Genomic DNA, 55,636 nt, shown 5'->3' on the forward strand with positions numbered 1-55,636 from the left:
TATCCGGGCCAGGAAAAGGAAGTCTACGAGTACTTCCAGAAGAACCCGGACGCCGTCGCCAGCCTGCGCGCGCCGCTCTACGAGGAGAAGGTCGTCGACCATCTGCTCGCCGAGGTGGACGTCACCGACAAGACCGTCAGCAAGGAAGAGCTGATGGCCGAGGACGAGGACGACAAGGAAACCGCCCTCGCGTCGTAAGGCGGGGCGTCGCGCAAGCGACCATCGTCGAGAATTTCGGAGGGCCGGCGCGAGTCGGCCCTTTCGCATATCTGGCCGGCAGTGGGGGGCTCGCGCCCGCCCAAGTCTGGTCATCACTATCGCCGATAGAGGCGTGCGCCGCGCGGACCCGCCGCGTCGGCACAAGCTGGCAGCGCCGATCCGTCGGCGCTGCGCCCCGCCACCCGGACCGATCACAGAACAGGCTTCCCCGCGGCATGCAGCGATTTCCGACGACCGCCATCCTCGCCTTCCTCATCGGGCTCTTGGTCCTCGCCGGCGCAAGTCACGCCCAGATGCCGGGATTGGCGATCGGCGGGTCGGGCGAGACCGAGTCCAGCACGTCGGTCGATCCGTCGCTGGACGATCTGATCGGCATTCTCGAGAACGACGACACCCGCGCCAAGCTGATCGAATCGCTGAAGGCGGCCGCCTACAAGGCACCGGAAGCCGCTGAAGCGGCCGAGGCCGGCACGGAGGCCGCGCCGCGCACGCTGCCCGGCGAGATCGCGCAATGGACCCGCTCCATGGCGGGCGGCCTGCTGGACACCTGGGACCAGGTTGCGGCCAGCCTCGTGTCGGCGTCCCAGATGCTGTCGGGCGCCAGCCGGATCGACCTGCCGATGCTGATCTCGGCGATCCTGCCGGTGGGGCTGGTGGCTCTCGTCGCCTTCGGCGTGCTGTTCGCCAGCCGGGTCATCAAATATCCGATCTTCCGGAGGCTGGCCGATGCCGCCGAGCGCACCGGCCCGATCAACAAGCTCCTGCTGCTGGTCATCTCGTCGATCGTCGACGCGTTGTCGGTGGTGGTCGGCTGGGCCGCCGGCTATCTCGCCGCGGTGATCTTCTTCGGCGGCGAGCCGGGCATCAACCAGGCCCTGTTCCTCAACGCCTTCCTGCTGATCGAGATGGTCAAGGTGGGCCTTGCCAGCTTCGTGTCGCCGTCCTACCCGCAATTGCGCCTGACGCCGTTCTCGAACCGGCAGGCGAGCTACTGGTATTTCTGGATCTCGCGGCTGATCTCGATCCTCGGCTATACCTTCATGTTCGTCGCGCCCATCGTGCAGCAATCGTCGAGCATCGCGGCAGCCGAGGCGGTGCGCTTCATCGTCGTGGTCCTCTGCCTGCTCCTGACCATCGGGCTGATCCTGAAGAATCGCGGCGTCGTGCGCGAGCGGCTGAAGCGCGCCAAGCACCAGGGCGACCGTTCGGTCAGCGCCTGGGTCTATGCCTTTGTCGGCCAGATCTGGTGGGTGCTGGCGATCGGCTTCGCGCTGGCGCTGTTCATCGTGTGGGTGCGCAGTCCCGAATCCGGCCTCGCCTTCATGACGACGGCGACGCTGAAGTCGATTGCGGCCATGGCCGTCGGCGGGCTGATCGTGTCGATCCTGTCGCGCGTCATCGCCCGGGGCATCCCGATCCCGCAGAACCTCAAGGACCGGCTGCCGCTCCTGGAGCGCCGGGTGAACTCCTTCATCCCCAACGCGCTGACCGTGCTGCGCGGCGTCGTCATCGTCGTCGTCCTGGCGGTGATCCTGGAGGCCTGGAACCTGTTGTCGTTCAGCGACTGGCTGGCCAGCCCGCTGGGGCAGCGCTTCGCCGGTGGCCTCGTCGGCGCGGGCATCATCCTGGCGGTCGGCGTGGCGATCTATATCGGCGTGTCGTCCTGGGTGGAGTACCGCCTCAATCCGAATTACGGCACCGTGCCGACGGCGCGCGAGCGCACGCTGCTGTCGCTGTTTCGCAATGCCTTCACCATCACGATGATCGTGCTGGTGGCGATGCTGGTTCTGTCGCAGATCGGCATCGACATCGCGCCGCTCCTCGCCGGTGCCGGTGTCGTCGGCCTGGCCATTGGTTTCGGCGCCCAGAAATTCGTCCAGGACATCATCACCGGCGCCTTCATCCAGATCCAGAATGCCATGAACGAGGGCGACATCGTCGAACTGAACGGCATCTCCGGCACGGTCGAGGAACTGACCGTGCGGTCCGTCGGGCTGCGGACGCTGGAAGGCACCTGGTACCTGATCCCGTTCTCCTCGGTCGATCAGGTGGCGAACTTCTCCAAGGACTTCGCCTATTACGTCGCCGATATCGGCGTCGCCTATCGCGAAAATGTCTACGACGTGAAGCAGATGATGTTCGACGCTTTCGACGAACTGAAGACCACCGCCGTCGGGGAGAACCTCCTGAGCGAACTCGACATGTTCGGCGTCAACGAACTCGGCGATTCGGCCGTGGTCGTGCGCGGCCGGGTGATGACCAAGCCGTCGACCCAGTGGGGTGTCGGCCGGGCCTATCGCGAGATCATCAAGCGGATGTCCGACGAGCGCGGCATCGAGATCCCGTTCCCGCACATGACGCTGTGGTTCGGCGAGGATCGGGACGGCAAGGCGCCGCCGTTGCGGGTGCGCCAGAACCGGCAGGCCGACACCGCGCGTCCGGCGATCGAGGCGAGTTCGCAGCGGGCGGATGCCGGCGACCACGGCACCCACGATGCGGACCGCAAGCCGATCCCGCCGGGCGGCGGCGACATCGACAGTGCCGGCGAGGGCAGGGGCTGATTGCGCTACGGCCTGCGCAAGACCATATGGGGCGCAGGGGCCAATCCCTTGGGCCTCATGGCATTCGGCGCGGGGGAACGCCTTGCATAGGCGCTCGGCCAAGTCCTATCTACTGAACCAGACGAATCCCTTCGCTATTCCCGCGGCACCCGGTGGTGCCGCTCATCAGACCAAGCAGCGAGACGACGACCGATGACACATCCCGTGGAAACCGCGATGAACCTCGTTCCCATGGTGGTCGAGCAGACCAACCGGGGCGAGCGCGCCTACGACATCTTCTCGCGGCTTCTGAAGGAGCGGGTGATCTTCATCACCGGCCCGATCGAAGACTCGATGGCCACGCTGGTCTGCGCCCAGCTGTTGTTCCTCGAGGCCGAGAACCCGAAGAAGGAGATCGCCCTCTACATCAACTCGCCCGGCGGCGTGGTGACCAGCGGCATGGCGATCTACGACACCATGCAGTTCATCAAGCCGGCGGTCTCGACCCTGTGCATCGGCCAGGCGGCGTCGATGGGCTCGCTGCTGCTGTGCGCCGGTCACAAGGACATGCGCTTCGCCACGCCCAACGCCCGTATCATGGTGCATCAGCCGTCGGGCGGCTTCTCGGGCCAGGCCTCGGATATCGAGCGTCACGCCCAGGACATCATCAAGCTGAAGCGCCGCCTGAACGAGGTCTATGTCGAGCACACCGGCCAGGACTACGAGACGGTTGAACGCACGCTCGATCGTGACCACTTCATGACCGCTCAGGAGGCGCGCGAGTTCGGCCTGATCGACAAGGTCTATTCGTCGCGCGACGCCCTCGAGGCCGAAGGCACCAAGTAGGGCTGCGTCGTCACGCCACAGCCACACTTGCATCGCGATCATGGCGGGGCGTGCGTTAAGCGCCGCTCAAGCAATCGACGCTACGCTGGACGATGTGCAAGAGTGGCCGATGGTATCGGATCGTGGCTTTCGGGTGAGAGTCGCTTTGCCGAACGGGGCCGGGGGCACTAGGTTCGGTAGACCAAACGAGAAACGGATCCCTGGAGGGGACCGGATCGGAAGGAAAGACGCATGAGCAAAACGAGCGGCGGCGACTCCAAGAACACGCTCTACTGCTCTTTCTGCGGGAAGAGCCAGCACGAAGTCCGTAAGCTGATCGCCGGGCCGACGGTCTTTATCTGCGACGAGTGCGTCGAGCTGTGCATGGATATCATCAGGGAGGAAAACAAATCCTCCATGGTGAAGTCGCGGGAGGGTGTCCCCACCCCGCAGGAAATCATTGCGGTTCTCGACGACTACGTGATCGGGCAGTCCTTCGCCAAGAAGGTGCTCTCCGTCGCCGTGCACAACCATTACAAGCGGCTCGCCCACGCAGCCAAGAGCAATGACGTCGAACTGGCGAAGTCCAACATCCTGCTGATCGGCCCGACCGGTTGCGGCAAGACGCTGCTCGCGCAGACGCTGGCCCGCATCCTCGACGTGCCGTTCACCATGGCGGACGCGACCACGCTGACCGAAGCCGGCTATGTCGGCGAGGATGTCGAGAACATCATCCTCAAGCTGCTGCAGTCGGCCGACTACAATGTCGAGCGGGCCCAGCGCGGCATTGTCTATATCGACGAGATCGACAAGATCAGCCGCAAGTCGGACAATCCCTCGATCACCCGCGACGTGTCGGGCGAGGGGGTCCAGCAGGCGCTGTTGAAGATTATGGAAGGCACCGTCGCTTCGGTTCCGCCGCAGGGCGGCCGCAAGCACCCGCAGCAGGAATTCCTGCAGGTGGATACGGCGAACATCCTGTTCATCTGCGGCGGCGCGTTTGCCGGTCTCGACAAGATCATCTCGGATCGCGGTCGCAAGACCTCGATCGGCTTTGCGGCGAATGTCGCGGGTCCCGACGACCGGCGCACGGGCGACGTGTTCCGGCAGGTCGAGCCCGAGGATCTCCTGAAGTTCGGCCTCATCCCCGAGTTCGTCGGTCGTCTGCCGGTTCTGGCGACGCTGGAGGATCTCGACGAGGCGGCGCTGGTCCAGATTCTGGAAGAGCCGAAGAACGCACTGGTCAAGCAATATCAGCGCCTGTTCGAGATGGAGAATGTCGAGCTCTCGTTCCACGAGGACGCGCTGCGCGCCATCGCCCGCAAGGCGATCGAGCGCAAGACCGGCGCCCGCGGCCTGCGCTCGATCATGGAAGCCATGCTCCTCGACACGATGTTCGACCTGCCGACGCTGGAAGGCGTGCAGGAGGTCGTGATCTCCGAGGACGTGATCGACGGCAATGCCCGTCCGCTCTACATCTATTCCGAGCGGAACGGCGAGAAGGAAAACGTCAGCGCCTGATGTGAACCATCAGTGCGATGTTTGACGGCTGATGAGCCCGTCCCGGCTTGGCGCCGGGGCGGGCTTTTCTATTTCGAGGACTGCCGCCTGCGACATCGGACAGCACCCGCGTCCCGCTGCCGAATCGCTTGAATAGCAGGCGTGTGACGCCCACATTACGGTCGTGATGGCGCTGGACCCGCGCGCTTCGAAGAAGGCGCGGGATCGGTGGCCGAACACGGCGAGGATGCCGTAGAAAGGAATACCATGTCTGATACGCAAGAACGCCAGGGTGCCGCCGAGGCGGCTCTGTACCCGGTTCTGCCGCTGCGCGACATCGTCGTGTTTCCGCACATGATCGTGCCGCTCTTCGTCGGCCGCGAGAAATCGATCAAGGCGCTTGAGGAGGTGATGGGCGCCGACAAGCAGATCCTGCTTGCGACCCAGAAGAACGCCTCCGACGAGGACCCGACCGCGGATGCGATCTACGAGATCGGCACCGTCGCCAATGTGCTGCAGCTCCTGAAACTCCCGGACGGCACCGTGAAGGTGCTGGTCGAAGGCATGGGCCGGGCGAAGATCGAGAGCTTCTCGCCGCGGACCGAGTGGCACGAGGCTTCGGCCAGCCTGATCGAGGAGACCGAGGAAGACCCGGTCGAGATCGAGGCGCTGGCGCGTTCGGTGGTCTCGGAGTTCGAGAACTACGTCAAGCTGAACAAGAAGATCTCGCCCGAAGTGGTGGGGGCTGCCGGCCAGATCGAGGACTACTCGAAGCTCGCCGACACGGTCGCCTCGCATCTGGCGATCAAGATTCCCGAGAAGCAGGACATGCTGGCGATGATCAGCGTGCGCGAGCGGCTGGAAAAGGCCCTCGGCTTCATGGAATCGGAGATCTCGGTCCTGCAGGTGGAAAAGCGTATCCGCTCGCGCGTCAAGCGCCAGATGGAGAAGACCCAGCGCGAGTACTACCTGAACGAGCAGATGAAGGCGATCCAGAAGGAGCTCGGCGACGGCGAGGACGGCCGCGACGAGATGGCCGAGCTGGAAGACCGGATCAAGAAGACCAAGCTCTCCAAGGAGGCGCGCGAGAAGGTCGCCGCCGAGATGAAGAAGCTGAAGCAGATGTCGCCCATGTCCGCCGAATCGACGGTCGTGCGCAATTATCTGGACTGGATCCTCGGGCTGCCCTGGGGCGTGAAGTCGCGCGTCAAGGTCGACCTGAAGAAGGCCGAGGACGTTCTCGAAGCCGATCATTTCGGGCTCGAGAAGGTCAAGGAGCGGATCGTCGAGTATCTGGCCGTGCAGAGCCGCCAGTCGAAGCTGAAGGGGCCGATCCTGTGCCTCGTCGGTCCTCCGGGCGTCGGCAAGACCTCGCTCGCCAAGTCGATCGCCAAGGCGACCGGCCGCGAATATGTGCGCATGGCGCTGGGTGGCGTGCGTGACGAGGCCGAGATCCGGGGCCACCGGCGGACCTATATCGGCTCGATGCCCGGCAAGGTCATCCAGTCGATGAAGAAGGCCAAGAAGACCAACCCGCTGTTCCTTCTCGACGAGATCGACAAGATGGGTCAGGACTTCCGCGGCGATCCGTCGTCGGCGCTTCTGGAGGTGCTCGATCCCGAGCAGAACGCCAGCTTCGTCGATCACTATCTCGAGGTCGAATACGATCTGTCGTCGACCATGTTCGTGACGACGGCCAATACGCTGAACATACCGGCGCCGCTGATGGACCGGATGGAGATCATCCGCATCGCCGGCTACACCGAGGACGAGAAGGTCGAGATCGCGTCGCGGCACCTGCTGCCGAAGGCGATCCGCGACCATGCGTTGAAGCCCGAGGAGTTCTCCGTCAGCGCCGATGCGCTGCAGGAGATCGCCCGTCGCTACACCCGCGAGGCCGGCGTGCGGAACTTCGAGCGCGAGCTGATGACGCTCGCCCGCAAGGCCGTCACCAAGATCCTCAAGGGCGAGGAGACCAAGATCGAGGTCACGGCGGCGAATCTGGCGGACTATCTCGGCGTGCCGCGTTATCGCTACGGCGAGGCGGAGACCGAGGATCAGGTCGGCGTGGTGACCGGGCTGGCATGGACCGAGGTCGGCGGCGAATTGCTGACGATCGAAGGCGTCATGATGCCCGGCAAGGGCAAGATGACGGTGACGGGCAACCTCAAGGAGGTGATGAAGGAGTCGATCTCGGCTGCGGCCTCCTATGTCCGGTCGCGGGCCCTCGACTACGGCATCAAGCCGCCGCTGTTCGAGAAGCGGGACATCCACGTCCACGTGCCGGAAGGCGCGACGCCGAAGGACGGTCCGTCCGCCGGCGTCGGCATGGCCACGGCCATCGTCTCGGTGCTGACCGGCATTCCGGTGCGCCGTGATATCGCCATGACCGGCGAGATCACCCTGCGTGGACGGGTCCTGCCGATCGGTGGCCTGAAGGAGAAGCTCCTTGCGGCGCTGCGTGGCGGCATCAAGAAGGTGCTGATTCCGCAGGAAAACGCCAAGGATCTGGCCGACATCCCGGACAATGTGAAGAACGGGCTGGAGATCGTGCCGGTGTCGCGGATGGGCGAGGTGCTGCGGCACGCGCTGATCGAGATGCCGACTCCGGTCGAATGGTCGGAGGTGGACGAGCCGATGTCCGGCCAGCCGCTGGTGGAAAACGGTGCCACGGCTGTTGCCCACTAGGCTCACCTTCACACTTTGTTAGTAATGCCGCCGCTCGTCGGCGGCATTTTTTTGCCCCAAAGCCCGGAAAACAGGGGCTTTGGCGTTGCAGAACGTTGTATCATCCGCGAAAGTCGCGGCCGTACTCACGGATCGCTAAGATGCGCGAACGATAAAAGGAGGGTATCCATGAACAAGAATGAACTGATCGCCGCCGTATCCGAGAAAGCTGAGCTGTCCAAGCAGGACGCAAGCTCCGCAGTGGACGCGGTGTTCGAGACGCTCCAGGCCACCATGGCAAAGGGCGACGACATCCGCCTCGTTGGCTTCGGCACCTTCTCGGTGTCGCATCGTGCCGCCTCCAAGGGCCGCAACCCCTCGACCGGTGCCGAGGTCGACATCCCGGCCCGCAACGTGCCGAAGTTCGCTGCCGGCAAGGGTCTCAAGGACGCCGTCAACAACAAGTAAGGCCTGGCGCGGCCCACGTGGCCGCAGCAGTGCGAATGCAAAGACACCGGTCCAGGCGACGAGCCTGACCGGTGTTTTGCGTTTCAGGGGCCGGTATCGCACAGCGAGCGAAAGCCGGCGTGACCTGCAATCAGATGGCGGAGAGAGTGTGCGGCAGGTGCGCATCGCCGGAGCGGGCAGGGGTCCGCTGGCAGGGTGCGGTCCGCGCGCCATAGCGCTGCGGACGGCTGGCGGGGGGCAGGCCCGGAAGGCCCGCCCCGCGGCGTATCAGTCGGCGCTGAGGGTCCGTGCTTCCGGGCCCTTGTTGCCCTGGACGAATCGGACGGTGACCTTCTGGCCGTCGGCGAGGGTGGTCAGGCCCGAGCGGTTGAGGGCCGTGGCATGGACGAAAACGTCCTTGCCGGCGCCGTCGTCGAGGCCGATGAAGCCGAAGCCCTTGTCGGCATTGTACCACTTGACCGTGCCGGTGGCTTCTTCCTCGGGACCGCCGGGGGCGCCGCCGCCCTGCCGCGCAGGCGCGGGACGGGCGCGTGCCGGTGCGGGAGTGCCGGAGCCGGCCGCGACCGAGAGCACTTCGGTGACCTGCATGCCCTTCTGGCCCTGGTCGATCCGGACCGTGAGGCGGGTGCCTTCGGTCACGGCGTCGGCGCTGGCGCCGGCCGCTTCGAGGGCCCGCACGTGCAGGAATGCCTCGGTGCCGTCAGCCGCCTTCACGAAGCCGAAGCCCTTGGTGGCGTTGAACCACATCACTTCGGCGTCGGACGGCAGCGATCCGCCGGACCCGCCAGCGGGCGACGAGCGCTGGAAGTAGCTCGGCTCGGCATCCCGCTCCGCCGGCAAGGCGCCGTCATCATCGAATCCGCGGCGGCGCGTGTCGCGGTGGTCTCGGTATTTACCCATGGTGGTCTCAGCTTGGACATGTTCGGATTGCGGAATATGTAAAGGAAACGGCATCACGCGCAAGCGGCAGGGGATGCGTTTTACATCCTCCGCTCGCGCGATAGCTGTTTTCCGCGAATGATTTACCAGCAAATTGTCGCACATGCGACGGCGAAATATCGTCGTCAGGCGCGCTCCGCCGCGTCGGCGATGACGGCGAGGAAGGTGTCGCCGTAGCGTTCCAGCTTGGCGAGGCCGACGCCGGGAACCGCGTGCAGGGCGTCGGCATCATGCGGTCGCCGCTCGGCCATGGCCCTGAGGGTCGCGTCGGAAAACACCATGTAGGGCGGGACCTGCTGCTCCTTGGCGAGCCGCAGGCGCTCCTGTCGCAGCGCCTCGAACAATGTCGCGGCGGTCTCGTCCATCCCCTCTGTCGCATGATCGCTGCGGCGGAACTGGGTGGCCTTGCGCACCCGGTCCTTGCGCAGGATCACCTTGCGCTCGCCGCGGAACACGGCGCGGGCATCCTCGCCCAGCTTCAGGGCCCCGAAAGCGGCGTGGTCAATGGTCAGAAGGCCCGATGCGGTGAGCTGCCGGGCCACCGACTGCCAAACGCGCTGTTCGGTGTCCTTGCCGGCGCCGAAGACCGGGATTCCGTCCTGGCCGGCGCGCACGACCTTGTCGGTCGCCTTGCCGGTGAGAACGTCGATCACATGGCCCGAGCCGAACCGTTCGCCGGTGCGGTAGACGGCGGCGAGCAGCTTGACCGCCGCCTCGGTGCCGTCCCAGGTCTCGACCGGCGACAGGCAGGTGTCGCAATTGCCGCAACGCCCCTCGTGGTGCTCGCCGAAATGCGCGAGGATGGCGGCACGGCGGCAGTCGGCCGTCTCGCAGATGGCCAGAAGGGCGTCGAGCTTGGCGCGCTCAACCCGCTTGATGGTCTCCTCCGAACCGCCCTGATCGATCATCCGCCGGCGCTGCACCACGTCCTGCATGCCGTAGGCCATCCAGGCGTCGCTTGGCTGGCCGTCGCGGCCGGCGCGGCCGGTCTCCTGGTAATAGGCCTCGACCGACGAGGGCAGGTCGAGATGGGCGACGAAGCGCACGTCGGGCTTGTCGATGCCCATGCCGAAGGCCACCGTCGCGACGAGGCAGAGATTCTCCTCGTTGAGAAAGGCCGCCTGGTTCGCCGCGCGCACGCTGGCATCGAGCCCGGCATGATAAGGCAGGGCGCGGATGCCCTGGGTGTTCAGCCAGGCCGCCGTCTCTTCCACCTTGCGGCGCGACAGGCAGTAGACGATGCCGCTGGCACCTTCGTGGCGTTCCAGGAACGACAGCAGCTGCTTCTTCGGATTGTCGCGTTCGACGATGGCGTAGCGGATGTTCGGCCGGTCGAAGCTGGTCATGTAGACCGGTGCGTCCGTCAGCCGCAGACGCTCGATGATGTCGGCCCGCGTCGTCGGGTCCGCGGTCGCGGTCAGGGCGATCCGCGGCACCGACGGGAAATCGTCGGCAAGGGTTTCGAGCAGCCGGTATTCGGGCCGGAAATCGTGCCCCCAGGCGCTGACGCAATGGGCTTCGTCAATGGCGAAGAGGGCGATGCGGACACGCGACAGCGTGCGCCGGAACCCCTCGCTGACGATCCGCTCCGGCGTGACGTAGAGAAGGTCGAGCCTGCCGGCGAGAAGGTCGGCGCGCACCGTGTCGCGCTCCTCGTCGCTCATGGACGAGTTCAGGGAGGCGGCGTTGACGCCGGCCTGGCGCAGGCCCTCGACCTGGTCGTGCATCAGCGCGATCAGCGGCGAGACGACGATGCCGACGCCCGGGCGGCAGAGCGACGGGATTTGGTAGCAGACCGACTTGCCCGCGCCGGTCGGGAACAGGACGACGGCATCGCCACCGGCAACGACCTGGTCGACTACCGCTTCCTGCTGGCCGCGAAAGGCCGCGTGGCCGAAGACCGTCCGCAGCATCTCGCGCGGATCGGCCGTCGCGCCGACATTGGTCGCCTGCGTCGGGCCGTTCCTGTCGAACAGGGGATCGGTCTTGGCCGGCCCGGCGGACCGGCGTCCTTCTTGCTGCATCATCGTCTCCGGGAATCGCCGCGCGAGGGTCGGTCATCGGGCGGCGCAACGCAACTCGTCGGCTAGTGCCGGACCGGCGGCGATCCGTCACGTGCCGGTGGTGGCCCGTGACGGGGCCGCAATGGGCTCATGGGTTGCCCGGTCGGGTGTCGACGGGAAAGCGGCCGCTGAGATAGCTGGAGCCCGCAAGGCCGAACCGCCACGGCGTGTCGGCGCCCTTGGTGATCCCGATCCGCGGCCCGGCGACGATCTGCGGCGATGCGCCTGCCGGCTCCAGCCGGAACGGTGGCGCGTCGAGCCGGCAGCCATTCTGCGCGCCGGTGATGCCGAGGGCCTGGGTAAGTCGTCCAGGACCGGCGCAGAGCTTGCGGATGTCGGCGAGGCCGCGCCGCGCCGCCATGGCGTCGAGGCCGAGCGTCGGTTCGATCGCCCGGATCAGGACGGCGCTGGCGTTGCCCGGCGCCTCGCAGACAAAGTTGAGGCACCAGTGGATGCCGTAGGAGCGATAGACATAGGCCCGGCCGGGTTCGCCGAACATCGCCGCGTTGCGCGCCGTCGCGCCCTTGAAGCTGTGGGAGGCGGGGTCCTGCTGATCGTAGGCCTCGGTCTCGACGATCGTGCCGCCGACGGTGCCGTCGACGACCAGCGTCGCGCCGATCAGATCCCGGGCCACGGACACGACGTCACGGTCGAAGAAGCGCGTTGAGATCATCATGGCTCGGCGGTGGCTGTTTACGACGCTTGGCGATTGGTGGGCGCTTCGACGACGCACGGCGCGCCGTTTCGTTCCGGCTGCGGCGAGGTGAGAAGGCATCAATGTCGTGTGCCCGTGCCTCCGCACACCAGTTGCCGCCCGGATGGGGGTGATCGGGAACGGCATCGACGCCATGACGTTTCGCGGTCGAGGCAACCCGAGGAGGTACCCATGCCCGCTCAGTCCAAGTCACAGCAGAAGGCCGCCGGCGCAGCCCTGTCCGCCAAGCGCGGCGACACCAAGGTCTCCGATCTGCAGGGCGCGTCGAAAGGCATGTACGAAACGATGAGCGAGAAAGAGCTCGACGACATGGCGTCCACCGAGCGCAAGGGCAAGCCAGAGCACAAGTCAGACTAGCGCCGCCGTCCTTCGGTGTGCAAACGACAGCCGGCAGGTGACCCTGCCGGCTGTCGTCGTATCGGGCGGCGGACGCGGGCCCGGGCGCCGTGGCGCTTGTGCGACAGCAGCGCCGCCATCGTGCCGCGCGGCGTGCATCAGGAACCACATGTGCTAAGGGCGCCCGACATCATGTGACGGAGTTGTCTTCAAGAGATGCCGAAAAGCGCCCTCGACAAGGATCTGAAAAAGGTCGTTTCGCTGGAAACGGCCACCTACGGTTCGGCCCGCTCGGTCGCGGCGCCCGGCATGGCGGTGCTCTTCCTCCTAGGGGCGATGGCGCTGGCCAGCGTCTTCGTGGCCGATGGTCCGCTGACCTATCTCGTCGTCATCGCCGCGGTCATCGCCGGCTACATGGCGTTGAATGTCGGCGCCAACGATGTTGCCAACAACATGGGCCCGGCCGTCGGCTCGAAGGCGCTGACGCTGGCCGGCGCGCTGGCGATCGCTGCGGTCTGCGAGGGCGCCGGTGCCATCATCGCCGGCGGCGACGTGGTCAGCACGATCTCCCGCGATCTCCTGCAGCCGCACGAGGCGATGGAGGCGATCGACTTCATCCTCATCATGATGGCGGCGTTCCTGGCCGCCGGTCTGTGGATTCACCTGGCGACCGTCTTCGGCGCGCCGATCTCCACCACCCACGCCATTGTCGGCGGTGTCGTCGGCTCCGGCGTGGCGGCGGCCGGCGCGGGGATCGTCGCATGGCCGATGCTGGGCACGATCGTCGCCAGCTGGATCATCTCGCCGGCGCTGGGCGGCGGGATCGCGGCCCTGCTCCTGGCGCTGGTCGAGACCCTGATCCTCAACCGGGAGGACCGTCTCGCGGCGGCCCGGCGCTGGGTGCCGGTGCTGGTGGCGCTGATGTCCGGCATCTTCGCGATGTATCTGATGACCAAGGGCCTGAAGCGGCTGTGGAAGCCGGAACTGACGCATGTGCTGGCGGGCGGGCTCGCCTTCGCGCTTCTCGGCTGGCTCGTCTCTCGGCCCTGGATCCGACGGCGTTCGACGGGCATGGACAGCCGCATCAAGACGATCAGCAGCCTGTTCGTGCCGCCGCTGATCTTCGCGACCGCGCTGCTTTCCTTTGCGCATGGCGCCAACGACGTCGCCAATGCGGTCGGACCGCTGGCCGCGATCGTCGCGACCGCCACGTCGGGATCGACCGCCGACGGGCAGGTGGTCCTGCCCCTCTGGGTGCTGTCGATCGGCGCGATCGGCATCGCCGTCGGCCTCGCATTGTTCGGGCCGCGAGTGATCCGCACCGTTGGCGAGAAGATCACCAAAATGAACGAGATCCGCGCCTATTGCGTCGCCCTGTCAGCCGCGATCACGGTGCTGCTGGCCTCAAGCCTCGGCCTGCCGGTGTCCTCGACCCATATCGCGGTGGGCGCGATCTTCGGCGTCGGCTTCCTGCGCGAGTTCAAGTCGAACCGCGGGCTGGTCAATCCCGGCGTGCAGCCGCGGACATTGTTCCTGAAGACGTCGCGGCTGAACGCGACGCCGGAGGAGGCGATCGCCAATTTCCAGAAGCGCGAACGGCGGCGTCTGGTGCGGCGTCAGCACCTGTTCGGCATCGCCGCCGCCTGGGTGATCACGGTGCCCGCGGCGGCCCTGCTCTCGGCGCTGCTCTACCTCGCCATGGCGGCCATGGTCGTCAGCTAGCGGTCAGCCGGCGATAGAGCTTCTCGGTCAATTCGACGACCGGCTTTTCCGTCAAGAGGCGGCGGGTCTCGGCGAAGGTCGCCCAATGCCGGTAGCGCTGGCGCATTTCCTGCCACGCGTCGTGCTGCTGCTCGACCCGCAGGGGATAGAGCGTCACGTCGAGGACCTTGGTCTGGCGAAGTCCGCGCTTGAGCGTGCGGTAGGTGCCGAGCGGGGCCTGTTCGACGTGGCCCTGGACACCTGCCTCCTCGAGCGCTTCCTGCGCGGCGCTCTCCCAGGGGGCCAGGCCCTCCATCAGGGAGCCCTTCGGAAAGATCCAGCGGCCGGTGCGGCGCGAGGTGATCAGGAGGAAGACCGGCTGGTCGCCGACCATCGCATAGGGGATCGTCCCGGTCTGGGTGCCCGAGGGGTCGCTGCCGCGCAGCATCGAACGTTCGGCGAGTCTTTCGCGCAGCACTTCCATCATGGGCCGGTTCCTCTCTCGTTCCGCTCGGCGCGCAGGCCATCCCGGCGCGCGCAAAGCAGATCATCATCATATCAACTGCATTGAACTTGCCCCGATCTGGCGGCGGCAAGTTGCCTGTGGAGACTGTGTCGCGGCGAGCGCGCGCGGCGCCTGGCAGAGGCGGGGCGGCGAATATCGAATCGCAGCGTATCATCCGTGTATGAGTTATAGGGCGCACGCTGTGCGCTTTCCAGCCCTGTTGCTCGGGGCGAAAGGAAAAGCACTGTTGCGCCAAGCGTTTGTCTTCACGCTTGCGTGAATTGCGGGAGCCCGGTGGCCGTTCGGGCACGGTCGTGGCGAGACCCGGCAAGGCCGCGTAAAGCGGGCTTCCGGCTTCATGCTTTGGCCATATTGGAGTGCGTTACGAGCTTGTAACGCTTGGTCAGCGGGCGGATCCGGCAAGACCCGTCAGCTTCCGTTTACCATGACGGGCTAGGTTCTGCAGGGACGTGCATATCCACGAGGAGTTTCGATGACGATTTCCAACGACGCGTGCAACGGCAAGCGGCTCAGCCGCCGTCGCTTCGTGCTCGGCACGGCGGCCGCCAGTGCAGCGATGCTGCCCGGTGCCGCCTTTGCGCAGAACGCCCTCGGCGAACTGCTGCAGGCGCCGACGCGCGGCAATTGGGACGATCAGTTCGACACGCGCGGCTCCAACGTCCGTCAGGTCGCCTCGAACTCCCCGGTGTTCTCCGAAAACACGATCTATTCGCTGCAGGAGGCGATCAACAGCTATTCCGCCATCGTGCAGGGCGGTGGCTGGCCGATGGTGCCGGAAGGCGAGACGCTGAAGATCGGCGTGCAGTCGCGCACCGTGCCGGTGCTGCGGCAGCGTCTGGCGATCGCCGGCGACCTCGGCAACAATGCCGGCGGATCCCCGGCCTTCGATACCTATGTCGACGCGGCTGTGAAGCGCTTCCAGGCCCGTCACGGCCTCCCGGCCGACGGCGTCGTCTCGGGCCACACCTACAAGGCGATGAATGTCGGCGCCGACCTGCGCCTCGGCCAGCTCCAGACCAATCTGCAGCGTCTGCGCGAGAAGCTCGCCACCGATCTCGGCCAGCGCTACGTGGTGGTCAACATTCCGGCCGCATCGATCGAGGCCGTCGAGAATGGCCGCGTCGTGCAGCGTCATACGGCGGTTGTCGGCAAGGTCGACCGGCAGACGCCGATCCTCGACTCGCGCATCACCAACCTCAACCTGAACCCCTACTGGCATGCTCCGGTGTCGATCGTCCGCAAGGACATCATCCCGCTGATGCAGAAGGACCCGACCTATCTAGAGCGGAACGCCATCCGCATCTTCGACGGCAATGGTCAGGAAATCCCGCCGCAGACGATCGACTGGAACACGGAAGAGGCGGTGAAGTATCTGTTCCGTCAGGATCCGGGCAAGATCAACGCGATGGCGTCGGTGAAGATCAACTTCCCGAACCCGCATGCGGTCTACATGCACGACACCCCGCAGCAGAGCCTGTTCTCGGAACTGATGCGCTTCGAATCGTCGGGCTGCGTGCGCGTGCAGAACGTGCGCGACCTGATCGTCTGGCTGGCCCGCGACGTGCCGGGCTGGGATCGCCAGCGCATCGAGCAGGTGATCGCCGCCCGCGAGCGCCAGGACATCGACCTCCTGAACCCGGTGCCGGTGCATTTCACCTACGTCACCGCCTGGGCGACCGATCCGACGGTCGTGCAGTTCCGCGACGACATCTATCACCGCGACGGTGTCGAACAGCTGGCGATGAGCGAACTGACGGCGACGGCCTATGCGCCGAACCAGCAGAACCCCTACGCCCGCGGCGACGACGGCTACTGAGCCACGCCACGGCGACGACATGCGGGCCGGGTGCAGCGATGCGCCCGGCCTTTTTCATGCGCGGCCTTTCGCCGTTGGTGCTGCGCAAGCTGCTATGGTATTGGCGCAGCCATCTCGTGGCAGGACCCCGCCGGGTCGCCGCGCCGCCCGAAGGAGACCATCATGAGCCAGGCCATTCGTAACGATGCGTCGCGCGAGTTCGGCGATTTCTTCACCGCCTCGCTGGCCGACCGCGACCCCGACATCTTCGGCGCCGTCGGCAACGAACTGTCGCGCCAGCGTCACGAGATCGAACTGATCGCGTCCGAAAACATCGTGTCGCGCGCCGTGCTCGAGGCGCAGGGCTCGGTGCTGACCAACAAATATGCCGAGGGCTATCCGGGCCGGCGCTACTACGGCGGTTGCGAGTTCGTCGACGTCGTCGAGACGCTGGCCATCGACCGGGTGAAGCAGCTGTTCGGCTGCGAATTCGCCAATGTGCAGCCCAATTCCGGCAGCCAGGCCAACCAGGCGGTCCTCCTGGCCCTGTCGAAGCCGGGCGACACGCTGCTCGGCATGAGCCTGGACGCCGGCGGCCACCTGACCCACGGCGCCAAGCCGAATCTGTCGGGCCGCTGGTTCAACGCCGTGCAGTACGGTCTCGATCTGGAGACCGGCCTCATCGACTACGACCAGGTCGAGGCACTGGCCGTCGAGAACAAGCCGGCGATCATCGTGGCGGGTGGTTCGGCCTACTCGCGCCAGATCGATTTCGCCCGCTTCCGGGCGATCGCCGACAAGGTCGGTGCGTATCTGTGGGTCGACATGGCGCATTTCGCCGGCATCGTGGCCGCTGGTCTCCACCCGAGCCCGTTCCCGCACGCCCATGTCGCCACCTCGACGACCCACAAGACCCTGCGCGGTCCGCGCGGCGGCATCGTCCTGACCAATGATGAGGCGATCGCCAAGAAGATCAACTCGGCGGTGTTCCCGGGTCTGCAGGGCGGACCGCTGATGCATGTCATCGCCGGCAAGGCCGTGGCCTTCGGCGAGGCGCTGACGCCGGGCTTCCGCTCCTATATCGGGGCGGTCTGTGAGAATGCGCGGGCGCTGGCGGAGACGCTGCGCGAGGGCGGCGTCGACATCGTGTCGGGCGGCACCGACACCCATCTGATGCTCGTCGACCTGCGGCCGAAGGGCCTGACCGGCAAGGCCTCGGAACTGGCGCTCGGCCGGGCCAACATCACCTGCAACAAGAATGGCGTGCCCAACGACCCGGAAAAGCCGATGGTGACCTCGGGCATCCGGCTCGGCACCCCCGCGGCCACCAGCCGCGGCTTCGGCGTGCCGGAGTTCCAGGAAGTCGGCCGGATGATCGTCGAGGTTCTCGACGGACTGAAGGCGGCCAATTCCGAAGAAGGCAACGCCGCCGTCGAGGCTGCGGTAAAGGAGAAGGTCGTCGCGCTGACGGACCGGTTCCCGATTTACGAAGGCCTCTGACAGCCGCCCGGGCCGGCACGGCCCAGCCAGGGATCATGCGCGCCGGACATCGGCACGCATGATCGCTTCCAAGATCGAAGAGGTGCCATGCGCTGTCCCTATTGCGGCTCGCAGGACAGTCAGGTGAAGGATTCGCGCCCCGCCGAGGATGGCGGCACGATCCGGCGCCGGCGCGTCTGCCCCGATTGCAATGGTCGCTTCACGACCTTCGAGCGCATCCAGCTCCGCGAGCTCCAGGTGCTGAAGAAGTCCGGTCGCAAGGTGCCGTTCGATCGCGACAAGCTGGCGCGTTCGGTCGAGGTGGCGCTGCGCAAGCGCTCGGTCGATCCCGACCGGGTCGAGCGGTTGATCTCCGGCATCGTGCGCCGGCTCGAGCAGTCGGGCGAACAGGAAGTACGCTCCGAAGCGCTCGGCGAGATGGTCATGGAGGCCCTGAAGGGCCTCGATGACGTCGCCTATGTCCGCTTCGCCTCGGTCTATCGCGATTTCCGTGAGGCCCGCGATTTTCAGTCGCTGATCGGCGAGCTGGGACGCGGCGACGGCCTTGCCGCGATCGACGAGGAGGAGACCACGCCCGACGAGACATCCTCGTGACCGGGCAGGGCGCCTCGACGACCATTCCCGAACGGCCGGCCACCGATGCGGACCGGCGCTTCATGGCGGCCGCCATTCGCTACGCACAGCGCCATGTCGGACGCACGGCGACCAACCCGTCCGTCGCGACGCTGATCGTGCGCGACGACGGAACCGGCCCGCGCATCGTCGGCCGCGGTGTCACCGCGATTGGCGGCCGGCCGCATGCCGAGACGGGCGCGCTCGCCGAAGCCGGCGAGCTTGCGCGCGGCGCCACCGCCTATGTCACATTGGAGCCCTGCGCCCATCACGGGCGCACGCCGCCCTGCGCCGAAGCGCTGGTGACGGCGGGAATCGCACGCGTCGTTTCGGCGGCGGCCGATCCCGACCCGCGGGTCGACGGCCGCGGACATGCGATCCTGCGCGCCGGCGGATTGTCGGTCACGCCGCGCGTCATGGCCGCCGAGGCCGCCGCGCCGATCTCGGGCTATCTGACCCGGCACGGCGCGGGCCGGCCAGAGATCCTTTTGAAGATGGCGCTGTCCCGCGATGGCCGGATCGGCATTCGCGGCGGCGGCCAGGTGAAGATCACCGGTGCGGTCGCCGACGCCCAGACCCATCTGGTGCGGGCGCGCCACGACACGATTCTGATCGGTGCCGGGACCGCGCAGGAGGACGATCCGCGGCTCGACTGCCGTCTGCCGGGCATGGCCGACCGTTCGCCCAACCGGATCGTGCTCGATCCGCGGCTGCGGACCCCGCCGGACCTGACCATCGCGCGTACCGCCGCCGAGACGCCGACGCTGATCGCCACGCTCGCCAGCGCCGATCCCGAGCGCCGGGCGGCGCTGGCCCGGCAGGGCGTGCAGTTCATCGCCTGCGAGGCCGATCCGGAAACCGGCCGCATCGCACTGCCCGAACTGCTGGAGGATCTGGCCGCGACGGGCGTGGCGAGCGTGCTGGTGGAGGGCGGCGCCGAGACCGGCGCCAGTTTCCTCGACAGCGACCTCGTCGACCGCCTGATCCTGGTGCAGGGGCCCGTCGAGATCGGCGAGGAGGGCGTGCGCGCGCCCATCGACGTCGCCACGGCGCGCTGCCGCTTCCGCCTGGTCCGCGAATATCGCTTCGGCGACGATCATTGGTACGAGTTCGAGAGAAGGGCCGCCTGATGTTCACCGGGATCGTCACCGACGTTGGCCGGGTCGTCCGCACCGAGCGCCTCGACGCCGGCCGCCGCTTTCGCATCGCCACCCACTACGACCCGGCCGGGATCGCGCTTGGCGCGTCCATCGCCTGCTCGGGCGTCTGCCTGACCGTGACGGCGCTGCCCCAGGCGGGCGACGCCGATCGCTGGTTCGAGGTGGAAGCCTGGGAGGAGGCGCTGCGTCTGACCACGGCCGGAAGCTGGGAGGAGGCGAGCGCCCTCAATCTCGAGCGGTCGCTGAAGATCGGCGACGAGATCGGCGGCCATCTCGTTTCGGGTCACGTGGACGGGCAGGCGGAGATCGTCGCCGTCACCGGGGAGGGCGAGGCCGTGCGCTTCACCCTGCAGGCGCCCGGCGACCTCAGCCGCTTCATCGCCCGCAAGGGCTCCGTCTGCCTCGACGGGACCTCGCTGACGGTGAACGGGGTCGACGGCGACCGCTTCGACGTTCTCCTGATCCGCCACTCGCTGGACGTGACCACCTGGGGCGCGCGAAAAGCCGGCGACAGGGTGAATCTCGAGGTCGACCAGATCGCGCGCTATGCCGAACGGCTGTTCGGCGCACGGTCGGCGGAGAGCTGAGGCTCCGAGCGAGCCGGCGACCTATCGTCTTTTCTGCATGTCTTTGCGGGTTTTGCCCGTCGCGACACGCTTTCGCCGCCTCGGTCCTGTTGCGTGCAGGGCGCGCGAGGGGTAACCCACGCCATCGCTTCCCCGAAGGATACCGCAATGGCTGCCAAGCTGAATCTCCTCGTCGTCGAGGCCCGCTTCTATGACCCCATCGCAGACCTCCTTCTGGACGGTGCGACGGCGGCACTGACGGAAGCCGGCGTCGATTTCGACGTCGTCACCGTTCCCGGCGCGCTCGAGATTCCGGCCGCCATCGGTTTCGCTCTCGGGGCGGCGGATGAATCGGGCACCGAGTATGACGGCTTCGTCGCGCTCGGCTGCGTGATCCGCGGCGAGACCTATCATTTCGAGCTGGTGTCGAATGAATCGGGCCGGGCGCTGACCGACCTGACGGTGCATGAGTCGATTGCGCTCGGCAACGGCATCCTGACCGTCGAGAACGAGGAACAGGCCCGCGACCGGGCCGACCCGAAGCGCAAGGACAAGGGCGGTGCCGCGGCCCGTACGGCACTGGCGATGATCGCCCTGCGCGAGCGGATGGGAGCCTGAATCATGTCCAGTTCCGACCCTCAGGCACGCCCGGTCAAGCAGGCCAACAAGCGCGGCGCGGCACGGCTCGCCGCCGTGCAGGCCCTCTACCAGATGGAGGTCGGCGGCACAGCGCTGCTGGAGACCGTCGCCGAATACGAGAATTTCCGGCTGGGCAGCGAGATCGACGGCGAGACCTATCGCGAGGCCGATGCCGGCTGGTTCCGCGACGTGGTGTCGGGTGTCGTCCGCAGCCAGACCGAGATCGACCCCAAGATCCACGCCTCGCTGCCGACCGACTGGCCGCTGTCGCGCATCGACACGACGCTGCGAGCGATCCTGCGGGCGGGCACCTACGAATTGTCGAACCGCAAGGATGTGCCGGTCGCGGTGATCGTCTCGGAATATATCGACGTCGCCAAGGCCTTCTACACCGGCGACGAACCCGGCCTGGTCAACGCCGTGCTCGACCGCGTGGCGCGCAGCGTGCGGGCCGAGAAGCCCGGCGAGACCCGGACCGCCCGTCGCGGCGCAGCCGGCGGTGAGCCCTCGGCGTGAGCGCCCCGGTCGCCGGAACGCCAGCCGCCGGGCCGGTGCTCGGCGAAAAGACCGTCCGTCGCAACGCCATCATCCTGGCCGCTGCGCAGGCCTTGTGCGGCGCCTGCGGGCCCGTCGCCATCTCGATCGGCGGCCTGGCCGGCTCCTGGCTGCTTCTGGCGGACAAGTCGCTCGCGACCCTGCCGGTGACCGGCTACAATCTCGGCGTCGCCCTCGGCGCACTTCCGGCAGCCGCGCTGATGCGCGCGGTCGGCCGCCGCTACGGCTTCATGTCGGGGGCGCTGGTCACCTCGGCCGGCGGCCTCGTTGCGGCGACAGCGCTCTTCCAGGAGAGCTTCTGGCTGTTCGCCTTCGCGCTGATGCTGATCGGCGTCGGCGGCTCCTTCGTCCAGCAATATCGCTTTGCGGCCACCGACGGCGCGCGCCGCTCGTTCCAGTCGCGGGCCATCTCGATCGTCCTGGCGGGCGGCATCTTCGCCGCGGTGATCGGCCCGCAGACGGTGCGCTATACGGCCGACCTGTTCCTGCCGGTGGAATTTGCCGGCGCGTTCATCGGACTGGTCTTCCTGGGGCTTGCCGGCGCGGCCATCCTGTCCTTCCTGCGCATTCCCGACAGTCCCGACGAGGGGCATCCGGCCGATCTCCTGCCGGCGCGGCCGCTGGCGACGGTCGTGGCGCAGCCGCGGTTCCTGGCCGGCCTGTGCTGCGGTGTCGGCAGCTTCGCCATGATGAGCTTCGTGATGACCGGCGCACCGCTGGCCATGGTCGGCTGCGGCCTGTCCAAGGACATCAGCACGCTCGGCATCCAGTGGCACGTCCTGGCGATGTTCGGCCCGAGCTTCTTCACCGGCCGGCTGATCCAGCGCTTCGGCAAGGAGCGCATCGTCGCGACCGGCCTGCTGCTGCTGGCGGCCAGCGCCGCCGTCTCCCTGTCGGGTCTCGCGGTCTGGCAGTTCTGGACCGGACTGGTCCTGCTCGGCCTCGGCTGGAACTTCGGCTTCATCGGCGCAACCGCCATCGTGGCGGAGACCTATCGGCCGTCGGAGAAGAACAAGACGCAAGGCCTGCATGACTTCGTCCTGTTCTCGTCGGTCTCGCTGGCCTCCTTCCTGTCGGGGCGCACCTTCGTGGCCGCCGGATGGGAGACGATGAACATGGTCGTCTTCCCGGTGGTGCTGGTCTGTCTCGTCGTTCTCGTCCTGCAGGCGCGCTTCGCGCCGCTGCAACCGGCTGCCGACTGAGATACTCGTGCCGGGCGCCCCTCCGGCCCGGACGGGCACCAGCTCGAATTCCAGCCTGACCGCGACCGCGTCGTGCCGAAGATCACGGCGCTTGACGGCTTGCCGACTCCATATAACCTCGACCCGCTTGGCAAGGCGGGGAGCCTTCCCCGTCTTCGGCAGAACAATCGAAGATTGCCGGACCAAACCGGCACGGATCGAGGGGACAGCATGCCGACAATTCTCATAGTGGTGGCCCTGTGCGGGCTGCTGGCTCTTGCCTATGCGGGCTGGGCGACACGATCGGTGCTTGCGGCCGACCAGGGCAATGCCCGGATGCAGGAAATCGCCGGGGCCATCCGCGAGGGTGCCCAGGCCTATCTCGCCCGCCAGTACACGACGATCGCCATTGTCGGCGTGGTCGTGACCATCGTTACCGCACTGCTCCTGTCGATCTACGCGGCGGTCGGCTTCGTCATCGGAGCCGTCCTGTCCGGTCTGGCCGGCTTCATCGGGATGAACGTCTCGGTACGGGCCAACGTGCGCACGGCGCAGGCCTGCTCGCGTTCACTCAGCCTCGGCCTCGGCATCGCCTTCAAGTCCGGCGCCATCACCGGCCTTCTGGTTGCCGGTCTCGCGCTCCTCGGCGTCACCCTGTATTTCTACGTCCTGACGGTCTGGATCGGTCTCGACGTCTCCGATCGCACGGTGATCGACTCGCTGGTCTCGCTCGGCTTCGGCGCCTCGCTGATCTCGATCTTCGCCCGCCTGGGCGGCGGCATCTTCACCAAGGGTGCCGATGTCGGCGGCGATCTCGTCGGCAAGGTGGAAGCCGGCATTCCGGAGGACGACCCGCGCAACCCGGCGACCATCGCCGACAATGTCGGCGACAATGTCGGTGACTGCGCCGGCATGGCGGCCGACCTCTTCGAGACCTACGCCGTGACCGTCGTCGCGACCATGGTGCTCGGCGCGATCTTCTTCGCCGGGACCGACATCATCGAAAGCGTCATGATCTACCCGCTGGCGATCGGCGGTGCCTGCATCCTGACCTCGATCGTCGGCACGTTCTTCGTGCGGCTCGGCTCGAACGGCTCGATCATGGGTGCGCTCTACAAGGGCCTGTGGGCGACGACGCTTCTGTCGATCGTCGGCATCGCGGTCGCCACCTGGGCGACCATCGGCTTCGGCGACATTGGCCAAGCGGCGTCGGGCATGACCATCAACGGTCTGAACCTGTTCGTCTGCGGCATCATCGGCCTCGTGGTCACCGGACTGATCGTCTGGATCACCGAGTACTACACGGGCGTCGGCTTCCGGCCGGTCCGCTCGATCAGCGAGGCGTCGGTGTCGGGCCATGGCACCAACGTCATTCAGGGCCTGGCCATCTCGCTGGAATCGACGGCGCTGCCGACGATCGTCATCGTCGCCGGCATCATCTCGACCTTCCAGCTTGCCGGGCTCTACGGCACCGGCATCGCGGTGACGGCCATGCTCGGCATCGCCGGCATGATCGTGGCCCTCGACGCCTTCGGTCCGGTCACCGACAATGCCGGCGGCATTGCCGAAATGGCCGGACTGCCGGCGGATGTCCGCAAGTCCACCGACGCGCTCGATGCGGTCGGCAACACCACCAAGGCGGTCACCAAGGGCTATGCAATCGGCTCGGCCGGTCTCGGCGCACTGGTGCTGTTCGCGGCCTATAATTACGATCTGGCCTATTTCGTCGAGCAGGCGAATGCCGGCAACGGCTTCGAATATTTCCGGGGCGTCGAACCGGATTTTGCCCTGACCAACCCCTTCGTCGTGGTCGGTCTGCTGCTCGGCGGCCTCATCCCGTTCCTGTTCGGCGGTATCGCCATGACCGCCGTCGGCCGCGCCGCGAGCTCGGTGGTGGACGAGGTGCGCCGGCAGTTTCGCGAGAAGCCGGGCATCATGGCCGGCACCGAACGGCCGGACTATGCACGGGCCGTCGACCTGCTGACCAAATCGGCGATCCGCGAGATGATCGTGCCGTCGCTGCTGCCGGTGCTGGCGCCGATCGTGGTGTATTTCGGCGTCTATCTGATCGCCGACAAGAGTCAGGCGTTCTCGGCGGTCGGCGCGATGCTGCTCGGCGTCATCGTCACCGGCATCTTCGTCGCCATCTCGATGACGTCCGGTGGCGGGGCCTGGGACAATGCGAAGAAGTCCTTCGAGGACGGCTTCGTGGACAGCGCAGGCGTGCGTCACGAGAAGGGCTCCGACGCCCACAAGGCCTCGGTGACCGGCGACACGGTGGGCGATCCCTACAAGGATACGGCCGGACCGGCGGTCAATCCGGCGATCAAGATCACCAACATCGTCGCGCTGCTGCTGCTCGCGGTGCTGGCGCACAACTGATCGCGGCCTGGCCGAAACAAAGAAAGGCCCCGCAGGCGAAAACCTGCGGGGCCTTTTCGTTGACGCGGTAGCGGTGTCGGCGAAACCCTAGAGGTTCGGCCCCGGCGAGCCGCTGCCGGTATCGGACAGGATCTGGCCGAGGAAGGTGCGGTCCTGACCGCCGGTCGGCGTGGTGCGCGAGATGAAGTCGAAGGGCTGGCCGTCCTGCAGGCCGTAATTGGCAATGCGCTCGACCCGGCCCTCGCCGTCGAAATAGACCGACAGGACGCGCTGGTCGACGAGCTGCGGCTTCATGAAGGCGACCGGCCGGACCCGCTTCTGCGAGATGTAGTAGAACACCTCGTTATCGAAGGTCGCCGTGGTCGAGGGCGAGCCCAGTGCGAGCAGCACCTGTTCGCGGCTCGAGCCGACCGGCACGAGTTCGACGGTCTTTTCGTCGATCACGTAGCCCTGGGTCAGCACTTCGCTAGTCGTGCAGTTCGACAGGGTCAGTGCGGCCATGACGGCGGCCGAGGCGAGGAGAGGGCGCTTGAGTCGGACGGAAGGCTTCACGCTGTCTTACTCCTTGAGGCCATCGCCGATACGCGGCTGGCAGGTCCGTTGCCGCGACGCGGGACTGCCGGCCGGCGGAATGTCCGCGAGCGGACGCCTCCGGCTGGCGCGCGAGCGCGGCGGATGCGTTTTGGTAAAGCACCTGCGGGAGCGTTGCAATCGATCCGGCGCTGTGGCACCGCCCATGGCAGTGTAGCCATCGATCGGCCCAGCAATGTTTCAACGCTTCAGAGCCAACCGTCGTCTCAAGGCGCGCAACCGCGAGGTCGTCGACGATCTCTACGCCGCGCTGGTGATCCGGTCGCGCCAGGACGACCTCTATCTCGCCTGCGCCATTCCCGACACGGTGATGGGACGCTTCGAGGCACTGTCGGTGCACGTCTTCCTGTTCCTGCGGCGCTGCCGGGACGAGGCGACCCTGCGGCCGCTGGCGCAGGAGGTGGTCGATCGCTTCATCACCGACATCGAGGATTCGATCCGCGAACTCGGCGTCGGCGATCCGTCCGTGCCCAAGCGCATGCGCAAGCTGGCGGGCGTGTTCTACGAGCGGGTGTCGGTCTATGACGCCGCGCTCGACGCCGATGACGCAGCGGCGCTGTCGGCCAGCCTGAAAGGCCGGGCGGTGCCGGCGGACGCGCCGGAGGATGCAAGCGCGCGCCTTGCGACCTACATGATGGCGGAAAACGAGCGATTTGGAGCGATCGCGGCTGAGACGATCCTGGCCGGCACGCTCCAACCAGGGACCAGACCATGAGCAATCCGCAGACCGGGCCCGACCCGATCCGACTTCACATCGCCGCCGAGAAGCTGCCGCGCGACGGCCTCGAGATCCGCTACGAGGCGAACGAGGCCGAGCGTGCCGCGCTGGCCCGGCATCTCGATATTCTCGAGGTTCGCGAGCTGCGGGCCGACCTGACTGCCTCGCGCTGGCGCGGCGAGGGGGTGAAGGTGAAGGGCAGCCTGCGCGCCACCCTGGTCCAGGAGAGCGTCGTCACGCTGGAGCCGGTGAGCCAGGCGCTGAACGAGGCGTTCGAAACCACCTTCGTGCCGGAGGGCTCGCGGCTGGCGCCGGTGCCGCAGACCGGCGAGAACGAAATCCACGTCGATCTGGAAAGCGAGGACCCGCCGGAGACCTTCCGCGGACCGCAGATCGACGTCGGGCCGTTTCTCATGGAAGCGGTATCGCTGGGGCTCGATCCCTATCCGCGCGAATCCGACGTCGCCTTCGAGGCCGTCGATACCGATCCCGACCCCAAGGCCGGCGTCCGCTCGGCCTTCGACGTGCTCACCACCCTGGTGCCGCGCGAAACCAAGGACGCCAAGGGCGAATGACTGTTTCAATTCGGCGGTTGCTGTTCACGCGTAAACCGATATCTTCGCGCCGCGCGGCCAACACGCCGTGCGCAAAGGCGAGAGACCATTGATTTCAAACACTGGTATCACGATTTCGGTCGACGCCATGGGCGGCGACCACGGCCCTTCCGTCGTCTTGCCGGGAGCTGCCATTGCGCTCCAGCGGCATCCGGGCACGCGGTTCGTGCTGTTCGGTCAGAGCGAGGCGGTGCTGCCGGTGCTCGACCAGCATCCCGAACTGAAGGCGGCATCGACCTTCCACCATTGCGAGATCTCCATCCGCATGGACGACAAGCCGTCCCAGGCGTTGCGGCAGGGGCGGTACAAATCGTCCATGTGGCGCGCCATCGAGGCGGTGAAGACCCATGAGGCGGATGTCGCGGTCTCGGCCGGCAACACCGGCGCGCTGATGGCGATGGCGAAATTCTGCCTGCGCACCATGGCCAATATCGAGCGCCCGGCCATCGCGGCGATCTGGCCGACCCTGCGCGGCGAGAGCATCGTCCTCGACGTGGGCGCCACGATCGGTGCCGACGCCCAGCAGCTGATCGATTTTTCGATGATGGGCGGCGCAATGGCGCGCGCGCTCTTCGGCGTCGAGCGGCCGACGGTCGGCCTCCTCAACATCGGCGTCGAGGAGGTGAAGGGTCAGGACGAGATCCGCGAGGCGGGCCGGCTGCTCAAGGAGACGCCGATCCCAGGCATCGACTATCGCGGCTTCGTCGAAGGCGACGATCTGGGACAGGGAACGGTGGACGTGGTGGTGACCGAAGGCTTCACCGGCAACATCGCCCTGAAGACCGCCGAGGGCACCGCCCGGCAGATCGGCGCCTATCTGAAGGCGGCGATGAACCGGACCTGGATGGCCCGCGCCGGCTATCTACTCGCCCGCAGCGCCTTCCAGCGGCTGCGCGACAAGATGGATCCGCGCAAGGTCAATGGCGGCGTCTTCCTCGGCCTCAACGGCATCGTCATCAAGAGCCATGGCGGGACCGACGCCGAAGGCATCGCGGCGGCGATCGATCTGGCCCATGCGATGGCCCGGCACGGCCTGCGCGAGAAGATCGAGGCCGATCTGGAAAACTTCCACCTGCGTGTGTCCGACGACGTACCGGCGACCCCCGAGAGCAGCAGTCAATGACGATGTCCATCCGATCCGTGATCCGCGGCACGGGCTCCGTTCTGCCCGCACGCACGATGCGCAACCAGGACTTCGCCGGCATCGTCGAGACCTCCGACGAGTGGATCCGCCAGCGCACCGGCATCGAGGCGCGTCATATTGCCGGCGAGGGGGAGACGACGGTGTCGCTCGCCGAGGGCGCGGCCCGCAAGGCGCTGGACGCGGCCGGCCTGACGCCCGCCGATATCGACGTGATCATCCTGGCGACCGCCACGCCGAACAACACCTTTCCCGCCTCCGCCGTGCAGGTGCAGCACAAGCTGGGCATCACCCATGGCTTTGCCTTCGACGTCCACGCCGTGTGCAGCGGCTTCGTCTATGCGCTGACCACCGCCGATCTCTATCTGAAGGGCGGCGCCGCCAAGCGGGCGCTGGTCATCGGCGCGGAAACCTTTTCGCGCATCCTCGACTGGGAAGACCGCTCGACCTGCGTCCTGTTCGGCGACGGCGCCGGCGCGGTGGTGCTGGAAGCGGTGCCGGCGGACGAGGCCGATGCCGGTGCGGCCCAGGGCATCATCACCAGCAAGCTGCGCTCGGACGGCTCCCACCAGGGCAAGCTCTATGTCGACGGCGGCCCGTCCACGACCGGCACCGTCGGCAAGCTGCGCATGGAGGGTCGCGAGGTCTTCAAGCATGCGGTCGGCATGATCACCGACGTCATCGAGGATTCCTTCGCGGCGGCCGGCATCGGTCCGGACGACGTCGACTGGTTCGTGCCGCACCAGGCCAATCGCCGGATCATCGACGCCTCGGCGCGCAAGCTCGGAATCGCGCCGGAAAAGGTGGTGATCACCGTCAATCAGCACGGCAACACCTCCGCCGCCTCGATTCCGCTGGCGCTCGACGCGGCCGTCCGGGACGGCCGGATCAAGCGCGGCGACCTCGTCCTTCTGGAGGCGATGGGCGGCGGGTTTACGTGGGGGGCAGTTCTGATCCGCTGGTAGACATCGATCCTTGATTCACATGCTGTTTTCGTTAATGTTCGCAACGAACAAGGCGCTGCCCGCATGTTTCGCCCTGCGGTCTTCCGGCAAAGTTAGGGGACATTGATGGGAGAGAGAACTCTCACCAGAGCGGATCTTTCGGAGGCCGTCTTTCGCAAGATCGGGCTGTCGCGAACCGAGTCGGCGCAGCTGGTGGAAATGGTCCTCGACGAGATGTGCTCGACGATCGCCAGCGGAGAATCGGTGAAGATCTCGTCCTTCGGGTCGTTCCTGGTGCGCGAGAAGAACGAGCGGATCGGCCGCAATCCGAAGACCGGCGAAGAAGTGCCGATCCTTCCGCGCCGCGTTGCCGTGTTCAAGCCGTCCAACGTCCTCAAGGACCGGATCGTCGAGGCGCATGTGCAGCGGGCGGACGGCGGCAGCGCCGACAAAGAGACCGAATCCATGGCCATGCTGAACGCGGCGGCCGAATAGCCGAAACGGCTCGACGATTGCGACCATGACCGACAAGAGCGCCGACGCCTTCCGGACCATCAGCGAGGTCGCCGACGAACTCGACCTGCCGCAGCATGTGCTGCGGTTCTGGGAAACCCGCTTCCAGCAGATCAAGCCGATGAAGCGTGGCGGGGGGCGGCGCTATTATCGGCCCGACGATGTCGAGCTGCTGCGCGGCATCCGCTACCTGCTTTACGTTAAGGGCTTCACCATCAAAGGCGTGCAGCGGATCCTCAGGGAGAACGGTCCGCGCTTCGTCGTTGCCATCGGGACCGGCGACATGGCCGCGTTGGCCCAGATCCAGGCGGGCCGGACCGGTCTGCCCGCTGCCGCCGCGCCCGCGGCCGAGGCGCCCCAGCCGCCGCTGCACGATCTCGATCTGATCGCCACCGAACCGCTGCCCGAGCCGCCGGCGGCCGAAGCCGCGCCGGCGCCCATGGCTGCGCCCGAACCGGAGATGCGGGAACCGGACGAGCCGGCCAGGCCGCGCGGCGGGTTCCTGAAGCGTTATCGCGAGCCAGCCGTAGAGGCCGGCGCCGGGCTTCCGGCCGAAAGCATCGCCGCCCTCGACGACGTGATTCTCGAACTTCTCGAGTGCAAGCGCCTGCTCGATCAGGTCCGCTGACCGGCCGGTACGGGCCGCCCCTTCCATAACCACCACCGCGTTGCCGCCGCTGCGTTCCGGGCCGCTCGCATGCGCAGCCGATCGACGTCAGACGATGGCGCTTTGGCGCCGATTTTCCTGTTGCACCGAAAGCGTCCGGCCTCTAGGAGTGACGCAGTCGGAGCGTAGCGCAGCCTGGTAGCGCACCTGAATGGGGTTCAGGGGGTCGGAGGTTCGAATCCTCTCGCTCCGACCAGCTTTTTCCCACCTGACATCGCAGCATGATTTCCGAGACGGACAGGGCCTGTCCGCTGCCGTATGCGGCGCGGCGCCCGAGCTTGTCCCGTTGCGCGTGGTCGTCGCCTGCACAGTCGCGCGTGCAGCCAACCCGTCCGTCATGGCCGGGCGTCGAGGCGTGGCCGGTCCGTCTGCGACGGCATGCGGCAATCTGCTCGCCGGTCGATCCGCAACCTATCGCGCCACGCACTGTTTCATCCCTTGAGTGGGAACACGAAGCGGAGCACGCATGGTCAAGAAAGTCAGTTCGACCGAGGCCCGGCAGGGAAGCAGGGGGCGTCCCGTCCTCCTGATCCTGGTTGCCGGTCTCTTCCTCATCGTGGTCGGTTATTTTATCGTCGGAGCGATCGGTTATTCGACGCAGCCCGATGGCGATACGCTGGAACCGGATTCCACCCGGACCACGTCCGAACAGACCGACAGCGTGGTGGTGTCACCGCAGGGTTCGCAGACCGCCGATTGACCGTTGCGGTCTGACGAACGCGGGAGCACCGTTCGCCGACCCCTCGGCTCAATCAGATCGTGAAGGGCTCAAACGTCCCGATATCTCTTTTCGAGGGCGCACCGCGTGGGCTTATCTGCCAGTCCCGCTCGTATCGTCGTTGCAGGCCGTGCCAAGCGAAGGCCGCAGGTCCGCCTCCCGATGGCGATCATCAGCCGAGCAGCTTGCGGAAGGTCCGTTTGAGCCGGCCGGGGCGCAGCGGGTCGGCGAGGTTGGATTCGGCCAGCATTTCCTCGTCCGGGCTCAGTTCGCGCATCGGCAACGGCACCAGGCGGCGACCGTTCGTGGCGCTGACCCTGTCGACGAGGGCGATCATCGATCCGCCGTCGGCAAGCGCGTCGCGCACCGCGTTCTCGGAGAGGTCGAGATGCTCGGCCAGAAGATCGTCCCGGATGTGGGCGATCCGTTTCGCGACCGCGGGATCGTCCTCGGATTCGATGACGAGATCGCACTCACTGTCATAGCCCATGGACCGGTTGTTGAGGTTGGCCGAGCCGATCTTCAACAGGCGGTCGTCGGCGATCATGATCTTGGCGTGGACGTAGATCGGCGTGCCGGCGGCGTTCACCGGATAGACCAGCCTGAAGCGGTCGTTGTGGTCGGCCTGGCGCACGATCTGCATCATGCGGATGCGCGAGGAATCCATGAACTCGGCTTCCAGCCAGCCATCGGCGGTGTCGGGATTGACCACGAGGATTTCCGGCCCGTCCGGTTCGGCCAGCCGTTCGGCGATCGCTTCCGCAATCCGGCGGGAGGCAAAATACTGGCTTTCGATATAGAGGCGCTGCCTGGCCGTCGCGATGGTCGCCAAGGTCGCGCGTTCGATCTCGGTCACCTGCGGACGTTCGAGATGCTCGGGCACCGTACGGCAGATCGAGACGTCGATATTCTCGAAATCCACCGTTACGTCGCTGGGCCAGATATCGAAGTCGCCGGCGAAGGGGCCGAGCATCTTGCCGGTCGCATGGGCCCAGCGGCTGCGGGCGAGATCCGAGAGCGCCTTGGCCGCCGGGCCCGTGACGCAGGTCGTCGCGTCGTGCCAGGGGCCGAGCGGCGCCTTGCGGGGCGACAGCCGGCCCGGGCTCGCCTCGGCGTGGTCGCGGGTGTCCCAGCGCCCGGTGGTCATGTCGATGCCGCCGCAGAAGGCCAGTGCCTCGTCGATGACGAGCAGTTTCATGTGATGCGTCGAGAGCGGCGGATGCACGCCGTCGAGCCGCATCTGCACCGGGCCCGACAGTTTCCAGCGCAGCAGGGTGAGGGGCGTCTCGCCGCGGCCGATCGAGTACATCATGCCGGTATCCCATTTGAGGATCCGGATATCGAGCTCGGGCCGGCGCTTGCCGAGCCATGTGAGGAAGGGGCCGACAGGGTTGGGACCGTCCAGCGTCTTGCCTTCCGGTTCCAGGTCGATACGCGCGTCGAAATCCCAGCCGATCAGGAGGATCGAATGCCGGGCCTGCAGCATGGCATCCTTGGCCGCCTTGAAGAAGTCGGCGGCGTCGATGATGACCGACAGTCTGTCGGCCCGTTCCCGGCGCCAGAACCAGTCGTCCGTCTGCTCGTCGAGCGCATGCGCGTTCATACAGTCTTCCAGTGGCGTTTCGTTGACGGGAACGAAGCTAGCAGCAGACCCGCGCACGGAAAGCCCGTCGCGCAACGATCTTGTCGCCGATCCTCCGAAACCTTCGGAAACGACGTGGCGGTCACGCGGTCGCGCCGGCCCGTTCGAGGTCCTCTTTCGCAACCCGGCAAGCGACGGAATAGGCCGGGTTGAAGACGTTGGCGACGTCGTAGCGGACCGTCTGGCCGAGGAAGTGGCTCGCCGTCACCGCGTCCATTGCGTAGTCGCGGGACAGCCAGTCCAGCATCTCCGTGGTGGCGTGCTGCAGCGCCTGGTCGAGGGGGCGGGCATTGCCGAGGGTGAAGATGCTCTCTGCATTCTCGCCACGTGGCCAGCCGATGGTGCGGCCCTTGTCGATCTCCACCGTAAAGGCGACCTCGAAGGAGGTCTCGATGCCGGTGCCGACGATCTCGCCGTCACCCTGGCAGGCATGACAATCGCCGAGAAAGAACAGGGCACCGGGCCTGAAGACCGGGAAGGACAGGGTCACGCCGGCCGTGATGCCGCGATAGTCCATGTTCCCGCCATGAGGACCGCTGGTGGCGGTGGAGATGGCCTGGCCGAGCGCCGGCGCGACGCCGCAGCAGCCGATCATCGGCGCCAGCGGCAACACCCAGTCGCGTAGCCGCGTCGGCGGATTCTCCAGCCGCACGGTGCCGGCATCCCTGTCGATGATCCATTCCACCCGCTCGCGCTCCGGCATTTGCGCGGCGCGTTGCGGATCGACGACGTTCGGCGCCAGGACGGAGAAGGTCCAGCCGCGGTCGCGGTTCGGCGCCATGCGCTCGATGGTGACGCGCAGCGTATCGCCCGGCTCGGCGCCTTCGACCAGAAAGGGACCGGTCATCGGGTTCGGCCGCGTGCCGACGATGGCGCCGGTGGCGTCGGCGCCCCAGGCGTCGAGCGTGTCGGTGACCACGGTGTCGCCCGGCGCGATGCTCAGCGCCGGCTCGTGCGGGCCCAGCGTGTTGTGGAAGCGTGTCGGCTGGAAACGGTGTTCGGCCACGGGACAACTCCGGTCATTCGCGTTCCCTCTGCCTATAGCCGCGGGGACGGGGGCCGGCCAATGCCGCCGGACGACAAAACGCCGGCGGGCCGCGGAATCTCGTCCGGACTCCGCGATCTGCCGACCCGGCCTTTGCCGATTTGCGCGAGGTCAAGGGTGCTCGTGCGGGGCCAAGCTACGGTCGGGCGAATGACGGCCCCGTCGCGGCCCAGCCAAGGGAGATTTCCATGTACCGGACGATACTGGTCTGCCTCGACAACAGCGAGCGCGCCGGCGCGATCCTGCGGACGGCGCTGACGATCGCCGAGCGGCAGGGCGCGCATCTGGTCGGCCTGCATGTCGTCCAGGACGTGGTGGTCAGCATCCCGACCGAGGTGTCGCTGGAATACATCGACCAGGCCCGGCAGGCCGCGCAGAGCGAGGCCGACGCCATTGCCGAGGTCTTCAAGACGGCGACCGCGGGCGCCGGCGTCTCGACCGAATGGCGTCGCGAGGAGCCCATGGCGGGCGATGCGGACACGGTCTGGACCCGGAATGCGCTCGTCGCCGATCTCGTCGTGGTGGGTCAGGCGGCCGGGGCGGCCGACGTGCCGCTGACCGATCTCCTGATCGAAACCGGGCGGCCGGTGCTGTTCGTGCCCTATGCCGGTGAATATGCGCAGGTGGGCAAGCAGCCGCTCGTCGCCTGGAACGGCAGCCGCGAATCGGCGGGCGCCGTGTTCGACGCGCTGCCGCTTCTGAAGGACGCGTCGCTGGTGCGGGTGCTCTGCATCGACCCCGACAAGGCGGGCGCCAGGGCCGGCCTGGCCCCGGCCGACGACATGGCGCTGGCGCTGGCACGGCACGACATCAGGGCCGAGGCGGCCCGTTCGCACAGCGGCGAGATTTCCGTCGGCGACGAGGTCCTGGCGCAACTCGTCGATCACGGCCACGATCTTCTGGTGATGGGCTGCTACGGCCATTCGCGGCTGCGCGAGATGCTGTTCGGCGGCGTCACCCGGCATATCCTGCAGCACATGACCGTGCCGGTTCTGATGTCGCGATAGGCCGATGACGCGCAAGGCGGTTTCGCCCGCCCGGGCGAACGGTGCGCCCGTGGTGCGGCAGGACATATCCTGCCGGCACGACCATCCCTCGCGCCTCCGGGCCGCGCAATGACTGCGAGCGATCCGATGAGCCCCATGAGCGCAGACCCGGAGCCGGGTCCGCTGCCGGCGGATGGATGGCACGCGCTCGACGCGGCCGCGACCTTCGGCAGGCTCGCCACGACCGCCGCCGGGCTTGGCGATGGCGAGGCGGCACGGCGACTGGCCCAGTACGGTCCGAACGCGCTGCCGGAGCCGCCGTCGCGCTCGCTGGCGCTGATCGTCCTCGGTCAGCTCAAGAGCCCGCTGATCTATCTGCTGCTCGCCGCCGCTTCCGTATCGCTTGTCCTTGCGGAGATCGACCAGGCGGTCTTCATCTTCATCGTCCTGGCCATCAACACCGCCATCGGCGCGGCGCAGGAATCGCGCGCGGAAGCCAATACCGCCGCGCTGCGCACGGCGATCACGACCGTCTGCCGCGTCTGGCGGCAGCGGACGGTGCGTCTGACGGACAGCAAGGCGCTTGTCCCCGGCGACGTGGTGATCCTGGAGGCCGGTGACCGGGTCCCGGCCGATCTGCGCCTCCTGTCCGCATCCGAACTCCAGGCCGACGAATCCGCGCTTACCGGGGAATCGCTGCCGGTGGCGAAGGCCGCCGGCGTGGCGCTGGCACCGGACACGCCCCTTGCCGAGCGGGCGACCATGCTGTTCGCCGGCTCGACGCTGCATCGCGGAGGCTGCCAGGCGGTGGTGATCGCCACCGGCACCCATACCGAGCTCGGACATATCGCAGGCTCGCTGCAGAACGCCTCGGCGCCGCCGCCGCTGACCGTCAAGCTCGATCGCTTCACCCGCATGCTCGGCCTCGTCGCGCTCGCCCTGGTGGCGGTCGTCGTGACCCAGCAGCTGAGTACGGGCGCATCGCTGCACGCGACCTTCTTCGTGGCGGTGGCGCTGGCTGTCTCGGTCATTCCCGAGGGACTACCGGTGGCCGTTACGGTGGCTTTGTCTGTGGCGACGCGCCGGATGGCCCGGCGCAACGTCATCGTGCGGCATCTGCCCGCCGTCGAGGGCCTGGGCGCCTGTACGGTTGTGGCAACCGACAAGACCGGCACGCTGACCCGCAACCAGCTGACGGCCAAGCGGCTGTGGTTGCCCGGGCACGGGGCCGTCGCGATCGAGGGCGCCGGCTTCGATCTGGGTGGCCGGCTGCTGCAGGAAGGTGTGCCGCTCGCCCCGCCGGCGCAGGAGGCGGCCCGGGACCTCGCCGCCGCGGCCGCGCTCTGCAACGACGCGGCCTTCGATCCGGACGGCGGCGCGGCGGGGCGCAGCGGCGACACCGTCGATCTGGCGTTTCTCGTTCTGGCGATGAAGACCGGGCTCGACGTTGCGGAGCTGCGCCACACAGCACGGCGGACGGCGGAATTGCCATTCTCGGCGGAGCGTAAATATGCTGCGAGCCTCGATGAACAGGACGGCGTCCTCCGCCTGCACGTCAAGGGAGCGGCGGAAGTGCTGGTGCCGCACTGCCTCGGCATCGATGTCGATGCGGTGCTGTCGCTCGCCGACGAGATGGCCGGGCAGGGCTATCGTGTCATGGCGGTTGCCGCCAGAACCCTCGGAGTGGACGAGGCCGCGGGTCGCCGGCCCAGAATGGACCGGGCACTGGAAGGGCTGACCCTTCTCGGTCTCGTCGGCTTCATCGACCCGTTGCGCACGGAAGCAAAGGCGGCCGTCGCCGATTGCCGTGGGGCCGGCGTCGCGGTGAAGATGATCACCGGCGATCATGCGGCCACGGCGCTGTCGATCGCCCGCGACCTCGGCATCGCAGCCCGGGCCGAGGAGGTGATGACCGGCCGCCAGCTGGACGATCCGGCGACGGGTACAGACGCGCGCATCGCGGCGACGTCCGTGTTCGCCCGCGTCGAGCCGAGCCACAAGGTGCGGATCGTCGAGGCCTTGCAACGCTGTGGCCATGTGGTGGCGATGACCGGCGACGGCGTCAACGACGCGCCGGCGCTGCACCGGGCCGATCTCGGCGTCGCGATGGGGCGCGACGGCACCGATGCGGCCCGCGACGCGGCCGATCTCGTTCTGACCGACGACAATTTCGCCTCGATCACCGCCGGCATCCAGGAGGGCCGCGCCGCCTACGCCAATATCCGCAAGGTGATCTATCTGGCGATCAGCACGGGCGCTGCCGAGGCGGTGTTCTTCCTGATGGCGCTGTTCACCGGCTTTCCGGTGCCGCTGACGGCGGTGCAACTGCTCTGGTTGAATCTCGTGACCAATGGCGGCCAGCATGTCGCCCTGGCGCTGGAGAAGCCGGAGCCGGGCCTCCTGTCGCGGCCGCCGCGGCGCACCGGCGAGGCGATCTTCGACGCCCTGATGATCCGCCAGACGGCCCTGTCGGGTGCGGTGATCGGGATCGTCGGCTATCTCGTCTTCGCCTGGGCGATCTCGGCAGGCTGGAGCGAGTTCGAGGCCCGCAACGTCCTTCTGTTCCTGATGGTCGCCTTCGAGAACGTGCATGTGATGAATTGCCGGTCGGAGACGATCTCGGCCTTCCGTGTGCCGTTGGCGAACAACTGGCCGCTGCTCGCCTCGATCGTCGCGGCGCAGGCGATCCACATCGGCGCTGCCTTCACGCCGGGCCTGCGCGACGTGCTCGATCTTGCGCCGATCCCCTGGGAGCAATGGGCGCTGCTGGCGCCGATGGCACTGTCGGTGCTGGTCGTCATGGAGATCGACAAGGCGCTGCGCGCCCGGCGGCAGCGGCGTCGGCCGGCCGGGACGGAACCGTTGACCGCAGGGTGACACGGGGCCGCGTCAGGGATGGTGCGTCAGCGACGGGGCGAGAGGCGAGCGCTGACTTCGGCGAGATAGGGGTTCTGGTCGCGGCTGGCGCCGTATGCGGCGGGGTCGAGCTCGGCAAGGATCGTCGCCGCGTCGCTTTCGCCGGCCGAGGCCAGCACCGAGCCGTCCGGGGCCGCGATCACCGACAGGCCCTGATAGGCAAAGCTGCCGTCGCTGCCGCAATGGTCGGCATAGACCACGAAGAGCTGGTTCTCGAAGGCGCGCACCGGCACGACGTTCTGTGCGATGAAGCGCGCGCCCTCGCTCCTGGGCAATGCCGTCGGCACGATGATCGCCTCGGCGCCTCGCAGCGCGAGGTCGCGGCACAGTTCGGGGAATTCCACGTCGAAGCAGACGAGCAGGCCGCAGCGTAAGCCGGCGATCTCTACGATGGGCGAGGGCGCATCTCCGGGCCGGAACAGGCCCTTCTCGTAGTCGCCATAGAGCATGCGCTTGGCGTAGAGGACCGGCGCACGGCCCGGTGCAATCAGCGCGGCGGCATTGTCGACGCCCTGAGCCATGCGGATCGCAAGCCCCATGGCGATGGCGATGCCGAGCCGGTCGGACGCATCCTGCCACTCGGCAAGGCCAGCGTCTGCGTCCTTCGCTGTGTCGGCGATCGTCTGGCCCGCGCCATAGCCGGTCGGCGCGAGCTCGGGCAGGACGGCGAGGTCGGCGCCGGCGGCGGCGGCGTCCTCGAGGCTGCGCAGGATCGCCGAGTGCCGGTCCGCCGCGCCGGTCATCGCGGCGTCCATCTGAATGACGGCGACCTTCACTTGCCGTCTCCGTTGGACCAGGCGCCCAGAAGGCGCGGCAGATCGCCGAAGCGGGCGACGAAGCCGAACACCACCACTGCCACGGCGACGAAGAGGATCGAGACCGAGGCCATGGTCGGCGTGTAGCCGTAGCGCAGGGCGTTGAAGATCTTGATCGGCACCGTCTCCAGGGTGAAGCCCACCGTCATGTAGGCGACGATGTACTCGTTCAGCGAGAGGACAAAGGCGAAGGCAAAGCCCGAGACGATGTAGGGGGCGATCATCGGCAGCACGATGGTCGTCAGGATGGTCCTGTCGTTGGCGCCCATGGAGCGCGCGGCCTCGGTCACCTCGCGGTCGATGGTCTGGAAGCCGAGCGAGATGGTCACCAGCGGCAGGCTGGTGAAGAAGATCGCGTGGGAAATGACCACCGTGTACCAGGCGCCGTAGCTGCCCATCGTCGCCCAGAAGGACAAAGCGCCGAGCGCGGTGATCACCGGCGGCAGGACGAAGGGCGAGACGCCGAGCAACTGCACCGCCCGGCCGATCGCCGTGACCCGGCGCCACAGAGCATAGGCGATCGGCAGGGCGATGAGGACGGCGATGGTCGCCGCGCCGAGGGCGATCAGCACCGAGGTGGTCAGCGCGCCGCGCCACCCGTCGTCGGCGAAGATCTGGCCGTACCAGGCGAGCGAAAAACCCTCGGGCGGGAAGGTCAGGCTGCGCTTCTCGTTGATCGAGACGCCAGCGATGACGACGATGGGCGCCGCCATGAACAGCCCGACGGCGGCGAAGAACAGGCGGGTGAGGAACGTGCCGATCATGCCGCGCGTCCCTTCCGGCCGAGCGTCGTGGTCAGCAGCACGAGCGACAGGCTGGTGACCACCAGGAACACCGCCATCGCCGCCGCGAACGGCATGTTCGACTGGTAGATCGCCTGGTCGGTGATCAGCACCGACAGGGTCCAGTGCTCCGGCCGGCCGAGGAGTTGCGGCAGGAGATAGGCGCCCAGAGCGAAGACGAAGACGATGATGAAAGTGGCGATCAGCGCCATCCGCAGCGCCGGCAGGATCACCGTGAAGAAGGCCCTGAGCGGCGAGGCGCCGAGGGTGCGGGCGGCTTCTGCCAGCGACGGGTCGAGCCGGGAGAAGGACGGGTAGAGCACCAGCACCGCATAGGGGAAGGCCTGGTAGGTCATGCCGGCGAGGACGGCGAAAAAGCCGGGCGTCCAGGCATCCGGGTTGTCCATCAGGCCGAGGGACACGAACAGGTTGGAGAGCCCGGCGGTGCGGCTGAGCAGCGTCGACCAGGAAAATCCGATGATCACCTCGGACAGGGACAGGACAGCCAGCATCGCCACCAGCCAGGGCACCTGCCACCTCCGGCGAAGTTTCGTCAGCAAATAGGTGAAGGGCGCGCCGACGATCAGGCAGAGGGCCGAGACCAGCGCCGACAGGCCGAGCGAGAAGACGAGAATCTTGCCGAAGAACAGGCTGAGGAAACGGGCATAGTTCGCCGTCGTCAGCACCGGCTGGTAGAAGCCGCCGGCGACACGCTCGAACAGCGAGACGGCGATCATCAGGCCGAAGGGCACGACGAAGAAGGCGAGCAGCATCAGCGCCGGAAAGATCAGCGGCGCCTGCTCGCGCCAGCCTCCGGCCTTCGTTCCGGGCGCGGCGGCGCTCACGCGGAGGCTCCGGCGGGGAAGACGACGATGGCGGCGGGATCGAGCGCCAGGGAGACGGCGTCGCCCACCATGAGATCGTTCCGGCCGGCGGCGCGCTGGGCGACGATGCGGCCGGCGGCGGTGGCGAGATACACCTCGACGGCCGAGCCCATGTCGCGGACGAACTCGACGGTGGCGGGCAGGGGCGCAGCGCCCTCGCGCTCGACGCTGACGTCCTCCGGCCGGATCGAGATTTGCGCCGTGGCTACGCCGGCCGGCAGCGTCAGCCCGGGGACCGGCGCATCGGCGATGGTGGCGCCGCCATCGGCGGCATGGGCGGTCAGGAGATTGGTCTGGCCGAGGAAGTCGGCGACGAAGGCGTTGGCGGGGCGCCGATAGATGTCGATCGGCCGGTCCATCTGCTGGATGCGGCCGCCCTTCATGACGACGATGGTGTCGGCCATGGTCATGGCTTCGCGCTGGTCGTGGGTGACGACGATGGTGGTGATGCCGAGCCGCTCCTGCAACTGGCGCAGTTCGACCTGCATGGCCTCCCGCAGCTTGGCGTCGAGGGCCGACAGGGGCTCGTCGAGAAGGAACAGCTTGGGCGAGACGGCGAGGGCCCGGGCGATGGCGACGCGCTGGCGCTGGCCGCCCGACAATTGCGCCACCGGCCGGTCGGCGACGCCGGGCAGGCGGACGAGATCGAGCAGTTCGACGACGCGGGCATCGCGCTCGGCGCGGGGGCGACCGCGGATCTTCAGGGGATAGGCGATGTTCTCGCCGACGCTCAGATGCGGAAACAGCGCCAGCGACTGGAACACCATGCCGAAATCGCGGCGGTGGACCGGACGGTCGTTGATGGTCTCGTCGTTGAAGCGGATGGTGCCGGCGGTCGGGGTTTCGAGGCCGGCGATCATCCGCATCAAGGTGGTCTTGCCGCAGCCCGACGGCCCGAGCAGGCAGACGAAGCTGCCGGCCGGCACGTCGAGGACGGCGTCATCGACGGCGAGGACCGAGCCGTAGCGCTTGGTGACGTTGGCAAGTTCGAGTGCGCTCATCGGCCTGGACGTTTCCTGGTTCTGGTGTCCGGCCGCCCCTGACGAGGCGGCCGGTGGAATGGGCGGGCGTCGAGCTCAGCCGACGATGAGTTCGGTCCACTTCTGGTTCAGCCAGTCGGACTTCTCGACATAGAGATCATAGCGCGGAACGATCGGGTCGATCTCGGAGGAGACCGCCGCGAATTCCTCGTCGGTCAGATCGAGAAGGTCGCGCTTGATCACCGGGGCCGTGCCGACCTTGCGGGCGAGCAGGCTCTGGACGTCCGGCTGGGTCATGTAGTCGATGAACTCGTGGGCGATTTCGCCCTTCTCGGAGGCCTTGGAGATCGCCCAGCAGCCCGAGTCGGAAATGCCACCTTCCTTCGGGAAGGTCGAGCGGACCGGGAAGCCGTCGGCCGCGGCAAGGCCCGTAACGTCGTGGTAGTACTGGCCCATCGGGATCTCGCCGGATTTCAGCGCCTGCTCGAACTGGGCTTCGTCGCGGTACCAGAGCTGGACGTTCGGCTTCACCTCGGCGAGCTTGTCCATCACCTTCAGGATGCCCTCCTCGGTGTCGAGCACGTCGGTGCCGCCGAAGAAGGTCTTGGCGGTGACTTCCAGAAGGAACGAGTTGGAGACGAGGGCGAGAAGGCCGAGCTTCTCCTTGTTGGCCGGGTCCCACAGGGCCGCCCAGCTTTCCGGCGCCTCCGGATAGGTGTCGGTGTTGGTGACGAGGTTGATGTACCAGGCCACGGCACCGACGCCGGCGACGCGGCCGTCGGGATAGTTCACCACGAAGGGCGGCAGGACGTCGCCGGAGTTGGCAATCTTGTCCATGTCCAGCGGCTGCCAGAGCTCGGTCGCGAGGCCCTTGCGCATGGCGACCTGGGACATCATCGACACGTCGGCCGGGGCGACACCGGCGCGGGCGGCCTGCTCGAGCTGCACCAGCCAGGCTTCGCCGGTCGGCTCGGCGACGCTCTCGACGGCAATGCCGGTGGCTTCGGTGAAGGCCGGGAAGACGTTCTTGTCGAAGGAATCCTTGAAGTAGCCGCCATAGACGCCGACCTTCAGGCTCTTCTCCTGAGCCCTGAGGATCGACGGCATGGCCAGCGTGGCGCCCGCGGCGCCGGCTGCGGCGAGCAGATGCCGCCGGTTCAGGATGAGCGGGGACTTCCGGGTCATGACTTCATCTCCTTGGTTGCAACGTGACTTCGATCAGCGGGCGGCGCCGGAACGGTCCGGCGTGAAATCCAGAAGGCTCAGAAGCTCGAACAGCATCTGCGCGCCGGCATGGGCGGTGTTGGTGGTGGCGTCGTATTGCGGTGCGACCTCGACCACGTCGCCGCCGATCATGTTGATCCCGGCGAGGCCGCGCAGGATCATCTGCACCTCGCGGGTCGTCAGGCCGCCGATCTCCGGCGTGCCGGTGCCGGGGGCGAAGGCCGGATCGAGGCTGTCGATGTCGAAGGAGACATAGACCGGACCGTCGCCGACGACGGCACGGGCCCTGGCGATCACCGCGTCGAGGCCGAGGCCGGGGATCTCCTCGGCGTGGATGACGGTCATGCCGGATTCGAAGGAGAACTCCCACAGATATTCCGAGGCGCCGCGAATGCCGATCTGGATGGTCCGCTCGGGGTCGAGCACGCCGTCCAGCACCGCCTGCCGGAACGGGCCGCCATGGTGGAACTTGCAGCCGTCGAAGGGCCCGGACGTGTCGCAATGGGCGTCGATATGGATCATGCCGACCGGACGGTCGGCGCCCAGCGCCCGCAGGATCGGCAGGGTGATCGAATGGTCGCCGCCGACGAAAAGCGGCAGGACGCCGGCGCCTGCGATCGTCGCGGCGGTCCGCTCGATATCCTCGTGCGAGGTGGCGAGATCGAAGCGGCTGCGGAACGGCACGTCGCCGATGTCGGCAACCTTGAGGCTGGCCGTCGGCATGGTCTTGAGGACGTGATTGTAGGGGCCGACGCGCTCCATGGTGCGCAAGGCGCGCGGGCCGAAGCGCGAGCCGTTGCGGTTGGTGACGCCGAGATCCATCGGCACGCCGATCATCGCGACGTCGAGGTTCGAGAGGTCCGGCGCGGCCCAGTCGATGGCGCGATGGGGGGCGTCGAGCAGGGTCGGCACGCCGGCATAGGGGGCGACGCGGGTGCCCTTGGGGTCGAAGAGCTGGACGGCGACGGCCGCGAAGCCCTTGTCGTAGATGACCCGCTCGTTGTCGCCGGCGAAGCGCTGCCGCAGCGCTTCCAGTTTGCCGCTATCCATGAAGATTCCTCGCTGGACGGTCTGGTTCGTTGGTAAAAAGGCGCCGGCGGACAGGCCGAGGCCGATCCGGCGCTCCATCTCGCGGATGCCCTCCGCATCCACATTGGCGAAGGCGATCCGCAGATGCCGGTCCTGGCCGGGGCCGAAGAAGCTGCCGGGCAGGACGAGCACCCCGAGTTCGCGCGTCAGCGCCTCGGCGACCGCCTCGGCCGGCCGGTCCGCGAAGGGATGGCGCACATAGGCGAAATAGGCGCCGATCTGGTCGAGCTCCCAACCGGGCAGGCTTGCGAAGGCGGCGCGGAAGACATCGGCCCGCTGTGCGATCTCGTCGCGGTTCGCGTCGCGCCAGTCGGCAAGCTCTTCGATGGCCCAGGGCAGCGCCGCCTGAGCCGGGCGGGGCGCGCAGATCTGGATGCAGTCGATGACCTTCTCCAGCTCGGCGATCGTCGCCTCGCCGGCGATCATTGCGCCCACCCGGTGGCCGGGAATGGCGTAGGATTTGGAGAAGGAGTAGAGCGCAATCAGGTTTTCGCGCGCCTCTGCATTCGCGAAGAGCCCGTGCGGCTTGCCCAGCACCGGGTCGAGAAAGTCGCGGTAGGTCTCGTCGAGGACGAGATACATCCCGCGCGCCACGCAGACTTCCAGGAGTTCGGCGAGGCGTTCCGGCGGATAAACCGCGCCGGTCGGATTGTTCGGGCTGACCAGCACCAGCGCCCGGCAGCGCGGGTCGAGCACCGCCTCCAGCCCGGCGACGGAGGGCAGGAAGCCGTCGGCCGCCTCGGTCGGCAGGGGACGCGCCTCGATGCCGAGCATCTCCAGCGTCATCTTGTGATTGAAATACCAGGGGGCCGGCAGCACGACCACGTCGCCGACGCGCGCGACGGTCAGCATGGCGGCGAAGAAGGCCTGGTTGCAGCCGCTGGTGATGGCGACGCGGCCCGCCGCGACGGGCGTGTCGTAGCGCGTGGCGACATGGCCGGCATAGGCCTCGTGCAACGCGCGGTCGCCGAGAATGTCGCCGTAGCGGGCACCCGCGGCGGAGGCGGCGGCTTCGGCCAGGCGCTTAGCAAAGCCGGCCGGCGGGGCATGGTTCGGAACGGCCTGGCTGCAGTCGATCAGCGGACCGTGCCGACCGTCATAGGCGGCGATCCAGCGGCCGGCGCGCGCGATGGGCGGCACCGAGACGGCAGTCAGCAGCGGATTGGGCAGCGGCGCGGTCACCGGCAATCCGGACGGGTGTTGGCAGGCCGGGACATGCGGCCCGTGCAGGGCGCAGCCTCGGCGGGGTTCTGCAGGAAGCTCGACAGGCCTCTCACCGGGAAATCGCAGCCTCCGAACGGATCATGGATACTCTCTCCCACCGCCCGCTCACCCGACGATGATAGCGACCGGCTGCTTGCGGATTGCTCAAACCGGGCCTGTGCCCTTTTCCTCATCATGTGCTGCGCTGGACGCATGGTGGAATATCGGCCTATCAATTCAAACATTGAAAAACGTCAAAGTGGTGCGGTCGCTCATGCGCGTTTCCGGAAGTGATCTTCGCCTGCTGCAGGTCTTCGACGCAGTGGTGCGGCATGGCGGATTCGCGGCCGCGGCGGTGGATCTGAATGTCAGCCAGTCCACCATCTCCAACCACATGACGGCGCTGGAGGAGCGGCTGGGCTTTGTCCTGTGCCAGCGCGGCCGCGGCGGTTTCCACATGACCGAGAAGGGCCGCGCGGTCTGGGAGGCCGGACGCCAGCTCGAAAAGGCGCTCCAGGACTTTTCCACCGACGTCGCCTCGGTGCGGGGCGAGCTGCGCGGCGAATTGCGGATCGGCATTCTCGACGCGGTGGTTTCCGATCCGGCCAACCGCCTGGCCGACGTCATCGCCGCCTATGGCCGGATCGCGCCGCATGTCCGGCTGGTGATCGCGCAGGAGCGGCCGCAGGATTTGCAGCAGAAGGTGCTGGACGGGCTCTATCACTGCGCCATCGGCAGCTATCGCAACCGGATCGACGGCATCGTCTACGACCGGCTGCATGACGAGCGCCACAGCCTCTATTGCGGGCGCCTGCACGAGGCGTTCGACGCGGACGATGCCGAGCTGACCGATGCGCGTCTTGCGGCCATGCCCTTCGTTCACCGTGGCTACTGGCGGGACGAGGACACGCTGCGCCAGCTCGACTGGCGCATCGAGGCGACGGTCTTCCAGATCGAGCCGCAGCTGATCCTGATCCAGTCCGGCCGCTATATCGGCCTCCTGCCGAACCATTACGCGGCCGAGGGGGTGGCCGCCGGCACGCTGCGGGCGATCCGGCCGGAGGAGATCGGCTATACCTGCGAGTTCGAATTGTTCTCGCCGCGCAACCGCCGGCCGAGCGATGTCGCCGCCGCGTTCATCGAGACGGTCCGCACGGTGTGGCCGTCGGCGCAGGACGCCTGACGCGTTCGGCCTCCGCTCTGCGTGGAGGCGCCGCGGGGCGGTCGCGGCGATGCTCCGTGCTTCAACCATGACTGCGGTTACACTTCGTAACATGTTGGTTCATATACGGTTCATGTGCCGGAGCCTACCGTCCTCTCACCACCAACGAGGACACACAACATGTTCAAGCGCACACTCATCGCCATCGCAGCCGTCTCCATGCTGGCCGCTCCGATGGCCCAAGCCCAGGCTCAGAGCCGGCACGACCACAACCGTCCCAGCGCTCAGCAGAGCCAGTCCCGCGACCACGGCGCACAGCGTCATCGGGCGCAGCGCCCGACCGCTACACGGGCCAAGTTCCGGTCCGGCCAGCGTTACGGCAACTGGAAGCGTCACCCGCACGTCCAGGATTTCCGCCGGCACGGCCTGCGCGCGCCCGGCCGGGGGCAGAACTGGATCAAGGTCGACAACCAGTATCTGCTGATCTCCGCGGCCACCGGGCTGATCCTCGGCCTCGCCGCCGCCCGCTAAGCCGGATGCCTGTCACCCCGCCAGCAGCGCGACCGCGTCGCTGGCGGGGTCTTCCAACGCATCGATGACGTCGAAATGGTGCCGCCCCGGCGCTTCGATCGCCGCGGTGCGCAGGCCGAGCCCTCGCCAGGCGCTGGCAAGCAGCGTGTTCTGCCTGCGGAATTCGGGCAGTTCGTCCCCGCCGACGAGGCAGGTGAGGGTGGCCTCGCCTTGCGGTTCGAGCAGGGCCGGGCTTTCGGCACGCGCTTCGGCGAGATCGAGGGCCAGGATCTCGTTCATCTGCGTCTTCAGGAGCGGACGCAGATCGTGAACGCCGCTAATCGAGAGAACCCGGTCGATCCGGGCAATCGTCGCTTCGCAGAGCGGCGAATCCGTGCAGATCATCCGCGTCACCAGATGGCCGCCGGCCGAATGGCCGGACAGGCGGATCGGGCCGAAAACCTCCGCGGCGACCGCGTCGAGGAACTGCCCGACGTGACGGGTGATCTCCGCGATGCGAACCGTCGGGCACAGCGGATAGGACGGCATGGCGACGGCAAAGCCGCGCGCCAGCGCGCCGGCCGCCAGATGCGACCATTCGGACCGGCCGAACGCCTTCCAGTAGCCGCCATGGACATAGACGGCGAGACCTGCGGGCGTGCTTTCGGGCAGGAAGAGATCATAGGCCGCCCGTTCGCCGTCGCCATAGGGGCAGACGAGGTGGGCGCGACCGGCCACTTCCAGCTCCTGTCGGAAGGCGGCTGCCCGTTCGCGCCAGCGCGGCGGATAGGTCTCGGCCCCGGCAATCGCGCCGGCATTGCCATAGGCCGTGTCGAAATCCGTGATCGCCGCGTCCACCATCTGGCTCATGCCTCGTCGTCCCTTGTCTCGTTCTCTGCGGCGCGGCTCAGAAGAAGGCCTGGAGGCCGGTCTGGGCCTTGCCGAGGATCAGCGCATGGACGTCGTGCGTGCCCTCGTAGGTGTTGACGGTCTCCAGGTTCTGGGCGTGGCGCATGACGTGGTACTCGCCCATGATGCCGTTGCCGCCATGCATGTCGCGGGCGGTGCGGGCGATGTCCAGCGCCTTGCCGCAGTTGTTGCGCTTGATGAGGCTGATCATCTCCGGCGCCATGGCCCCCTCGTCGAACAGGCGGCCGACCCTGAGCGAGCCCTGCAGGCCCAGCGCGATCTCGGTCTGCATGTCGGCGAGCTTCTTCTGGACGAGCTGGGTCTGGGCCAGCGGGCGGCCGAACTGGGTGCGCTCCATCGTGTAGTCGCGCGCCCGCTTCCAGCAATCCTCGGCCGCCCCCATGGCGCCCCAGGAAATGCCGTAGCGGGCCCGGTTCAGGCAGCCGAAGGGGCCGCCGAGCCCCGACACGTTCGGCAGCAGTGCATCTTCGCCCACCTCGACGCCGTCCATGACGATCTCGCCGGTGATCGAGGCGCGCAAGGACAGCTTGCCCTCGATCTTGGGCGCCGACAGGCCCTTCATGCCCTTGTCGAGAATGAAACCGCGGATCTTGTTGTCGTGGGCGGCGGACTTCGCCCAGACGACGAAGACGTCGGCGATGGGCGAGTTGGAGATCCACATCTTGGCGCCCGACAGGCGGTAGCCGCCGTCGATCTTCTCGGCCCTTGTGGTCATGCCGCCGGGATCGGAGCCGGCATCGGGCTCGGTCAGGCCGAAGCAGCCGACATATTCACCGGTGGCGAGCCTGGGCAGGTACTTTCGGCGCTGGGCCTCGTCGCCATAGGCGAAGATCGGATACATCACCAAAGAGGACTGGACGCTCATCATCGAGCGATAGCCCGAATCCACCGCCTCGACGGCGCGGGCGACAAGCCCGTAGGAGACGTAGGACGCGCCGGCGCAGCCATAATCCTCGGGCAGGGTCAGGCCGAGCAGGCCGAGCTCGCCCATCTCGTTGAAGATCGCGCGGTCGGTGGTCTCGTTGCGATAGGCCTCGACGATGCGCGGCCGCAGCTTCTCCTCGGCATAGGAGCGGGCGGTCTCGAAGATCAGCCGCTCGTCCTCGGACAGCTGGTCCTCGAGCCGGAACGGATCGGCCCAGTCGAAACCGGCGGACGGGGACGCAGACGGCGAAGGCGCGGCGGCCGAAGCGTTGGACATGGCGGGATTCCTGTCGTGGTGGCGCGGCACGGGGCCGGGATCTGTCTGGATGTGAGGGGCGCAGGCCGTCCGAGTCGGATCCGCGCGGCCTATTCGGGCACGATGGCGGTGGCCTCGATCTCGACCAGCGCCTCGGGCTCAACGAGGTCGGAAACCTCGACCAGGGCCATGGCCGGATAATGCCGGCCGAGGACGCGGCGATAGGCGGCGCCAAGTTCGGCCGTCGAGGCGCGGTAGGTGGCGATGCTGCGCACATACCAGGTAAGGCGGGCGATATGCTCCGGCCCGCCGCCGGCTTCGGCGACCACGGCGAGGACATTGCGAAGGGTCTGTTCGACCTGCGGGATGAAGCCGTCGGCAAAGGTCTCGGTCTCGTCCCAGCCGATCAGGCCGCCGGTGAGCACCAGCCGGCCGCGACCGGCCATGCCGTTGGCGTAGCCGCGGGGCTTCTTCCATCCCGGCGGCTGCAGGGTATCGAGCGCGGCGTCTTCTGCGGCTTCGGACGAACGTGTCGGACTGGCGCCGATCTGCTGGTTGATGTTCACGCGTTCACTCCCTGGGTCGCGTCCTCGGCTTCGGCCTCCGCCTGCTGGCGCAATGCAAAGCGCTGCAGTTTTCCCGAACCGGTCTTGGGCAAGGCGTCCACGAAGACCACCGAGCGTGGGTATTTGTAGGGCGCGAGCTCGCGCTTCACATGGTCCTGCAGTTCCCTGGCGAGATCGGGCCCGGCCGCCGACGGGTTGGTGAGGACGATGAAGGCCTTGACGATGCGGCCGCGCTCGGGGTCCGGGGCGCCGACGACTCCGACCTCCAGCACCAGCGGATGGGCCAGAAGCGCCGCCTCCACCTCGGGGCCGGCGATGTTGTAGCCGGCCGAGACGATCATGTCGTCGTTGCGGGCCTGGAACCAGAAATAGCCGTCCTCGTCCTCGACATAGGTGTCGCCGGTGATGTTCCAGCCATTCTCGACATAGACGGCCTGGCGCCGGTCGGCGAGATAGCGGCAGCCGATCGGGCCGCGCACCGCGAGGCGCCCTGCGGTTCCGGCGGGCTGCGGCCTACCGGCGGCATCGACGATGCGGGCCTCGTAGCCGGGCACGGGCTTGCCGGTGGCGCCGGGGCGGATCGCTTCCTGCGGCGCGGCGATGAAGATGTGCAGCATCTCGGTCGCGCCGATGCCGTCCATCAGCTTCAGGCCGGTGGCCTCCAGCCAGGCGTCGAAGGTCGGGCGCGGCAGGGTCTCGCCGGCGGAGACGCATTTCTTCAGGGACGAGAGGTCGTTTTCGTCGATCTTCGCCAGCATGGCGCGATAGGCGGTGGGGGCGGTGAAGCAGACCGTCGCGCCGTATTCGCCGATGGCGGCGGCAAGGTCCGGCGGGCCAGCGCGTTCGAGCAGCACCGTCGAGGCGCCGATCCGGAACGGGAACAGGACGAGCCCGCCGAGGCCGAAGGTGAAGGCCAGCGGCGGCGAGCCGATGAAGACGTCGTCGGCATCGGCGCGCAGCACGTCGCGGGCATAGCAGTCGCAGATGACCAGAAGGTCGCGGTGATAGTGAACCGTCGCCTTGGGCAGGCCGGTCGTTCCCGAGGTGAACCCCAGCAGGCAGGGATCGTCGGCGCACGAGGCCACGGCCTCGAAGCGGCCCGACGCGCCTGCCATCAGCGCGCCGAGATCACCGCCGGCAAGACCTTCCCAGGTGACGATCCGGACCGGCCGGGCGGCGGCATTCGCGGCCTTGCCCATCTCGTCGACCAGGGCCGCGTCGCACAAGGCGAGCCCGATCTCGGCCTTGTCGAGGATCTGCACGAGTTCCCGAGCCCGCAGCAGCGGCATGGTGGCGACGACGATGCCGCCGGCCTTGATGACCGCCATGTAGAGCGCGACCAGGGTCGGGTTGTTGGCCGAACGCAGGAGAACTCGGCCGCCGGGCACGAGACCGAGTTCGCCGGTCAGGACATTGGCCATCCGGTCGATCGTCCGGGCGAGTTCGGCATAGGTCCAGCGCACGCCCGGCGCGCGGATGGCGAGCCGCTCGCCGCGACCTTCGGCGACATGGCGGTCGACGAGTTCGGCGGCGGCGTTGAGCTGCTCGGGATAGCCGAGCCGGTCGAGATTGATGAAGTCCGGCTGCTCGGCCGCGGGCGGCAGGTTGTCCAGAACGAAGGTGTCGACATGGCAGGAGGCGGGCATGGGCGAACTCCTCAGGCGGCTTGCGACAGCAATTGGCGGGCGATGATGAGCTTCTGGACTTCGGTCGCGCCCTCGTAGATGCGCAGGGCGCGGATCTCGCGGTACAGCGTCTCGGGCACGGAGCCGGAGCGCACGCCTTCGCCGCCATGGAGCTGGACGGCGCGGTCGATGACGCCTTGGGCGTTTTCGGTGGCGACCATCTTGGCCATGGCCGCTTCGCGGGTGATGCGGGGCGCGCCGCTGTCGCGGGTCCAGGCCGCGCGGTAGACGAGGAGGGCGGCGCTGTCGATCGCCGTCGCCATTTCGGCAAGGGCCGTCTGGGTGAGCTGCATGTCGGCCAGAGGCGCGCCGAACAGCTTGCGCGAGCGGGCGCGCTCCAGCGTCACGTCGAGGGCACGGCGCGCAAAGCCGAGGGCGGCGGCACCCACCGTCGTGCGGAAGACGTCGAGCGTCGCCATGGCGATCCTGAAGCCCGCGCCGGGCTCTCCGATGCGGTTCGATGCCGGCACCCGGCAATCGTCGAAGCGGAGGCGGGCGAGCGGATGCGGCGCGATGGTCTCGAGCCGCTCGGCGATGGTCAGGCCCGGCGTGGCGGCCGGCACGCAGAAAGCCGAAAGGCCCTTGGCGCCGGGCGCCTCGCCGGTGCGGGCAAAGACGACGTAATGGTCGGCGATGCCGCCATTGGAGATCCAGGTCTTCTCGCCGTCGAGGCGCACCATGTCGTTGCCGACCGGGGTTGCGGCGAGCGCAATCTCGGCGACGTCGGAGCCGGCTTCCGGCTCGGTCAGCGCGAAGGCGGCAATCGCCGTGCCGTCGCGCACGCCGGGCAGCACGGAGGCTTTCTGGGCGTCGCTGCCGTAGAGCGTCAGGGCGCCGGTGCCGAGGCCCTGCATGGCGAAGGCGAAGTCGGCGAGGCCGTCGAAACGGGCGAAGGTCTCGCGCAGGATGCACAGGCTGCGCACGTCGAAGCGACCGTCCTGCGGCGCGGCATAGGCGAGGAAACCGGCCTTGCCCATGGCCGCGACGAGCCGCCGGCAAGTCCCGTCGACATCGTGGTGATCGACGAGGCCGGCGACGTTGGCGGCAGCCCAGTCCTCGGCCTTGCGGGCGAGGTCGCGGTGGCTCTGTTCGAAGAACGGCCAGTCGAGGAAGCTGCGGTCGGCCATCGTCAGTTCCCTTCGAAAACCGGCTTGCGCTTGGCCGCGAAGGCCTCGAAGGCGCGGCGGAAATCGCCGGTCTTCATGCACAGGGCCTGGGCGATCGCCTCGGCGTCGATCGCCTCGTCGACGCCCATCGCCCATTCCATCTGCAGCATGCGCTTGGTCACCGAATTGGCGTAGGTCGGACCTGCGTTGAGCGCGGCCGCCATCTCCATCGCGGCGTCCAGTGCTCCGCCGGCCTCTGTCACCCGATTGAAGAAGCCCCAGCGCTCGCCTTCCTCGGCGCTCATGAAGCGGCCGGTGTAGAGCAGTTCGGAGGCGCGGCCCTGGCCGATGATGCGGGGCAGGATCGCGCAGGCGCCCATGTCGCAGCCGGCAAGCCCGACGCGGTTGAACAGGAAGGCGACCTTGGCGCCGCTGGCCGCGATCCGCATGTCGGAGACCATGGCCATGATGGCGCCGGCGCCGGCGCAGATGCCCTCGACGGCGGCGATGACCGGCTGCGGGCAGGCGCGCATTTCCTTGACGAGATCGCCGGTCATGGTGGTGAAGGCGTGCAGTTCGGCCGCTTCCATCTTCGTCAGCGGCTCGATGATCTCGAAGACGTCGCCGCCGCTGGAAAAATTGCCGCCCGAGCCGGTGACGACGATGGCGGTGACGTCCTCGTCGAAGCGCATCGCCCGGAAGGTGTCGCGCAGCTCGGCGTAGCTCTCGAAGGTCAGCGGGTTCTTGCGATCCGGCCGGTCGAGGGTGATCACCGCGACGCCGTCGTTGATCGCGAGGCGGAAATGCTCGGGCACGAAGTCCCGCAACGGTGCGGCGATCGCGTTCTGGCGCTTCATCACTCGTCCTCTGGCTTTGATGGTACGGGTCCGGCGCGGCTGGCGTCATGGACCGAGTGCTTGAGGTCGCCGAGCCGCGACCAGAGTTCGGTCTGCTCCTTCGGCGAGATGCCGGCGAGGAGTTCGGCCAGCCAGTCGCTGTGGGCGCAGGCCATGCGGGTGAAGGTCGCGCGGCCCTGCTCGGTGAGGCGCACGCGCGCCGAGCGCCGGTCGTGCTCGGAGACCTGACGCTCGATCAGCCCCTCCTGGACGAGACGGTCGACGAGGCCGGTGACATTGCCGTTGGAAACCATCATCCGCCGCGACAGCTCGCCGAGCAGGATACCGTCGGACGAGCGTTCGAGCTGGGCCATCAGGTCGAAGCGGGGCAGGGTGGTGCCGAACTGCTCGCGCAGGCGCTTGCGGATCTCGGCCTCGACGAGGTTGGCGCAGGTCAGGAGGCGCAGCCACAGGCGCAGTTCGGCGCGGTGATCCTGCGGGCTCTCGCCGACCTTGGATTCGGCGTCGATATGGTCGATCGGGGTCTGCCGGGTGACACTCACAATTCGCCTCCCGCGATCGCGATCGCCTGGCCGGTGACACCGCTGGCGCAGGCTCCGGCCAGCCACAGCACGCTGTCGGCGACCTCCTCGGGCCGGATCAGCCGGCCGAGCGGATTGACCCGGGTGAAATCCTTCAGGATTGCATCGCGGTCGCGGCCGGTCTTTTCCTCCAGCCGGTCGAGGGAGCCGGCGATCAGCGCGGTGTCGGTGTAGCCGGGACAGACGGCATTGACGGTGATGCCGGCGGTGGCCAGCTCCAGCGCCAGCGAGCGGGTCAGGCCGATGACGGCGTGCTTGGCCGCCGTATAGGCGCCGACATAGGCATAGCCCTTGAGGCCGGCGGTCGAGGCGACGTTGACGATGCGGCCCGTACCAGCCGCCTTCATCGCCGGTACGACGGCACGGATCGCGGTGAGCACCGGCTCGACATTCAACGCCATCATCCGCCGCATCTGGTCGACGTCGAGGCGTGACAGCGGAGCGGTCTCGGCGGCGCCTGCATTGTTCACCAGCACTTCGATAGGGCCCGCGTGCTCGGCGGCGGTCGCGAGCGCTGCTTCCAGCGCTGCGGCGTCGGTCACGTCGGCGGCGACGCCGGCATGGGCGCCGAGTTCGGCGCGGGCTCGTTCGGCACTTTCGGCGCTGCGGCCATGCACCGTCACCCGGTCACCGGCGGCGACGAAGGCGGCGGCGATCGCGTGGCCGATCCCGCGGGTGGAGCCGGTGACGAAGACGTGGCGAGGGCTGGCAGATGGGGTCATGACGACCTCCGATGAATTTGTTTAAGCCTAAACTATCTGGTCGTGCTGCGGCAAGCGTGTCGGCTAGTGTTCGGGACCGCCGCTGTTCGTGGCCGCCGCTTCAGGACCGCGGTCGGGGGGATCAGGCGTTGGCGGCGCGGCGTTCGGCGACGAGGCGGTCCGGTTCGGCGGCAAAGCCCGCCTTGCCGGCATAGCCGCCGACGATCGCCTTCAGTTCGGCCCGGCTCATGACGTCCTCGACATTGGCGAAGCCGGCGGGCGCGCGCTTCTCGACCTCGTCGATCACCCGCTCCGGGCCGCCCTTGCGGTTGAGGCGGACGATCTCGGCAGTTTTGGGCAGGCGGTCCTTCTCGTATTCCCACAGCGCCTGGCGCGGATGTTCCGCGCGCTCCAGGCAGTCGGCCAGCGAGCGGGCGTCGAGGATCGCCTGCGAGGCGCCGTTCGAGCCAACGGGATACATCGGGTGGGCGGCGTCGCCGAGCAGCGTCACCCGGCCGAAGGTCCAGCGGGGCAGGGGATCGCGGTCGCACATCGGGTATTCGAAGGCCTGTGGCGTCGCCTCGACCAGCGCCGGGACGTCGTAGTCGGGAATGGCGAAGCGCTTGGCATAGGGCAGGACCAGCGAGCGCAGGGCCGGGCGCGACCAGCTTTCCTTCGGCGGCGGGGACTTGGCCCCATCGGCCATCTTGATGTTGACGACCCAGTTCATCAGCTGGGTGCCGTCGCCCTTCTCGGCGATCGGATAGAGCACGAACTTGGCGCCCATGCCGCCGCCGATCGCCATGGTGCGACCGTCGCGCCAGCTCTTCCATTCGGTGGCGCCGCGCCACATCAGGACGCCGTTCCAGCAGGGCGCGCCCTCGTCCGGGTAGAAGCGCTTGCGGGCGGTGGAATGGATGCCGTCGGCACAGACGAGAATGTCGCCGCGCACGGTGGTTCCGGCGTCGCCGCGGACGAAATCGGTGAAATGGGCGGTGACGCCACCCTCGTTCTGGATGAAGCCCGACAGGCTGAGGCCGGTCTTCACCGCGTCCGGCCCCAGCCGTTCGACGACGGCATCGTAGATCAGCTTCTGCAGCCGGCCGCGATGGATGGAGAACTGCGGAACGGGGTGGCCGGCGTCAATGCCGCGCAGCTCGCTCCACACCTCCTGGCCCTGGCGGTTGTAGTAGACCAGTTCACGGGTGCGCAGGCCGACCTTGTCGAGGGCCGGCAGAAGGCCGATCTCGGCGAGTTCGCGGATGGCGTGGGGCAGGGTGTTGATGCCCACCCCGACCTCGCGGACAGCCGGCGACTGTTCGTAGATCTCGGCCTTGATGCCGCGCTTGTGCAGCATGAGCGCGGCGGTCAGCCCGCCGATGCCTGCGCCTGCGATGATCACCTTCATGGCCTTGCCTCCTTGCGCCCCCTGGTCCCCGCCTATTCCGCGTCTGGCGGCGGCAGGAAATCGACCTCGTGCTGGGCCGAGACGGCGACGACTTCGGCCGGGTCGGCGGTCGGTCCGAGATTGTGCAGCGCCCAGAACAGATCGTAGAGGCGCTGGGCCGGGGAGACCCAGAAATAGCACTTCACGTCGGAATCCGTCCGGTTGAACAGGCCGTGCGGGATGCCGCGCGGCAGGCGGACGAGATCGCCCGGCTCGGCATGGCTCTCCTGGCCGTCGAGGATCACGTCGAGACGGCCTTCCAGCATGTAGACGAATTCTTCCTGGGTCGGATGGATATGCGGCGGCACGAAGGTGCCGACCGGGAAGGTCGCGTGCCAGGAGAACGAGCTCTCGGCATGCTGCTTGGGCACGTAGATCTGGCCCAGGATGTTCCAGCTTATGCCGTCCATCCCCTCGTTGGCCTTGGTGACGCCGGCGGTCATGATCGGCATGGGCGTGGCTCCTTGCTTGCGGAATCGAAAGGCGTGGCGCCATTGGCACCGCGGTCGGTGCGAGGCCTACACATGGAGGAAGCGTTCCTTCACGGCAG

Annotated in this window: 52 protein-coding genes, 1 tRNA gene and 1 pseudogene (2 of these 54 only partly in view); 29 read left to right on the top strand and 25 right to left on the bottom strand. The window is 67.6% G+C overall.

What is annotated here, in order from left to right; all coding sequences use genetic code 11:
• The 6 genes from tig to SI859A1_RS07955 form a co-directional block, all read left to right on the top strand.
• A protein-coding gene (gene tig, locus SI859A1_RS07930; protein WP_009209285.1) for a trigger factor crosses the window boundary here: on the top strand, positions 1 to 198 show its 3' portion. It extends 1,167 nt beyond the left edge of the window; the window shows 198 of its 1,365 coding nt (coding positions 1,168-1,365); its start codon lies off the left edge, out of view; the stop codon is at positions 196 to 198.
• Positions 199 to 434: 236 nt separating this feature from the next.
• Positions 435 to 2,780, top strand: coding sequence for a mechanosensitive ion channel domain-containing protein (locus tag SI859A1_RS07935; RefSeq protein WP_009209286.1), 2,346 nt, complete (start codon positions 435 to 437; stop codon positions 2,778 to 2,780).
• Between the two features lie 192 nt (positions 2,781 to 2,972).
• On the top strand, positions 2,973 to 3,605 hold the full coding sequence (locus SI859A1_RS07940) for an ATP-dependent Clp protease proteolytic subunit (RefSeq protein WP_009209287.1): 633 nt from the start codon (positions 2,973 to 2,975) through the stop codon (positions 3,603 to 3,605).
• A 231-nt stretch (positions 3,606 to 3,836) separates the two neighbouring features.
• On the top strand, positions 3,837 to 5,105 hold the full coding sequence (clpX, locus tag SI859A1_RS07945; protein WP_009209288.1) for an ATP-dependent Clp protease ATP-binding subunit ClpX: 1,269 nt from the start codon (positions 3,837 to 3,839) through the stop codon (positions 5,103 to 5,105).
• 246 nt (positions 5,106 to 5,351) lie between these two features.
• Positions 5,352 to 7,772 carry an endopeptidase La gene (gene lon / locus SI859A1_RS07950; RefSeq protein WP_040325540.1) on the top strand — a complete coding sequence of 807 codons (2,421 nt, stop codon included), beginning with the start codon at positions 5,352 to 5,354 and terminating at the stop codon, positions 7,770 to 7,772.
• 24 nt (positions 7,773 to 7,796) lie between these two features.
• Positions 7,797 to 8,219 carry a non-specific DNA-binding protein Hbs gene (locus tag SI859A1_RS07955; protein ID WP_476693102.1) on the top strand — a complete coding sequence of 141 codons (423 nt, stop codon included), beginning with the start codon at positions 7,797 to 7,799 and terminating at the stop codon, positions 8,217 to 8,219.
• Positions 8,220 to 8,486: 267 nt separating this feature from the next.
• Here SI859A1_RS07955 and SI859A1_RS22275 read toward each other — a convergent pair whose 3' ends face one another.
• The 3 genes from SI859A1_RS22275 to SI859A1_RS07970 all read right to left on the bottom strand — a co-directional run bounded on the left by SI859A1_RS22275 (position 8,487) and on the right by SI859A1_RS07970 (position 11,897).
• On the bottom strand, positions 8,487 to 9,119 hold the full coding sequence (locus SI859A1_RS22275) for a cold-shock protein (protein WP_009209291.1): 633 nt from the start codon (positions 9,117 to 9,119) through the stop codon (positions 8,487 to 8,489).
• A gap of 164 nt (positions 9,120 to 9,283) precedes the next feature.
• Positions 9,284 to 11,182, bottom strand: a complete 1,899-nt coding sequence (gene recQ, locus SI859A1_RS07965) for a DNA helicase RecQ (protein WP_009209292.1) — start codon at positions 11,180 to 11,182, stop codon at positions 9,284 to 9,286.
• Between the two features lie 127 nt (positions 11,183 to 11,309).
• Complete coding sequence (locus tag SI859A1_RS07970) at positions 11,310 to 11,897, bottom strand: DNA-3-methyladenine glycosylase (RefSeq protein WP_040325542.1); 588 nt, start codon at positions 11,895 to 11,897, stop codon at positions 11,310 to 11,312.
• Positions 11,898 to 12,107: 210 nt separating this feature from the next.
• On the opposite strand from SI859A1_RS07970, the gene SI859A1_RS07975 reads away from it, so the two are divergent.
• Positions 12,108 to 12,293: a DUF3008 family protein gene (locus tag SI859A1_RS07975; protein ID WP_040325543.1), complete on the top strand. Its 186-nt coding sequence runs from the start codon at positions 12,108 to 12,110 to the stop codon at positions 12,291 to 12,293.
• Between the two features lie 195 nt (positions 12,294 to 12,488).
• Complete coding sequence (locus SI859A1_RS07980) at positions 12,489 to 13,994, top strand: inorganic phosphate transporter (protein WP_009209294.1); 1,506 nt, start codon at positions 12,489 to 12,491, stop codon at positions 13,992 to 13,994.
• Here the strand turns inward: SI859A1_RS07980 and SI859A1_RS07985 are convergent.
• On the bottom strand, positions 13,987 to 14,460 hold the full coding sequence (locus tag SI859A1_RS07985) for an NUDIX hydrolase (RefSeq protein ID WP_050767482.1): 474 nt from the start codon (positions 14,458 to 14,460) through the stop codon (positions 13,987 to 13,989). The genes SI859A1_RS07980 and SI859A1_RS07985 overlap by 8 nt on opposite strands.
• A 511-nt stretch (positions 14,461 to 14,971) precedes the next feature.
• Here SI859A1_RS07985 and SI859A1_RS07990 point away from each other — a divergent pair.
• The 9 genes from SI859A1_RS07990 (at position 14,972) to SI859A1_RS08030 (ending at position 24,889) form a co-directional block, all read left to right on the top strand.
• Positions 14,972 to 16,315 carry a L,D-transpeptidase family protein gene (locus SI859A1_RS07990; RefSeq protein WP_009209295.1) on the top strand — a complete coding sequence of 448 codons (1,344 nt, stop codon included), beginning with the start codon at positions 14,972 to 14,974 and terminating at the stop codon, positions 16,313 to 16,315.
• A 162-nt stretch (positions 16,316 to 16,477) separates the two neighbouring features.
• Positions 16,478 to 17,794 (top strand): serine hydroxymethyltransferase, encoded by a 1,317-nt coding sequence (gene glyA / locus SI859A1_RS07995; RefSeq protein WP_009209296.1) that lies wholly within the window; start codon positions 16,478 to 16,480, stop codon positions 17,792 to 17,794.
• A gap of 87 nt (positions 17,795 to 17,881) precedes the next feature.
• Positions 17,882 to 18,388, top strand: a complete 507-nt coding sequence (gene nrdR / locus SI859A1_RS08000) for a transcriptional regulator NrdR (protein WP_009209297.1) — start codon at positions 17,882 to 17,884, stop codon at positions 18,386 to 18,388.
• A complete protein-coding gene (gene ribD, locus SI859A1_RS08005) occupies positions 18,385 to 19,536 on the top strand; it encodes a bifunctional diaminohydroxyphosphoribosylaminopyrimidine deaminase/5-amino-6-(5-phosphoribosylamino)uracil reductase RibD (protein WP_009209298.1) in 1,152 nt (383 codons plus the stop codon). The genes nrdR and ribD overlap by 4 nt, the downstream gene beginning before the upstream one ends.
• Complete coding sequence (locus SI859A1_RS08010) at positions 19,536 to 20,153, top strand: riboflavin synthase (RefSeq protein ID WP_009209299.1); 618 nt, start codon at positions 19,536 to 19,538, stop codon at positions 20,151 to 20,153. The genes ribD and SI859A1_RS08010 overlap by 1 nt, the downstream gene beginning before the upstream one ends.
• A gap of 147 nt (positions 20,154 to 20,300) precedes the next feature.
• Positions 20,301 to 20,750 carry a 6,7-dimethyl-8-ribityllumazine synthase gene (locus tag SI859A1_RS08015; protein WP_009209300.1) on the top strand — a complete coding sequence of 150 codons (450 nt, stop codon included), beginning with the start codon at positions 20,301 to 20,303 and terminating at the stop codon, positions 20,748 to 20,750.
• Between the two features lie 3 nt (positions 20,751 to 20,753).
• Positions 20,754 to 21,287, top strand: a complete 534-nt coding sequence (gene nusB / locus SI859A1_RS08020) for a transcription antitermination factor NusB (RefSeq protein ID WP_009209301.1) — start codon at positions 20,754 to 20,756, stop codon at positions 21,285 to 21,287.
• Positions 21,284 to 22,528, top strand: a complete 1,245-nt coding sequence (locus SI859A1_RS08025; protein ID WP_244400946.1) for an MFS transporter — start codon at positions 21,284 to 21,286, stop codon at positions 22,526 to 22,528. The genes nusB and SI859A1_RS08025 overlap by 4 nt, the downstream gene beginning before the upstream one ends.
• A 210-nt stretch (positions 22,529 to 22,738) precedes the next feature.
• Positions 22,739 to 24,889 (top strand): sodium-translocating pyrophosphatase, encoded by a 2,151-nt coding sequence (locus SI859A1_RS08030; RefSeq protein ID WP_009209303.1) that lies wholly within the window; start codon positions 22,739 to 22,741, stop codon positions 24,887 to 24,889.
• Between the two features lie 87 nt (positions 24,890 to 24,976).
• Here the strand turns inward: SI859A1_RS08030 and SI859A1_RS08035 are convergent, their stop codons facing one another.
• A complete protein-coding gene (locus SI859A1_RS08035; protein WP_085931415.1) occupies positions 24,977 to 25,390 on the bottom strand; it encodes an outer membrane protein assembly factor BamE in 414 nt (137 codons plus the stop codon).
• 265 nt (positions 25,391 to 25,655) lie between these two features.
• On the opposite strand from SI859A1_RS08035, the gene SI859A1_RS08040 reads away from it, so the two are divergent.
• The 8 genes from SI859A1_RS08040 (at position 25,656) to SI859A1_RS08075 (ending at position 30,777) form a co-directional block, all read left to right on the top strand.
• Entirely contained in the window at positions 25,656 to 26,195 is a 540-nt protein-coding gene (locus SI859A1_RS08040; protein ID WP_009209305.1) for a ubiquinol-cytochrome C chaperone family protein, read from the top strand.
• Positions 26,192 to 26,773, top strand: coding sequence for a YceD family protein (locus tag SI859A1_RS08045; RefSeq protein WP_009209306.1), 582 nt, complete (start codon positions 26,192 to 26,194; stop codon positions 26,771 to 26,773). Before SI859A1_RS08040 ends, SI859A1_RS08045 begins: the two co-directional genes overlap by 4 nt.
• A gap of 88 nt (positions 26,774 to 26,861) precedes the next feature.
• Complete coding sequence (plsX, locus tag SI859A1_RS08050) at positions 26,862 to 27,935, top strand: phosphate acyltransferase PlsX (protein ID WP_009209307.1); 1,074 nt, start codon at positions 26,862 to 26,864, stop codon at positions 27,933 to 27,935.
• 2 nt (positions 27,936 to 27,937) lie between these two features.
• The gene (locus SI859A1_RS08055) at positions 27,938 to 28,918 is read left to right on the top strand and encodes a beta-ketoacyl-ACP synthase III (protein ID WP_040326395.1); all 981 of its coding nucleotides are present in this window, start codon (positions 27,938 to 27,940) and stop codon (positions 28,916 to 28,918) included.
• A 105-nt stretch (positions 28,919 to 29,023) separates the two neighbouring features.
• Positions 29,024 to 29,392 carry an integration host factor subunit alpha gene (locus SI859A1_RS08060; protein ID WP_040325546.1) on the top strand — a complete coding sequence of 123 codons (369 nt, stop codon included), beginning with the start codon at positions 29,024 to 29,026 and terminating at the stop codon, positions 29,390 to 29,392.
• Positions 29,393 to 29,417: 25 nt separating this feature from the next.
• Entirely contained in the window at positions 29,418 to 30,038 is a 621-nt protein-coding gene (locus tag SI859A1_RS08065; protein WP_009209310.1) for a MerR family transcriptional regulator, read from the top strand.
• Positions 30,039 to 30,196: 158 nt separating this feature from the next.
• Positions 30,197 to 30,273: transfer RNA gene (locus tag SI859A1_RS08070), tRNA-Pro, on the top strand.
• Positions 30,274 to 30,543: 270 nt separating this feature from the next.
• Positions 30,544 to 30,777, top strand: a complete 234-nt coding sequence (locus tag SI859A1_RS08075; protein WP_040325548.1) for a hypothetical protein — start codon at positions 30,544 to 30,546, stop codon at positions 30,775 to 30,777.
• A gap of 190 nt (positions 30,778 to 30,967) precedes the next feature.
• Here SI859A1_RS08075 and SI859A1_RS08080 read toward each other — a convergent pair whose 3' ends face one another.
• Positions 30,968 to 32,398 (bottom strand): phospholipase D-like domain-containing protein, encoded by a 1,431-nt coding sequence (locus SI859A1_RS08080; RefSeq protein ID WP_009209312.1) that lies wholly within the window; start codon positions 32,396 to 32,398, stop codon positions 30,968 to 30,970.
• Positions 32,399 to 32,519: 121 nt separating this feature from the next.
• The gene (locus SI859A1_RS08085) at positions 32,520 to 33,443 is read right to left on the bottom strand and encodes an acetamidase/formamidase family protein (protein WP_009209313.1); all 924 of its coding nucleotides are present in this window, start codon (positions 33,441 to 33,443) and stop codon (positions 32,520 to 32,522) included.
• Between the two features lie 227 nt (positions 33,444 to 33,670).
• Between SI859A1_RS08085 and SI859A1_RS08090 the strand changes: the two genes are divergently transcribed.
• A complete protein-coding gene (locus SI859A1_RS08090) occupies positions 33,671 to 34,489 on the top strand; it encodes a universal stress protein (RefSeq protein ID WP_009209314.1) in 819 nt (272 codons plus the stop codon).
• A gap of 135 nt (positions 34,490 to 34,624) precedes the next feature.
• The gene (locus SI859A1_RS08095; RefSeq protein ID WP_050767483.1) at positions 34,625 to 37,345 is read left to right on the top strand and encodes a cation-translocating P-type ATPase; all 2,721 of its coding nucleotides are present in this window, start codon (positions 34,625 to 34,627) and stop codon (positions 37,343 to 37,345) included.
• Between the two features lie 26 nt (positions 37,346 to 37,371).
• On the opposite strand, the gene SI859A1_RS08100 is transcribed toward SI859A1_RS08095, so the two are convergent.
• The 7 genes and pseudogenes from SI859A1_RS08100 to SI859A1_RS22080 all read right to left on the bottom strand — a co-directional run.
• Complete coding sequence (locus SI859A1_RS08100) at positions 37,372 to 38,160, bottom strand: carbon-nitrogen hydrolase family protein (RefSeq protein WP_009209316.1); 789 nt, start codon at positions 38,158 to 38,160, stop codon at positions 37,372 to 37,374.
• Positions 38,157 to 38,963 (bottom strand): ABC transporter permease, encoded by an 807-nt coding sequence (locus SI859A1_RS08105; RefSeq protein ID WP_009209317.1) that lies wholly within the window; start codon positions 38,961 to 38,963, stop codon positions 38,157 to 38,159. The genes SI859A1_RS08100 and SI859A1_RS08105 overlap by 4 nt, the downstream gene beginning before the upstream one ends.
• Positions 38,960 to 39,754, bottom strand: a complete 795-nt coding sequence (locus SI859A1_RS08110) for an ABC transporter permease (RefSeq protein ID WP_050767692.1) — start codon at positions 39,752 to 39,754, stop codon at positions 38,960 to 38,962. The genes SI859A1_RS08105 and SI859A1_RS08110 overlap by 4 nt, the downstream gene beginning before the upstream one ends.
• Before the next feature lie 68 nt (positions 39,755 to 39,822).
• The gene (locus SI859A1_RS08115; RefSeq protein ID WP_009209319.1) at positions 39,823 to 40,866 is read right to left on the bottom strand and encodes an ABC transporter ATP-binding protein; all 1,044 of its coding nucleotides are present in this window, start codon (positions 40,864 to 40,866) and stop codon (positions 39,823 to 39,825) included.
• A gap of 75 nt (positions 40,867 to 40,941) precedes the next feature.
• Positions 40,942 to 42,030: an ABC transporter substrate-binding protein gene (locus SI859A1_RS08120; RefSeq protein WP_009209320.1), complete on the bottom strand. Its 1,089-nt coding sequence runs from the start codon at positions 42,028 to 42,030 to the stop codon at positions 40,942 to 40,944.
• A gap of 33 nt (positions 42,031 to 42,063) precedes the next feature.
• Positions 42,064 to 43,125: an agmatinase gene (speB, locus tag SI859A1_RS22075; protein WP_420804766.1), complete on the bottom strand. Its 1,062-nt coding sequence runs from the start codon at positions 43,123 to 43,125 to the stop codon at positions 42,064 to 42,066.
• Between the two features lie 69 nt (positions 43,126 to 43,194).
• Positions 43,195 to 44,340 (bottom strand): annotated as a pseudogene (locus SI859A1_RS22080) (aminotransferase); the annotation flags it as partial.
• A 295-nt stretch (positions 44,341 to 44,635) separates the two neighbouring features.
• Between SI859A1_RS22080 and SI859A1_RS08130 the strand changes: the two are divergent.
• A complete protein-coding gene (locus SI859A1_RS08130; protein WP_040325550.1) occupies positions 44,636 to 45,544 on the top strand; it encodes a LysR family transcriptional regulator in 909 nt (302 codons plus the stop codon).
• Positions 45,545 to 45,703: 159 nt separating this feature from the next.
• Positions 45,704 to 46,054 (top strand): RcnB family protein, encoded by a 351-nt coding sequence (locus tag SI859A1_RS08135; protein WP_040325553.1) that lies wholly within the window; start codon positions 45,704 to 45,706, stop codon positions 46,052 to 46,054.
• A gap of 12 nt (positions 46,055 to 46,066) precedes the next feature.
• Here the strand turns inward: SI859A1_RS08135 and SI859A1_RS08140 are convergent, their stop codons facing one another.
• The 11 genes from SI859A1_RS08140 to SI859A1_RS08190 form a co-directional block, all read right to left on the bottom strand.
• The gene (locus SI859A1_RS08140; protein ID WP_009209323.1) at positions 46,067 to 46,903 is read right to left on the bottom strand and encodes a hormone-sensitive lipase; all 837 of its coding nucleotides are present in this window, start codon (positions 46,901 to 46,903) and stop codon (positions 46,067 to 46,069) included.
• Positions 46,904 to 46,940: 37 nt separating this feature from the next.
• Complete coding sequence (locus tag SI859A1_RS08145; RefSeq protein ID WP_009209324.1) at positions 46,941 to 48,164, bottom strand: acyl-CoA dehydrogenase; 1,224 nt, start codon at positions 48,162 to 48,164, stop codon at positions 46,941 to 46,943.
• 89 nt (positions 48,165 to 48,253) lie between these two features.
• Positions 48,254 to 48,709 (bottom strand): RidA family protein, encoded by a 456-nt coding sequence (locus SI859A1_RS08150; RefSeq protein ID WP_009209325.1) that lies wholly within the window; start codon positions 48,707 to 48,709, stop codon positions 48,254 to 48,256.
• Positions 48,706 to 50,355, bottom strand: a complete 1,650-nt coding sequence (locus tag SI859A1_RS08155; protein ID WP_009209326.1) for an AMP-binding protein — start codon at positions 50,353 to 50,355, stop codon at positions 48,706 to 48,708. Before SI859A1_RS08155 ends, SI859A1_RS08150 begins: the two co-directional genes overlap by 4 nt.
• 11 nt (positions 50,356 to 50,366) lie before the next feature.
• On the bottom strand, positions 50,367 to 51,521 hold the full coding sequence (locus SI859A1_RS08160; protein ID WP_040325555.1) for an acyl-CoA dehydrogenase family protein: 1,155 nt from the start codon (positions 51,519 to 51,521) through the stop codon (positions 50,367 to 50,369).
• A 2-nt stretch (positions 51,522 to 51,523) separates the two neighbouring features.
• Positions 51,524 to 52,357 (bottom strand): enoyl-CoA hydratase family protein, encoded by an 834-nt coding sequence (locus SI859A1_RS08165; RefSeq protein WP_085931391.1) that lies wholly within the window; start codon positions 52,355 to 52,357, stop codon positions 51,524 to 51,526.
• Positions 52,357 to 52,899 carry a MarR family winged helix-turn-helix transcriptional regulator gene (locus SI859A1_RS08170; protein ID WP_009209328.1) on the bottom strand — a complete coding sequence of 181 codons (543 nt, stop codon included), beginning with the start codon at positions 52,897 to 52,899 and terminating at the stop codon, positions 52,357 to 52,359. Before SI859A1_RS08170 ends, SI859A1_RS08165 begins: the two co-directional genes overlap by 1 nt.
• On the bottom strand, positions 52,896 to 53,660 hold the full coding sequence (locus SI859A1_RS08175; RefSeq protein WP_009209329.1) for an SDR family NAD(P)-dependent oxidoreductase: 765 nt from the start codon (positions 53,658 to 53,660) through the stop codon (positions 52,896 to 52,898). Before SI859A1_RS08175 ends, SI859A1_RS08170 begins: the two co-directional genes overlap by 4 nt.
• Before the next feature lie 121 nt (positions 53,661 to 53,781).
• Complete coding sequence (locus SI859A1_RS08180) at positions 53,782 to 55,047, bottom strand: flavin-dependent oxidoreductase (RefSeq protein WP_009209330.1); 1,266 nt, start codon at positions 55,045 to 55,047, stop codon at positions 53,782 to 53,784.
• Between the two features lie 32 nt (positions 55,048 to 55,079).
• Positions 55,080 to 55,538, bottom strand: coding sequence for a cupin domain-containing protein (locus SI859A1_RS08185; RefSeq protein ID WP_009209331.1), 459 nt, complete (start codon positions 55,536 to 55,538; stop codon positions 55,080 to 55,082).
• 66 nt (positions 55,539 to 55,604) lie between these two features.
• Positions 55,605 to 55,636, bottom strand: partial view of an ABC transporter ATP-binding protein gene (locus SI859A1_RS08190; protein WP_009209332.1) — the 3' end only. Its footprint extends 667 nt past the window's final position; the window shows 32 of its 699 coding nt (coding positions 668-699); the start codon falls outside the window, past its right edge; the stop codon is at positions 55,605 to 55,607.

It is taken from the genome of Aurantimonas manganoxydans SI85-9A1 (assembly GCF_000153465.1).
GTDB classification, from domain to species: Bacteria; Pseudomonadota; Alphaproteobacteria; order Rhizobiales; family Rhizobiaceae; genus Aurantimonas; species Aurantimonas manganoxydans.

What these genes read in the sequence shown, in the direction of transcription:
- SI859A1_RS08055 (WP_040326395.1), top strand. Translation starts at nt 27,938, where the DNA reads ATGTCCATCCGATCCGTGATCCGCGGCACGGGCTCCGTTCTGCCCGCA.
- SI859A1_RS07975 (WP_040325543.1), top strand. Translation starts at nt 12,108, where the DNA reads ATGCCCGCTCAGTCCAAGTCACAGCAGAAGGCCGCCGGCGCAGCCCTG.
- SI859A1_RS07955 (WP_476693102.1), top strand. Translation starts at nt 7,797, where the DNA reads ATGCCGCCGCTCGTCGGCGGCATTTTTTTGCCCCAAAGCCCGGAAAAC.
- glyA (WP_009209296.1), top strand. Translation starts at nt 16,478, where the DNA reads ATGAGCCAGGCCATTCGTAACGATGCGTCGCGCGAGTTCGGCGATTTC.
- SI859A1_RS08175 (WP_009209329.1), bottom strand. Translation starts at nt 53,660, where the DNA reads ATGACCCCATCTGCCAGCCCTCGCCACGTCTTCGTCACCGGCTCCACC.
- SI859A1_RS08075 (WP_040325548.1), top strand. Translation starts at nt 30,544, where the DNA reads ATGGTCAAGAAAGTCAGTTCGACCGAGGCCCGGCAGGGAAGCAGGGGG.
- SI859A1_RS08180 (WP_009209330.1), bottom strand. Translation starts at nt 55,047, where the DNA reads ATGAAGGTGATCATCGCAGGCGCAGGCATCGGCGGGCTGACCGCCGCG.
- SI859A1_RS08165 (WP_085931391.1), bottom strand. Translation starts at nt 52,357, where the DNA reads ATGAAGCGCCAGAACGCGATCGCCGCACCGTTGCGGGACTTCGTGCCC.
- SI859A1_RS22275 (WP_009209291.1), bottom strand. Translation starts at nt 9,119, where the DNA reads ATGGGTAAATACCGAGACCACCGCGACACGCGCCGCCGCGGATTCGAT.
- SI859A1_RS08135 (WP_040325553.1), top strand. Translation starts at nt 45,704, where the DNA reads ATGTTCAAGCGCACACTCATCGCCATCGCAGCCGTCTCCATGCTGGCC.
- lon (WP_040325540.1), top strand. Translation starts at nt 5,352, where the DNA reads ATGTCTGATACGCAAGAACGCCAGGGTGCCGCCGAGGCGGCTCTGTAC.
- SI859A1_RS08095 (WP_050767483.1), top strand. Translation starts at nt 34,625, where the DNA reads ATGAGCGCAGACCCGGAGCCGGGTCCGCTGCCGGCGGATGGATGGCAC.
- SI859A1_RS08040 (WP_009209305.1), top strand. Translation starts at nt 25,656, where the DNA reads ATGTTTCAACGCTTCAGAGCCAACCGTCGTCTCAAGGCGCGCAACCGC.
- SI859A1_RS07990 (WP_009209295.1), top strand. Translation starts at nt 14,972, where the DNA reads ATGACGATTTCCAACGACGCGTGCAACGGCAAGCGGCTCAGCCGCCGT.
- clpX (WP_009209288.1), top strand. Translation starts at nt 3,837, where the DNA reads ATGAGCAAAACGAGCGGCGGCGACTCCAAGAACACGCTCTACTGCTCT.
- SI859A1_RS08010 (WP_009209299.1), top strand. Translation starts at nt 19,536, where the DNA reads ATGTTCACCGGGATCGTCACCGACGTTGGCCGGGTCGTCCGCACCGAG.
- SI859A1_RS08030 (WP_009209303.1), top strand. Translation starts at nt 22,739, where the DNA reads ATGCCGACAATTCTCATAGTGGTGGCCCTGTGCGGGCTGCTGGCTCTT.
- SI859A1_RS07980 (WP_009209294.1), top strand. Translation starts at nt 12,489, where the DNA reads ATGCCGAAAAGCGCCCTCGACAAGGATCTGAAAAAGGTCGTTTCGCTG.
- SI859A1_RS08140 (WP_009209323.1), bottom strand. Translation starts at nt 46,903, where the DNA reads ATGAGCCAGATGGTGGACGCGGCGATCACGGATTTCGACACGGCCTAT.
- SI859A1_RS08120 (WP_009209320.1), bottom strand. Translation starts at nt 42,030, where the DNA reads ATGACCCGGAAGTCCCCGCTCATCCTGAACCGGCGGCATCTGCTCGCC.
- SI859A1_RS08155 (WP_009209326.1), bottom strand. Translation starts at nt 50,355, where the DNA reads ATGCCCGCCTCCTGCCATGTCGACACCTTCGTTCTGGACAACCTGCCG.
- SI859A1_RS08065 (WP_009209310.1), top strand. Translation starts at nt 29,418, where the DNA reads ATGACCGACAAGAGCGCCGACGCCTTCCGGACCATCAGCGAGGTCGCC.
- SI859A1_RS08080 (WP_009209312.1), bottom strand. Translation starts at nt 32,398, where the DNA reads ATGAACGCGCATGCGCTCGACGAGCAGACGGACGACTGGTTCTGGCGC.
- nrdR (WP_009209297.1), top strand. Translation starts at nt 17,882, where the DNA reads ATGCGCTGTCCCTATTGCGGCTCGCAGGACAGTCAGGTGAAGGATTCG.
- recQ (WP_009209292.1), bottom strand. Translation starts at nt 11,182, where the DNA reads ATGCAGCAAGAAGGACGCCGGTCCGCCGGGCCGGCCAAGACCGATCCC.
- SI859A1_RS08060 (WP_040325546.1), top strand. Translation starts at nt 29,024, where the DNA reads ATGGGAGAGAGAACTCTCACCAGAGCGGATCTTTCGGAGGCCGTCTTT.
- SI859A1_RS08160 (WP_040325555.1), bottom strand. Translation starts at nt 51,521, where the DNA reads ATGGCCGACCGCAGCTTCCTCGACTGGCCGTTCTTCGAACAGAGCCAC.
- SI859A1_RS08015 (WP_009209300.1), top strand. Translation starts at nt 20,301, where the DNA reads ATGGCTGCCAAGCTGAATCTCCTCGTCGTCGAGGCCCGCTTCTATGAC.
- SI859A1_RS08130 (WP_040325550.1), top strand. Translation starts at nt 44,636, where the DNA reads ATGCGCGTTTCCGGAAGTGATCTTCGCCTGCTGCAGGTCTTCGACGCA.
- SI859A1_RS08115 (WP_009209319.1), bottom strand. Translation starts at nt 40,866, where the DNA reads ATGAGCGCACTCGAACTTGCCAACGTCACCAAGCGCTACGGCTCGGTC.
- SI859A1_RS07970 (WP_040325542.1), bottom strand. Translation starts at nt 11,897, where the DNA reads ATGATGATCTCAACGCGCTTCTTCGACCGTGACGTCGTGTCCGTGGCC.
- SI859A1_RS08045 (WP_009209306.1), top strand. Translation starts at nt 26,192, where the DNA reads ATGAGCAATCCGCAGACCGGGCCCGACCCGATCCGACTTCACATCGCC.
- SI859A1_RS07940 (WP_009209287.1), top strand. Translation starts at nt 2,973, where the DNA reads ATGACACATCCCGTGGAAACCGCGATGAACCTCGTTCCCATGGTGGTC.
- nusB (WP_009209301.1), top strand. Translation starts at nt 20,754, where the DNA reads ATGTCCAGTTCCGACCCTCAGGCACGCCCGGTCAAGCAGGCCAACAAG.
- SI859A1_RS08090 (WP_009209314.1), top strand. Translation starts at nt 33,671, where the DNA reads ATGTACCGGACGATACTGGTCTGCCTCGACAACAGCGAGCGCGCCGGC.
- SI859A1_RS07935 (WP_009209286.1), top strand. Translation starts at nt 435, where the DNA reads ATGCAGCGATTTCCGACGACCGCCATCCTCGCCTTCCTCATCGGGCTC.
- SI859A1_RS08035 (WP_085931415.1), bottom strand. Translation starts at nt 25,390, where the DNA reads ATGGCCGCACTGACCCTGTCGAACTGCACGACTAGCGAAGTGCTGACC.
- SI859A1_RS08105 (WP_009209317.1), bottom strand. Translation starts at nt 38,963, where the DNA reads ATGATCGGCACGTTCCTCACCCGCCTGTTCTTCGCCGCCGTCGGGCTG.
- SI859A1_RS08110 (WP_050767692.1), bottom strand. Translation starts at nt 39,754, where the DNA reads ATGCTGCTCGCCTTCTTCGTCGTGCCCTTCGGCCTGATGATCGCCGTC.
- SI859A1_RS07985 (WP_050767482.1), bottom strand. Translation starts at nt 14,460, where the DNA reads ATGATGGAAGTGCTGCGCGAAAGACTCGCCGAACGTTCGATGCTGCGC.
- SI859A1_RS08185 (WP_009209331.1), bottom strand. Translation starts at nt 55,538, where the DNA reads ATGCCGATCATGACCGCCGGCGTCACCAAGGCCAACGAGGGGATGGAC.
- SI859A1_RS08145 (WP_009209324.1), bottom strand. Translation starts at nt 48,164, where the DNA reads ATGTCCAACGCTTCGGCCGCCGCGCCTTCGCCGTCTGCGTCCCCGTCC.